At 66.2% G+C, this 57,671-nt stretch carries 39 protein-coding genes (1 of these 39 running past the window's edge); 12 read left to right on the plus strand and 27 right to left on the minus strand.

Annotated elements, in window-relative coordinates:
- On the plus strand, positions 1-389 hold a 389-nt coding region (locus AB4Z00_RS22100; protein WP_442047265.1), incomplete at its 5' end, for an oxidoreductase C-terminal domain-containing protein.
- A 12-nt stretch (positions 390-401) separates the two neighbouring features.
- Here the strand turns inward: AB4Z00_RS22100 and AB4Z00_RS22105 are convergent.
- Both AB4Z00_RS22105 and AB4Z00_RS22110 read right to left on the minus strand, forming a co-directional pair.
- Positions 402-2,120, minus strand: coding sequence for a peptidase M61 (locus AB4Z00_RS22105; RefSeq protein WP_442047266.1), 1,719 nt, complete (start codon positions 2,118-2,120; stop codon positions 402-404).
- Positions 2,121-2,235: 115 nt separating this feature from the next.
- Positions 2,236-2,715, minus strand: coding sequence for an Lrp/AsnC family transcriptional regulator (locus AB4Z00_RS22110; protein ID WP_243654400.1), 480 nt, complete (start codon positions 2,713-2,715; stop codon positions 2,236-2,238).
- 145 nt (positions 2,716-2,860) lie between these two features.
- Here AB4Z00_RS22110 and AB4Z00_RS22115 point away from each other — a divergent pair, with 145 nt between their 5' ends.
- Complete coding sequence (locus AB4Z00_RS22115; protein WP_442047267.1) at positions 2,861-3,841, plus strand: ornithine cyclodeaminase family protein; 981 nt, start codon at positions 2,861-2,863, stop codon at positions 3,839-3,841.
- The gene (locus AB4Z00_RS22120; protein WP_442047268.1) at positions 3,838-5,928 is read left to right on the plus strand and encodes an amidohydrolase family protein; all 2,091 of its coding nucleotides are present in this window, start codon (positions 3,838-3,840) and stop codon (positions 5,926-5,928) included. The genes AB4Z00_RS22115 and AB4Z00_RS22120 overlap by 4 nt, the downstream gene beginning before the upstream one ends.
- A gap of 52 nt (positions 5,929-5,980) precedes the next feature.
- On the opposite strand, the gene AB4Z00_RS22125 is transcribed toward AB4Z00_RS22120, so the two are convergent.
- From AB4Z00_RS22125 to AB4Z00_RS22145, 5 genes are all read right to left on the minus strand, one after another.
- Positions 5,981-7,276, minus strand: a complete 1,296-nt coding sequence (locus tag AB4Z00_RS22125) for an APC family permease (RefSeq protein WP_442047269.1) — start codon at positions 7,274-7,276, stop codon at positions 5,981-5,983.
- Positions 7,273-8,808 (minus strand): S10 family serine carboxypeptidase-like protein, encoded by a 1,536-nt coding sequence (locus AB4Z00_RS22130; protein WP_442047270.1) that lies wholly within the window; start codon positions 8,806-8,808, stop codon positions 7,273-7,275. Before AB4Z00_RS22130 ends, AB4Z00_RS22125 begins: the two co-directional genes overlap by 4 nt.
- Positions 8,805-9,974, minus strand: coding sequence for a pyridoxal phosphate-dependent aminotransferase (locus AB4Z00_RS22135; RefSeq protein WP_442047271.1), 1,170 nt, complete (start codon positions 9,972-9,974; stop codon positions 8,805-8,807). Before AB4Z00_RS22135 ends, AB4Z00_RS22130 begins: the two co-directional genes overlap by 4 nt.
- An 85-nt stretch (positions 9,975-10,059) precedes the next feature.
- Positions 10,060-13,068 (minus strand): TonB-dependent receptor domain-containing protein, encoded by a 3,009-nt coding sequence (locus AB4Z00_RS22140; RefSeq protein WP_442047272.1) that lies wholly within the window; start codon positions 13,066-13,068, stop codon positions 10,060-10,062.
- Positions 13,069-13,218: 150 nt separating this feature from the next.
- Positions 13,219-14,712, minus strand: coding sequence for a S10 family serine carboxypeptidase-like protein (locus AB4Z00_RS22145; RefSeq protein WP_442047273.1), 1,494 nt, complete (start codon positions 14,710-14,712; stop codon positions 13,219-13,221).
- A 174-nt stretch (positions 14,713-14,886) separates the two neighbouring features.
- Between AB4Z00_RS22145 and AB4Z00_RS22150 the strand changes: the two genes are divergently transcribed.
- Both AB4Z00_RS22150 and AB4Z00_RS22155 read left to right on the plus strand, forming a co-directional pair.
- Positions 14,887-16,155 carry an aminotransferase class V-fold PLP-dependent enzyme gene (locus AB4Z00_RS22150; protein WP_132268886.1) on the plus strand — a complete coding sequence of 423 codons (1,269 nt, stop codon included), beginning with the start codon at positions 14,887-14,889 and terminating at the stop codon, positions 16,153-16,155.
- A 16-nt stretch (positions 16,156-16,171) separates the two neighbouring features.
- Entirely contained in the window at positions 16,172-17,722 is a 1,551-nt protein-coding gene (locus AB4Z00_RS22155; protein ID WP_442047274.1) for a S10 family serine carboxypeptidase-like protein, read from the plus strand.
- A gap of 64 nt (positions 17,723-17,786) precedes the next feature.
- On the opposite strand, the gene AB4Z00_RS22160 is transcribed toward AB4Z00_RS22155, so the two are convergent.
- The 4 genes from AB4Z00_RS22160 to AB4Z00_RS22175 form a co-directional block, all read right to left on the minus strand.
- The gene (locus tag AB4Z00_RS22160) at positions 17,787-18,257 is read right to left on the minus strand and encodes a nuclear transport factor 2 family protein (protein WP_442047275.1); all 471 of its coding nucleotides are present in this window, start codon (positions 18,255-18,257) and stop codon (positions 17,787-17,789) included.
- Positions 18,257-18,883, minus strand: a complete 627-nt coding sequence (locus tag AB4Z00_RS22165) for a pyridoxamine 5'-phosphate oxidase family protein (RefSeq protein WP_442047276.1) — start codon at positions 18,881-18,883, stop codon at positions 18,257-18,259. The genes AB4Z00_RS22160 and AB4Z00_RS22165 overlap by 1 nt, the downstream gene beginning before the upstream one ends.
- A 71-nt stretch (positions 18,884-18,954) precedes the next feature.
- Entirely contained in the window at positions 18,955-19,779 is an 825-nt protein-coding gene (locus tag AB4Z00_RS22170) for an alpha/beta fold hydrolase (RefSeq protein ID WP_442047319.1), read from the minus strand.
- Positions 19,780-20,045: 266 nt separating this feature from the next.
- The gene (locus AB4Z00_RS22175; protein WP_442047277.1) at positions 20,046-20,924 is read right to left on the minus strand and encodes a LysR family transcriptional regulator; all 879 of its coding nucleotides are present in this window, start codon (positions 20,922-20,924) and stop codon (positions 20,046-20,048) included.
- A 170-nt stretch (positions 20,925-21,094) separates the two neighbouring features.
- Here AB4Z00_RS22175 and AB4Z00_RS22180 point away from each other — a divergent pair, with 170 nt between their 5' ends.
- Entirely contained in the window at positions 21,095-22,492 is a 1,398-nt protein-coding gene (locus AB4Z00_RS22180) for an aldehyde dehydrogenase (RefSeq protein ID WP_442047278.1), read from the plus strand.
- A 52-nt stretch (positions 22,493-22,544) separates the two neighbouring features.
- Here AB4Z00_RS22180 and AB4Z00_RS22185 read toward each other — a convergent pair whose 3' ends face one another.
- On the minus strand, positions 22,545-22,955 hold the full coding sequence (locus tag AB4Z00_RS22185; protein WP_132268875.1) for a MarR family winged helix-turn-helix transcriptional regulator: 411 nt from the start codon (positions 22,953-22,955) through the stop codon (positions 22,545-22,547).
- A 77-nt stretch (positions 22,956-23,032) separates the two neighbouring features.
- Between AB4Z00_RS22185 and AB4Z00_RS22190 the strand changes: the two genes are divergently transcribed.
- From AB4Z00_RS22190 to AB4Z00_RS22200, 3 genes are all read left to right on the plus strand, one after another.
- On the plus strand, positions 23,033-23,866 hold the full coding sequence (locus AB4Z00_RS22190; protein WP_442047279.1) for a p-hydroxycinnamoyl CoA hydratase/lyase: 834 nt from the start codon (positions 23,033-23,035) through the stop codon (positions 23,864-23,866).
- A 25-nt stretch (positions 23,867-23,891) separates the two neighbouring features.
- A complete protein-coding gene (locus AB4Z00_RS22195) occupies positions 23,892-26,015 on the plus strand; it encodes an acetate--CoA ligase family protein (RefSeq protein WP_442047280.1) in 2,124 nt (707 codons plus the stop codon).
- 85 nt (positions 26,016-26,100) lie between these two features.
- On the plus strand, positions 26,101-26,478 hold the full coding sequence (locus AB4Z00_RS22200; protein WP_134095945.1) for a VOC family protein: 378 nt from the start codon (positions 26,101-26,103) through the stop codon (positions 26,476-26,478).
- Here the strand turns inward: AB4Z00_RS22200 and mddA are convergent.
- The 5 genes from mddA to AB4Z00_RS22225 form a co-directional block, all read right to left on the minus strand.
- Positions 26,459-27,214 carry a methanethiol S-methyltransferase gene (gene mddA, locus AB4Z00_RS22205; protein ID WP_442047281.1) on the minus strand — a complete coding sequence of 252 codons (756 nt, stop codon included), beginning with the start codon at positions 27,212-27,214 and terminating at the stop codon, positions 26,459-26,461. The two genes, AB4Z00_RS22200 and mddA, sit on opposite strands and share 20 nt — an antisense overlap.
- A 201-nt stretch (positions 27,215-27,415) precedes the next feature.
- Positions 27,416-29,929, minus strand: a complete 2,514-nt coding sequence (locus AB4Z00_RS22210; RefSeq protein ID WP_442047282.1) for a glycoside hydrolase family 3 N-terminal domain-containing protein — start codon at positions 29,927-29,929, stop codon at positions 27,416-27,418.
- Between the two features lie 92 nt (positions 29,930-30,021).
- Positions 30,022-32,325, minus strand: coding sequence for a beta-glucosidase (locus AB4Z00_RS22215; RefSeq protein ID WP_442047283.1), 2,304 nt, complete (start codon positions 32,323-32,325; stop codon positions 30,022-30,024).
- On the minus strand, positions 32,322-33,875 hold the full coding sequence (locus AB4Z00_RS22220; protein WP_442047284.1) for a tryptophan halogenase family protein: 1,554 nt from the start codon (positions 33,873-33,875) through the stop codon (positions 32,322-32,324). The genes AB4Z00_RS22215 and AB4Z00_RS22220 overlap by 4 nt, the downstream gene beginning before the upstream one ends.
- A 22-nt stretch (positions 33,876-33,897) precedes the next feature.
- Positions 33,898-36,375 carry a TonB-dependent receptor gene (locus tag AB4Z00_RS22225; protein WP_132268864.1) on the minus strand — a complete coding sequence of 826 codons (2,478 nt, stop codon included), beginning with the start codon at positions 36,373-36,375 and terminating at the stop codon, positions 33,898-33,900.
- 177 nt (positions 36,376-36,552) lie between these two features.
- Here AB4Z00_RS22225 and AB4Z00_RS22230 point away from each other — a divergent pair, with 177 nt between their 5' ends.
- Positions 36,553-37,818, plus strand: a complete 1,266-nt coding sequence (locus AB4Z00_RS22230; RefSeq protein WP_134095950.1) for an MFS transporter — start codon at positions 36,553-36,555, stop codon at positions 37,816-37,818.
- Complete coding sequence (locus tag AB4Z00_RS22235) at positions 37,815-38,831, plus strand: LacI family DNA-binding transcriptional regulator (protein ID WP_442047285.1); 1,017 nt, start codon at positions 37,815-37,817, stop codon at positions 38,829-38,831. The genes AB4Z00_RS22230 and AB4Z00_RS22235 overlap by 4 nt, the downstream gene beginning before the upstream one ends.
- A 278-nt stretch (positions 38,832-39,109) precedes the next feature.
- Here the strand turns inward: AB4Z00_RS22235 and AB4Z00_RS22240 are convergent, their stop codons facing one another.
- Together AB4Z00_RS22240 and AB4Z00_RS22245 are read right to left on the minus strand one after the other, a co-directional pair.
- The gene (locus tag AB4Z00_RS22240) at positions 39,110-40,270 is read right to left on the minus strand and encodes an acyltransferase family protein (protein WP_442047286.1); all 1,161 of its coding nucleotides are present in this window, start codon (positions 40,268-40,270) and stop codon (positions 39,110-39,112) included.
- Positions 40,267-41,760: a hypothetical protein gene (locus AB4Z00_RS22245; protein WP_442047287.1), complete on the minus strand. Its 1,494-nt coding sequence runs from the start codon at positions 41,758-41,760 to the stop codon at positions 40,267-40,269. Before AB4Z00_RS22245 ends, AB4Z00_RS22240 begins: the two co-directional genes overlap by 4 nt.
- A gap of 393 nt (positions 41,761-42,153) precedes the next feature.
- On the opposite strand from AB4Z00_RS22245, the gene AB4Z00_RS22250 reads away from it, so the two are divergent.
- Entirely contained in the window at positions 42,154-44,670 is a 2,517-nt protein-coding gene (locus tag AB4Z00_RS22250) for a calcium-binding protein (protein WP_442047288.1), read from the plus strand.
- Between the two features lie 485 nt (positions 44,671-45,155).
- Here AB4Z00_RS22250 and AB4Z00_RS22255 read toward each other — a convergent pair whose 3' ends face one another.
- The 8 genes from AB4Z00_RS22255 to AB4Z00_RS22290 form a co-directional block, all read right to left on the minus strand.
- Entirely contained in the window at positions 45,156-45,701 is a 546-nt protein-coding gene (locus AB4Z00_RS22255; RefSeq protein WP_132268855.1) for a calcium-binding protein, read from the minus strand.
- Between the two features lie 486 nt (positions 45,702-46,187).
- Complete coding sequence (locus tag AB4Z00_RS22260; protein WP_442047289.1) at positions 46,188-48,854, minus strand: S8 family serine peptidase; 2,667 nt, start codon at positions 48,852-48,854, stop codon at positions 46,188-46,190.
- 509 nt (positions 48,855-49,363) lie between these two features.
- Positions 49,364-49,828: a hypothetical protein gene (locus tag AB4Z00_RS22265; RefSeq protein ID WP_442047290.1), complete on the minus strand. Its 465-nt coding sequence runs from the start codon at positions 49,826-49,828 to the stop codon at positions 49,364-49,366.
- A 382-nt stretch (positions 49,829-50,210) separates the two neighbouring features.
- A complete protein-coding gene (locus tag AB4Z00_RS22270; protein ID WP_442047291.1) occupies positions 50,211-51,854 on the minus strand; it encodes a hypothetical protein in 1,644 nt (547 codons plus the stop codon).
- Positions 51,855-52,012: 158 nt separating this feature from the next.
- Positions 52,013-53,212 (minus strand): polysaccharide pyruvyl transferase family protein, encoded by a 1,200-nt coding sequence (locus tag AB4Z00_RS22275; RefSeq protein WP_442047292.1) that lies wholly within the window; start codon positions 53,210-53,212, stop codon positions 52,013-52,015.
- 103 nt (positions 53,213-53,315) lie between these two features.
- Entirely contained in the window at positions 53,316-54,689 is a 1,374-nt protein-coding gene (locus tag AB4Z00_RS22280; RefSeq protein WP_442047293.1) for an FAD-dependent oxidoreductase, read from the minus strand.
- Positions 54,690-55,893: 1,204 nt separating this feature from the next.
- Positions 55,894-56,958, minus strand: coding sequence for a MucR family transcriptional regulator (locus tag AB4Z00_RS22285; protein WP_442047294.1), 1,065 nt, complete (start codon positions 56,956-56,958; stop codon positions 55,894-55,896).
- Between the two features lie 245 nt (positions 56,959-57,203).
- Positions 57,204-57,671, minus strand: the end of a protein-coding gene (locus tag AB4Z00_RS22290) for a glycoside hydrolase family 3 N-terminal domain-containing protein (protein WP_442047295.1). 1,800 nt of this gene lie beyond the right edge of the window; the window shows 468 of its 2,268 coding nt (coding positions 1,801-2,268); the start codon falls outside the window, past its right edge — the gene reads right to left on this strand; it ends in the stop codon at positions 57,204-57,206.

Here is a 57,671-nt window from a genome sequence, read left to right on the forward strand (position 1 = left end):
CTTTCGCCTGCGACTTCGCGGGCGGCACGGTGATGCGCGTGGAATCGGTGCAGAACGCCAACGACATGGCGACGTGCGTGGCCAAGGCGATCTGCGGCGATGCCAAGCCCTACAAGGCGTTCCCGTGGTTCTGGTCCAACCAGTACGACCTGCGGCTGCAGACGGCAGGCATCAACCTGGGCTTCGACCAGACCGTGATCCGCGGCAATCCCGAGGACCGCAGCTTCTCGGTGATCTACCTCAAGGAAGGCAAGGTCCTGGCGCTCGACTGCGTGAACGCGGTGAAGGACTACGTCCAGGGCCGCAAGCTGGTGGAAGCGGGCGCCAAACCCGATCTCGCGGCGCTGGCCGACAAGGAAAAGCCGCTCAAGGAACTGCTCGCCGGGTGAACGCCGCCGGGGCTACCGGGCGGCGCAGTCGGTGCCTGCCCGGGCCTGCCACTGGTAGGTGCCGGGCACCGTTACGCCGCGCGGCAGGTAGGCGATGCGCAGCTGCTGCCCGCCGCGCTCGACCTCCAGCGTGACTTCGGCTTTCTGGTCGCCCTGGAGAGCATCCTGCGGGAAGCGGTTGAGAATGCGGTCGCCATTGCGCAATCCCGCCGCTTCGGCGTTGGAACCTGGCTTGAGCCCCGCTACGATCCGGTCCTTGGCGACGAGGATCAGCGGATCGAAGCCGAGATCGAAGCGCTTCATCGGGCGCGTCACGCGTTCGAAGCAGGGACCGAAGGCATCGGAAGGCGGCAAAACCGTGCCGCCTGCCAGCATGGCGTCGAAATCGGCCAGCCCCCGCGCGCCGAGTTCCTGGCCGAGCAGTCTCTTCCAGAGCGCCAGGTCCATCGGCCGGCCTGCGCGCCGCTCTGCCAGCATGTGGCGGACGAGATCGTCCAGCGAGCGCTTGCCCTGCGAGGCGGCGCGGATCTGCGCGTCCACCGAGGCGAAATAGAGCGAGCCGCGATCGTAAGGCAGCACGCGGATGCGCGTATCCTTCCAGAAGCCTTCGGCGATCTGCGCGTTCGGCGTGGCGATCAGGGCATTGGTGTAATAGCGGCCCGCCGTGGAGTTGAGATCGTCGAGGAAGGCTTGCGAAGAGATCAGCCCCGCGCGGAAGGGCAGGATGCGCTGGTAGTGGACGGCCAGCCCTTCGCCGAACCAGGAAAGCCCCAGCCCGCCGGGCGCATCCATGGAATCGCCGAGCGAATTGATCCAGGCGTGGACCATCTCGTGCGCCAGCAGGCTTTCGAGATCGTCGATCGGGGTCTTTTCGCTGAACGTGAAGGCGAAGCTGTCGGTCAGGCCGATGCCGCTGCCGGGATTGACGTGGTTGGTCCGCGCGAAGACGCCGAAGCTGGCCGGGCGCTGGTCGAAGAACGTGCCGTAGAAGGCCTGGAGCCGGGCGGCCCAGTCCATCAGGTCCGGTCCGTTGAAGCCGAAACGGCCCTGCCAGGTGCCGAAGAACGTGCCCTTGGCATATGTGCCGACCTGCCCGGCCATGTAGTAGCCGCCGGCGATCTGGTCCGACCGCAGGGGATGGCTGCTGCGGCTGTCGCCCACGCCGATGCTGGAAACGCCGCGCGCGTCCTTGCCGGCGCGCGCGAGGTCCCAGTGCACGACGAGGTCGCGCGGCAGGGTGTCGGCAGGGAGGACGAGGAAGGCGTTGCCCGCGCCGGACAGGCCGCCGTCGCTGGCGCGCAGTTCGTACTGCGGCTTGGCCTGTTCCGGCTGCGCGGGATCGATCGCCAGCCGGTAGGAGACGGTGACGGCACCCTCGACCGGGCGCAGCGGTTTCCACGTCCGGTCCCGGTTGTCGCCGTCCCTGGCCGCGTCCCGCGCTTCCACGGGCAGGGCGCCCTTCGCATCTGAAAAGGCCAGCGCTTCCATGTGGCCGGCAGACGTCTCGACGGTGTTCGCGGTGAGGGCGATCGCGGCCAGGGCATCGCCTTGCGGCGGGGCTTCGAAACGGATCGCGACATCCATGCGGGTAAGCGCGCCCCGGGGATCGGCGACGGGCGCGAGGGTAATCGAGAGATCGGGCGCATCGTCTGCCCGCGCCGCCGCGAAAGGCGCCGATGCGATGAGGACGGCGGGAAGCGCGGCGATGAAGGCGATGCGATGCAAGGTCATGGCACGAGGCTAACAGTCCGTTCCGAAGGATAATGTGCAAAGAGCATGGCGCCGGCCCGCCGGCGCGCATGAAATATGCTCGTCGCTGCGATCGGCGGCGGGCTCCGCCTTGCGGTCAGCCCGGCAGCGAGGGCAGCGGCAGCCGGTGCGTGCACTTAAGTTCGGACAGGGTGGCGGTGGAACGCACATCTTCCACGCCGGGCAGGCGCAGCAGCGTGCGGAACGTGAAGTTCTGGTACCAGGCGATGTTCGGCGCAAGGACCTTGAGCATCACGTCCATCTCCCCGAACAGCGTGTAGGCTTCCAGGATTTCCGGGGTGGCTTCCACCGCGTGGACGAAGCGGTCGCGGTCCTCGTCGGACAGGCGGGACATCTTGAGCTGGGCGAAGATGAACATGCTCTCGCCGAACTTCTCGCGGTCGAGAACGGCCACGGTATGGCGCACGTAGCCTTCTTCCTTCAGTCGCTGCATCCGGCGCCAGCAGGGCGATTGCGACAGCCCCACGCGGTCGGCGATTTCGCTGGAGGATTCCGAGGCGTCGATCTGGAGGCGATCGAGGATCTTCATGTCGAGCCGGTCAAGTTCGGCGGGCAAGATTATGCTCCCTGTTATGGTTTGTTGGTTTGAACATGCCACGCAAACCGGATCGAGCGCAATAAAGGCGGAGATATTTCCAGGCACGGCGCTATCACTGATGCTCGACGCAAACCGATAATCGGCAACAGGGACGGGTCATTCTATGAAACGAGGCGAACTGGCGATCTTCGATGCGGAGGACGTGCGCGCGCTGCTCGACTATCCCTCTTGCATCGCGGTTGTTCGAGAGGCGATGAAGGCGCTGTCGCTGGGAGAAACCCGCCAGTTGCTGCGCACCATGATCCACATGGGAGAAGGGCGGACTTTCGGGCTGATGCCGGGGGCGCTGTCCGAACAGGGGATGTTCGGCGCCAAGCTCATCAGCGTCTTCGCGGAGCCCGACAATCCCGGCGTGCGCCGCCATCGCGGGGTGGTGACGCTGTTCGAACCCGTGGAAGGCCGCCCCGTCTGCGTGGCCGATGCCGAGGAGATCACGCATATCCGCACGGCCGCCGCCACCGCCGTCGCCACGGCGGCGCTGGCGCGGGACGATGCCGAAGTGCTGTTGCTGATGGGCACGGGCGGGCAGGTCCATTCGCACCTCGAAGCCCTGCCGTTGGTCCACCGCTTTTCGCGCATCCTGATCTGGGGACGCGATCCGGCCAGGGCGCAGGACGTGGTCGACGCCTGGAAGGACCGCCTGCCGGTGGAAGTGGCGCTGGACGCGCAAGCGGCGGCGGGCGAGGCGGACGTCATCTGCACGCTCACCGGTGCGCGCCAGCCGATCCTGCTGGGCGCCTGGCTGCGACCGGGCACGCACGTCAACGTCGTCGGCTCCAGCGGACCGGGGCCGGTGGAAGTGGACAATGCGCTGGTCGTCGCCTCTCGCTTCATTGCCGACAGCAAGGCCTCCGCCCGCGATGCCGCCGCCGAGTTCCTGGTGGCGATAGAAGCCGGCTTGGTGGACGACGCGCATATTGTCGCAGAGATCGGCGAAGTCTTGCTGGGCCAGGTGGCCGGGCGCCGCAACGCCGAGGACATCACCGTCTACAAGTCGCTCGGCCATGCGGTGCAGGACCTGGCATCAGCCGCCCATCTCTACGAAGCACACAGCCACAAGATCCACGGAACCCAGAACCGATGACGATGAGACCGACCGCCGGCCTGCGCTGGCTAGCCTGTTCCGCCCTGGCGCTTTCGGCCGCCGCGCTCCATGCAGAGACCCAGCGCTTCGCGGTGATCGACAATGGCGAGAACGTCGGCCATGTCCTGGCCGATATCGAGGGCGATACCGTCTCGATCGACCACGACGTCAAGAGCAACGGCCGCGGCCCGACGATGCACGAGACGATCGTGCTGGGCGCCCAGGGGCTGCCCACGAGCTGGACCCTGCAGGGCACGTCGACGTTCGGCAACAAGGTGGACGAGCAGTTCACGGCCAAAGGCAAGCGGCTGTCCTGGGTCGACACCACCGGCAAGGGCGCGATGGCGGCCAGGGTGCCCACGCTCTACGTCGCGCAGGAGGGCAGCCCGTTCTCGCTCGGCCTCTATGCCCGCGCGTTGCTGGCCGATGCCGACCATGTGCTCGCGGCGGCACCGGGGGGAACGCTCTCGCTGGAGGAAGAAGCGCCGGTCACGCTGGGCGGCACGGCCTATCGCGCGTTCCTGGTCAAGGGCATCGGCCTGACACCCAGCGCGATCCTGCTCGACGACAAGGGCGCGCTCGTCGCGGCCTATTCGCCCACGAATGCCACGGTGCGCGAGGACCTTTCCTCGTTCGCCGGGGAATTGGCGAAGATCGCCGCCGTGCGTTCGGCCGAGCGCTTCGCCGCGATCCAGAAGAAGGTCGCGCACACGTTTACCGCACCGATCCGCATCCGCGACGTGCGCGTCTTCGACCCGGCGAGCGGCAAGATCGGCGATCCGGTCTCGGTGGTGGTCTTCGGGGATCGCATCGCCTCGGTGGAGCCGCTGGACAGCCCTGCCTCACCCGGCGAGGCGACCGTCGAGGGTGCCGGCCGCGTGGTCATTCCCGGCCTGCACGACATGCATGCCCACGTCTCGCTGCAGTCCGCCCTGCTCTACATCGCCTCGGGCGTGACCAGCGTGCGCGACATGGGCAACGAGAACGCCTTCCTGATCGACCTGACGCACCGCATCGATGCGGGCGAAGTGGCCGGGCCGCGCATCGTGCGCAACGGCTTCTTGGAAGGACGCAGCCCCTACAGCTCGCGCAACGGCTTCATCGCGGGCAGCGAGGCGGAGGCGCTGGACGCGGTGCGCTGGTACGGCGCGCGCGGCTATTGGCAGGTGAAGATCTACAACAGCTTCAATCCCGAATGGGTGCCCGGCGTGGTCCGGGAAGCGAAGCGCCTGGGCATGGGCGTGACCGGGCACATCCCGGCCTTCACCAATGCCGATGCCATGATCGCGGCGGGCTATGACGAAGTGACCCATATCAACCAGCTCATGCTGGGCTGGGTGCTCGATCCCAAGGAAGACACCCGCACGCCGCTGCGCCTCACGGCCATGCGCCGGACGGCGGGGCTGGACCTTGCCTCTCCGCGCGTCGCCGCCACGCTCGATACGATGCAGGCGAAGCACATCGCGCTCGATCCCACGGCGGTGACGCTGGAACTGCTGATGATGAGCCGCGATGGCAGGATCAGCCCGGCGGTGGCGGGGTATTTCGATCACTTGCCGGTGGGCGTGCAGCGCAATCGCCGCCAGGGCATCGCCCCGATCAACACGCCCGAGGATGCCGCCGGTTACGACGGCGCCTTCGTGACGATCAAGGCGCTGCTGCTGGACATGTACAAGCGCGGCATCACGCTCCTGCCCGGAACCGACGACGGCACCGGCCTGTCGGTCCACCGCGAATTGCAGATCTATGCCGAGGCCGGGCTGCCCGCAGCCGAAGTGCTGAAGATCGGCACGCTTGGCCCCGAGCGCTACATGCACCGCGACCAGTCCTACGGCTCGGTCGAGAAGGGCAAGTATGCCGACTTCGTGCTGCTGGACGGCAATCCGCTGGAAGACCTGTCGGCGATCCACCGCATGGCGATGGTGGTGAAGGGCGGGACGGTCTACTTCCCCTCGGAAATCTGGCGCGAGGTGGGGGTGAAGCCCTTTGCCGAGGCGCCCCGGATCGTAGCGCCCGTGGCCGAGGCGAAGCCGGTGGCGCTGACCAATGGATCGGGCGCCGAAGCCCACGAGGACCTCGCGTTCTGAGCCGGTAGAGGGCGCCGGGCAGGGGGCGATCGGCCGCCTGCCCGCGCCTTCCTCAACGTCCCCGGCGGGCGAAATACCAGATCGCGCCGATGCCGCCCCAGACCAGCAGCAGCACGTAGGGCCGCCAGTCCGCCTCAAGGCCCACGGCGATCAGGCCGAGCGCGCAGACCGCGCCGGCCAGGCCCAGGACCACCATGGTCCGGCGCGCCGGCCTGAAGCCCGCGCCTTCGTGAAGCTGCGGGTGGCCATGGGCGACGCGGGCGGCGGAAAGGCAGATGCTGCCGTATTTCACCAGGTTCGGGATGTTCACGGCCAGGAACAGGAACGTCAGCTCCATCGGCATCAGCAGCCCCACGCAGCCGATGCCGAAGACGGCGAACAGGGCCATGTGCGGAACGTGCGAGCGGGGATGCACGCGGGCGATGATCCGCGGCAGCACGCCCGCCTCGGCCATGGCGAAGAGGCTGCGGCTGAACATCGTGAAGATCGCGTTGAGGCTGGTGCCGATCGCGGCGACGGCGGCCAGCATGATGACAGGCACGGCCAGGGGCCCCATGAAGCGTTTGGCCGTGTCGAGGATCGGCGCCTCGCTGCCGGCCAGGGCTTCCGGCCCGAGGACGGTGAGCGCCACGAAGGCGACGGCCACGTAGAGCACCGTGGCCGAGCCGATGGCGAGCGCGATGCCGGCCGGGATGTTGCGCCGGCTGTTCGCCACTTCGCCGCCGGCTTCGGTCGCGGCTTCGATACCGAAGAACAGGCCCATCAGCAGCGGCGCGGCGGCGAGCGCGCCGTGGAAGCCCTTTGGCAGGAACGGTTCCAGCCGCGCCGGTTCCGACGCGGTGAAGCCGCCCCAGGCCACGAACAGGCCGAACAGCACGATCAGTGCCGCCACCATGGCCGTCTGCGCGCGGGCGGCGACATGGACGCCCACGAGGTTCGCCAGCAGCGCCAATACCAGCACCGCGAACATCGTCGGCTTGACCGGCAGCGGCACCAGCATCGAGACATAGCGCACCAGCACCAGCGCCAGCACGACCATGGCGCCCATGTTGGCGATGATGCGCATCCAGGCGATGAAGAAGCCCAGGGTGGGATGAAGATAGCGGGAAGGCCATACGAAGCTGGCGCCCGATACCGGATCGGCCGATCCGAGATAGGCATAGCTGATGGCGATCAGGTACATCGGCAGCGCCGCGATCACGACCGAGAGCAGCATGCCCGGCCCGGCCAGCCCGGTGGCGGGGGATACGGCGGAGAAGATCGACACGCCCACCGCCGTCCCCAGGCCGAGCGAGACGACGCCCCAGAGACCGATGCCCTTGCGCAGGGCCTGTTCCGCGTCGCTCACTTGCGCGCCCCCCGGCAGCCGTCGGCCGCGATGAATTCGGCAAGGTCGGACTGGAACCGCGCACGGCTGCCGTCATCGGAGTAGAAGACGTGGCCACCGACGTAGCGGGCGTTGCGATAACGCTCGCGGGGCAGGCTGGACTGCGCGAAGAGGTAGTCGGCCGCGCCGATGGTGGTGGTGGTGTCGTAGATCCCGGTGCCGACGAACAGGCGCAGGCAGGCGTTGCTGGCGGCGTGGCGCTCCACGGTGGCCATGAACGGCCAGTCCGCGAAAGGCGAATCCTCGGCGCCGTAGCTCCAGCTTCCCTCGAAGCGCGCGATCACCTTGTAGGCATCGGCGCCCGGCGCCTTGAGCGTGCCGGCCAGATAGTCCTTCATCGCCTGGCCGAAAGCCTCGGAGATCGACGAGGACGGATCGCCGGGCATCATCGTCGTGACGTTGTCGGGCCGGTCGGCCAGGTAGCGCGCGTCGTAGCGGCCCATGACCTTGCCTTGCGCGCGCAGGAGTTCGACGCGGAAGCGCTCCTTGGAGATGCGCAAGTCGTTGGCGAGGTAGAACCCGGCGGGAATGCCGGTGAGTTCGGCCAGCCGCGCGGCCAGGCGTTCACGCTCGGCCTGCGGCAGGTCGCGGCCAAGGTAGAGCGCGGGCAGGTATTCCTCGCGGGCGAAGCGGGCGGCCTGCGCCGTCACGCTTTCGGGCGTGCAGGGGGCCTTCACCATGCCGTGATAGCAGGCGATGGCGGCCAGCGTCGGCAGCGACACTGCATACGTCACCACGTTGTCGGGCCGCTGCGAAGTCTCGATCATGTTGAGCGCCTGGCCCAGCAGGACCACCCCGCGCACGTTCTTCCCAAGGCCCTGCCGGTCCAGCGCATCGAGCATAGCTACGGCGCGGATCGTGCCGTAGCTCTCGCCCAGGATATAGACGGGTGCGCCCAGGCGGTCATGGCCGCGCAGCCATTGCCGCACGAGGTCGGTGGCGGCGTTGGCATCGCCCTCCACGGTGTTGTAGGGCGCCGCGGCTGCCCCTTCCGGGCGGCTGGAAAAGCCGGTTCCGGGCGGATCGATGAACACTACGTCGGCGAGGTCGTAGAGCTTTGCGGGGCCGGGGCCGCTGCCGCCGGGGCGGGCATCGCGGCTCGCCGGGTCCTGCGGGACATGGGCGAGCACGGGACCGAGCAGCCCCATGTGCAGATAGGCGGCAGAGGCGCCGGGGCCGCCGTTGAAGGCGAAGATCACCGGCCTCTCGGCCGAACGGGCGACCTTGCGCGAATAGGAGAGGTAGCCGGCCGTGGCCGGGGAACTGTCCGCGCCGGCTGAAACAGGGACAAGTCCCAGCTCGGCGCGGACAGGATGCGCGGGATCGGGTTGCGATACCCGCGCATCGATGAGGACCCGTTCGGCCGGCGGCGCTGCCGCGAGCGTCGGAAGGGGTCCGGCAGACGCCGCTGACAGTGCGATCCCCGTCAGCACCGAAAGGCGCAGCGGAGACTTCTTTTTGCGACCGAAGGGCTGCGGCGGCGTGAACTTCATGGCGTTTCCAGCTGCTTGTTATGTTCCCGATAGGTGATGAGGCCGTCGGTCAGGGCCTGAAGCCCGTAATCGAGGCGCGACGGCTCCATGGCGAAGCCGAGGCGGACATGTCCGGGCGCGCCGAAATATTCCCCCGGCGCCACCAGTACGCCGCAGCGATCGGAAAGCCAGCCGGAGAAGCGCTCGGTATCCCCGATCCCGACAAGCCGGGGGAAGGCGATGCAGCCGCTTTCCGGCAGTTCGCCCTCGGCCAGGCCCTCGGCCAGCCAGTAGGCATGGTAGGATTCGATGATCGGCCGCGCCTTGGCCAGCACGGAGAACGTATTGTCCAGAAAGCGCGCGGGATGCTCGACGATGAGCGCCGATACTGCGTGGGCGAGGTTCGAGATCGCGAAGTCCACTTCCTGCGCCAGTTCGCGCACGGGATTGACCACGCTCTCGTCTCCGACGATCCAGCCGCAGCGCAAGGTGCTGAGACCGAAGATCTTCGTCAGGCTGTTGACCGAGACCAGCCGCGGCGAGGCATCGAGCGAGGCGGCCGGGCGGATCCGCGTTCCGGCGTAAGGCGCGTAGACTTCATCCACCACGACGAGGAGGTCGTGCCGCTCGGCGATCTCTCCCAGCGCGGCGATCGTGGCATCGTCCACCGCCATGCCCGAAGGGTTGTGCAGGTTGGAGATCACGATCATCCGCGTCTCCGGTCGCAGGCCGGCCTCGACCGCGCCCGGATCGATGGCGAAGCGCGGTGCCGGGCGCTCGAAGGTGTCCACTGCGATGCCGCTGGCCTGCGCCAGGTTGCCGAACAGTTCGAAGCTGGGGTTCTCCACCAGCACGCGGTCGCCCGGCGAAAGCAGCGCGCGGTAGATCAGGGACAGCGCCCCCGTGGCGCCGGTGGTCGTCAGCACCTGCTCCTCGCGCACGCCGTAGTCCCGCGCCAGCGCGGCCACGAGGTAGGGATTGCCCTTCACGAAAGTGCTGGCGTAGCGCGAGGTCATGCCCGCCTCGAAGCCTTCGAGCAGCACGTCGCGCAGCAGGTCGCGCGGCTCGGGGACCGAGCTTTCGAACAGGCTGACGAGGAGGCTGCGGGAATTGCTGTTCCGGATGATCGAGCGCCTGACCCATTGGGCGTAGGACTGCGAAGTCTGGTCGTCTGGGCGGGAAGCCATTGTCTCGTATCTGCCGGGTAATGCCGAGTGCGTCGGGTGGCGGCGGCGCCGGGAAGGGAATGTTTCCCGGCGCCGCCGGAACCCGTCACATCTTCAGCTTGGCGCCGATCCAGAATCGGCGGCCGAGGATGTCGCCATAGGCGATCTGCGGGTAGGAAGGCGCTTCGTCGGTGAAGTTGTCGATGCCGGCGCGGAAGGTGATCGCGCCCGCTTCGACTTGCGCCGAGATCGAGTGCGTCAGGTTGCTGTCCAGCATCGGGTTGGGGTTGGTTTCGATCGTGGCGTCATAGGCGGCACGGGTCTTGTCGAGGTAGTAGGCCTGGTAGCTCACCCGCACCGGACCCCTGGTCCAGTCCAGGTTGAAGCGGCCTTCCCAGGTGGGCTTCTCGTACGTGTTGTCGGTGCGGATATAGTTTTCGCCGGTGACAGAGGTGGTCAGCAGCGTGTTGTGCGTGGCGTTGACGCCGACGTGGAAGGCGCCGATCCGGCCGGGCTCGAAGGTGTAGTCGATGGCGTAGACTTCGCCGCGATACTTGACGACGCCGGCGTTGAAGGTGGTGGTGGTGCCGGCCAGGATCGTGCCGCCCGGGCTCACGCCGTCCGAGGCGGCAATGCGCGAGAACGCGTTGCAGACCGCCGGATCGGGGTTGGTGTTGTCATAGCAGGCGGCCGTGAAGTCCTCGGTGGTGAAGGCCGAGAGACCGTCCTTGAGGTCGATCTCGATGCGGTCCGCACTGATCGTCAGGCCGGGAATGAACTTGGGCTGGAGCACGATACCGTACGTGAAGGTATCCGAGATCTCGTTGCGCAGGTTCGGGTTGCCGCCCGTGGTGATGGTGGCGCGCTCGAAGTTCTCGGCCGGGTCCTGGAACCGGGCGAGGCGTTCGGCCGGGCTGAGACCCGCATTGGTGCCGTCGGCCTCCACGCCGTAGTTCGCGTTCGCGGTGAAGGCGGCCAGGCAGTTGGCGTAGCGTACCGAAGGGTTGGCGCCGCTGTTGATGCGGTCTGCATCGCAGGGGTCGTAGCCCACCGAACCGAGCGAGGTCGTCGTCGGCGCGAACAGCATCGCCAGGGTGGGCGCGCGGAAGTTGCGGCTGCGGCTGACGCGCAGGGTCACGCCGTCCACCGGCTGCCAGCGCAGGCCGAGATCCCAGACCTGCTCCTTGCCGGCGATCGAGTTGTCGACCAGGCGGCCCGCCGCGCTGGCTTCCAGCATGTGCACGATCGGCACGTTCATCGCGCTGTCGATCAGCGGGATCAGCAGTTCGCCGGAGAGTTCGTCGGTATTGTACCCGGCCGACTGCGCCATCTCCAGCGTGCCGCCGCCGAACAGGCCCTGCTGGTTGGCGGCGAGCGGGTTGTAGGAAACCTGCTCGTCGCGGTGCTCGTAGGCCAGGCTGAACTTCACCGTGCCGCCCGGCAGGCGGACCACGTCACCGCCGAGCGTGGCGAGGATGTCGGTCTGTTCGTTGCGATAGTCCAGTCCGGCGCGCACGCTTACGTACTTCTGCGCGGCCTTGGAGACATTACCGTTGCCGAAGGGGTTGATCGGCGCGCAGGCCGCGTCGTCGTTAGTGGCATCGGCATCGGCGTTGATGCCGCAGACGATCTGGCCGCCCGAGAGCACCGCGTCGATGGCGTTCGCGTATTTGGCGTTGTCCACTTCCCAGCGGCGCTGCGAACCGTCGACCCGGGCATAGCTGCCGGAAACCGACCAGTAGAAGTTGCGGCTTCCGGCCGAGAATTCACCGTCCACGCCGAGCAGGGCGCGATAGGTGTCGGTCTTGTAGCGCTGGAGATTGTCCGGCGTCAGGTCCTGGAAATACTTGGACAGGAACAGCGGCGCACCGGCCGCGAAGGCCGGGCGGGCGGCGGAAAGCGCGGCCTTGGCCTGGTCGGTCAGGTAGGGGTTGTCGATCGTGAAGACCACCGGCCCCGCGTAAGTGCCGAAGTTCAGGATCGTGCGGCTCTGGCCCTGCGGGATCTCGGTGCCTTCGGTACGGGCATAGAGCAGTTCGGTGCGCAGGGTGATCGCGTCGGTCAGGTCGTAGTGCGCGATCAGGTTGCCGGTGAAGCGCTGGACGCCGGTGCGCAGCCCCGCCAGGTCGCGATAAGCGAAGCCCTGTCCGCCGCTGGAGAAGGGAATGCCCACGCTGGTACCGGGATCGTAGGGCACCACGTTGCCGCTGGAATCGAACTGCAGCGGCGTGCCGTTCGACTGGGTCAGGAAGCGCGTGAAGGGGGCGGGCGTGTTGAACAGCACGCCGTTCGAGTTGAATTCCCAGAAGTGGGCGTCGAGCAGTTCCTTGACCGAGGGAATGCCGTCGCTGGGGCCGGTATCGTCCGGGTTGCTCACCGTCAGGCGGCCCAGCGCCGAAAGCGGGCGCGCGGCGAACATCAGCGTAGGCGACTGGGCATAGTTCAGGTCGATGGCGACATTGCCGCGCCCGTCCGCGAAGTTCTTGCCCGCCGTGCCGCGCAGGCTGTAGGTGTGATAGTCCCCGCGCGAGGAAATGCCGTTCTGGCCGTCGAGTTCGAGGCCTTCGAAGCTTTCCTTCAGCACGTAGTTGACCACGCCGGCGATGGCGTCCGATCCATAGACCGCCGCGCCGCCGCCCTGCACCACTTCCACCCGGTCCAGCAAGCCGAGCGGGATGATGTTGGCGTCCACCTGGGCATCGCCCAGGCCCGAGGAGCTGGTCACCATGCGGCGGCCGTTGAGCAGGGTCAGCGTGCGCCCGGCGCCCAGGCCGAAGAGGTTGGGGAACTGCTGGCCCGAACCGCTGCCTTCGCCGCTGCCGTCGGCCTGGTTGAGCATGGGGCTGTTCGAAGTGAGCTGGTTCAGCGCCTCCGAGGCGCTGATATAGCCGCGATCCGCGATCGTCTGGCTGTCCACGACATTGAGCGGGGCGGTCTCGTCCGAGGCGTCGCGGCGAATGCGCGATCCGGTGACGACGATGTCCACGGCGGAGGCGCTGTCGTCGGCAGCCGGCGCGAGGTCCTGCGCGAAGGCCGGGGCGGCGAACAGCGCGGCGACGGCGGTGGAAACCATGAGCGCCGCCAGGCCGGCCCTCTCCATGCGTGACTGGATCATCGAACTACCCCTCATGTGCTCTATGCGTTTTTAATCCCTGAGCGAGAGACTAGCGCAGGCGGGCAGCGAGGGGGTTGCGTTGTGCGATGCGCGGGTGAGGCTGTTTGAATTGAAATTTCGCACCGAAGCGGAATCGCGAAATTTCTAGCCTCACTTTGGCGCGGGTTGTGAATTGCGGAAGAAGGCGGACAAGTCGCTGGCGAATTGCACGGCCTCTGCGGGCTCCTCGTACATCATGTGGCCGCCGCGATAGCAGTGCGCCGTGATCCGCTCCGCCAGGGCGGCGGGAAAATCGGCGGCGGCCTGCCGGTTGGCGGCGCAGCCGTTAAGCGAATCGTAAAGGCCGGTCGCCACCAGGACCCGCATGGCAGGCGCCTTCTCCAGAGCGCGCTGGACCCAGGGCTGCGATGCGCTGGGCGGGCCTTCGCCGGCCATCGCGCGGGCGAGCGATTCTTTGGTGATGGGCGATTGGTCGTATTGCCAGTCGTTGCCTACCGGCAGCTCCGGAATGTCGATCCCGGCGTATTGGCCCTGCCGATAGCCCAGTGTCTGGCGGTAGAAGGCCAGGATCGCGGCATCGCCGGCCTTCTCGTCGGCTTTGTCGTCGGCCGGCGGCGCGGTGCGGCGCATGTCGAAGATGCCCAGCGTCTTGCCCCCCGATGCCAGCAGCCTGGTGCGAAAGTCCCGCGGCGATACCCAGAGCGTCTTCGCGTCGATCGCGGCCGGTGCAAGTCCGGTATAGCGCGCCAGGCCGGCCACCACGCGGGCGCGGTCTCCGGGGGCATCGGGATGGGCCAGGGCGGGATACCAGACCTCCCGCGCCCATTGCTCGGCAGCGGCAAGGGTCTTGGCCGGCTTTGCCGCCAGCGCCGGGTCGAGCTTGCCGAGGGCCAGCGCCGTTGCCGTGCGATTGGGCAGGGTCAGCGCGCGCATCAGCGCCCGGTTGCGTTCCTCGCCCATTGGTATCCCCCCGGAAACGAGCGCGATCCCGGCGACCGGCTGGCCCGCGTCGATCAGGGCTTCCGCCACGCCGGCTGCGCGCCAAGTGCCGAAACTTTCGCCGACGAGATAGACCGGCGCCTTCTCGCGCCCCCGGCTCTTGAGAAAGTTCAGGATGAACGCCGTCGTGGCGGAAAGGTCTCCGGTGGTCGAATAGAGGCTCTTGGCCGCCCGTTCGGAAGCGGCCCGGCTGAAGCCCGTTCCGGCGGGATCGAGAAATACCAGGTCGGCCGCGGCCAGCGGGCTGCCGGGATTATCCGCCAGCGCGGCGCCCCTGTGCGTTCGCGGGCCGAGGGCATGGAACTGCAGCAGGCGCGAATCCGCGCCGGGCCCGCCGTTCCACACGAAGGCGATGGGCCGCGTTTCGGGGCTTGCGGCCTTTGCGAAGTAGGCGGTGTAGAACAAGTCGGCCTGCTTGCCGGTCTGGCGGTCGCCGATCTCCATGGTCCCGGCGCAGGCGGCATAGTCCATGCGGCCGAGCCGGGCCGAGGCACCGGATTCCGCAGGGGTGCAGACGCTGCCCGCGGGTTCGGCATGGGCCGGGATGCTGTTCCCCAGGGCGGGGGCATTGGCCCCCAGTGTGGCGGCGATCAGGGCGGTGAAGATCCGTGCCGGGCGAGGCAGGCGGTTGGGCTTGGCAGGCATCTGGGACCTTTCACGGGGATCAGCTTCCCGCCGACCCTAGCCGAGTTGTGGAGGCAAGTTTATGCGCGAAAGGGGATGGCGCGCGATCACCTTCGGCACGCGTCCTTGACTGCCGATGCAGCAACGCCCGAAATGCGCAATTCTTATGCGCAAGCCTTTGCCTAGGATGCGTAAATGATCCAGCGATCCGATTCGCCCGCCGAAACCGCACTTTCCCGCCGCACCTTGCTGCGCGGCTCGGCGCTCCTGCCGCTGGCCCCGGCGATGGCGGGAGAAGCCCTTGCGGCCGCGCCTGCTGCGGCCGGTTCGCTTTCACGGGCGGGCGACTTCGCGCCCATGGCCAAGGTCTACCTCGATTCCGGCACCATGCATCCGGTGCCCCTGCCGGCCAAGGCATCGGTGGATGCCTATTTCCGGACCCGCACCGAAATGCGCGAGTGGTCCAGCCACGATACCGAAGTCCGCATCAAGTCCGCCTTCGCCCGCCTCATCAACGCGGCCCCGGAAGACCTCGCTTTCGTCCAGAGCACGACCGCGGGAGAGCAATCGATCGTCGATGCGCTCGACCTGCCGGCCGCCAAAGGCAGCGTGGTGACCGATACGCTGCATTTCTTCGGCTCGTTCTGGCTTTACGACCAGCTTGGCAAGCAAGGCGTGGACGTGCGCTGGATCCGGCCGACGGACGGCCGGATCGATCCCGATGCCTACGAGAAGGCGATCGGTCCCGATACGAAGCTGGTCAGCCTCTCGCTCGTCTCCACCTACAACGGCTTCGAGCATGACCTGAAGCGCATTTGCGAGATCGCCCATGCCCGCGGCGCGCTGGTCTATGCCGACATCATCCATGCGGCGGGCACCGTGCCGATCGACGTCAGGGCCACCGGCGTCGATTTCGCGGCGACGGCCAGCTACAAGTGGCTCATGGGCGATTTCGGGCTGGGCTTTCTCTATGTCCGTCCGGACCGGCTGCCGCGCCTCAAGCGCAAGCGCTTCGGCTACTATCAGCTGGATGGCTTCAACCCGCACGTCTATCCCTACGACCAGCCCGGCGAGACCATCGCCGACATGACGCCGCGCAGCGACGTTGAAGGCCTGTTCGCCATGGGCACGCATTCGCACGCGGTGATGGCCCAGCTCGACTGGTCCCTGGCGAAGCTGCTGGAGCTGGGCGTGGACAATATCATGGCCCATCGCCAGCCCCTGCTGCGCCGCCTGCACGAGGCGCTGCCCGCCAAGGGCTACACGGTCGTCACGCCGCGTGACTGTCGCAGCCCCTTGCTTACATGCGTCCTGCCGGATGCGCACAAGGCGCTGGCCGAGCCGCTGAACCGGGCCGGGGTGGCGATCACGCTCAGCCGCAACCGGTTCCGCATCTGTCCTTCGTGGTTCAACACGATGGACGACATCGAACGCCTGATCGCCGCGCTGCCGGCTTCCTCCTGATCTGGAACCAGACCCCATGTCCGCCAAGAAGACCGTTTTCCTGCGTTCCAGCCTGCTAGCCCTGTCCGCGCTCCTGCCTGTGGCCGCGCTCCTGCCCGCGGGTCCGCTGCTGGCGCAGGACGAAAACCTGCCGATGCCGCCGGTATTCCTCAAGGCCATGGAGCCGATGGTGGAGCGTCCTGCCGCCAGCGACAGGGTCGTGCTCACCCGCCACCAGGGGACCTTCGGCGGCCGAAAGCTGGGCTATGACGCGATCGTCACCGAAACGCCGGTGGCGAACGCCAAAGGGGAGACGGCGGCGGTGGTCGTCACTTACGCTTATGTCGCGCGCAGTGCGGCCCATGCGAAGCACACCGGCGCGCGTGCGAAGCGGCCGGTGCTGTTCTTCTTCAACGGCGGCCCCGGCGCATCGTCCTCGCCGCTGCACCTCAACGCCTTCGGCCCACGCCGGATCGTCGGCAAGGGCGATGCCGCGCGGCTGGACGACAATCCGCACAGCCTGCTCGACGTGGCCGACCTGGTGTTCATCGATCCGCCGGGCACGGGCGCTTCGATGCCGGTGAAGGGCGCCGACGCCACCAGCCTGTTCTCGGTCTCCGGCGATGCCGCCGCCGTGGCCGACGTGGTGCAGCGCTGGCGCCGGGCCAATGGCCGCACCGATGCGCCTTTCGCGATCGTGGGCGAAAGCTACGGCACCGCACGGGCGCTGGCCATGCTCGATGCCGAAAGCAAGGCGAAGCTACCGCTGCCGGACGGCGTGGCGCTGTTCTCGCTTTCGCTGGGCGACAACGACGGCCCCGTGATCTCCGACGTTTCGCTCCTGCCCACGCTCGCCGCCGTCGCCTGGTATCACCAGGCCGTCGACCGCAAGGGCAAGTCTGTGGCGGAGCACTTCGCCGAAGCCCGCGCCTTTGCGGAGAACGACTATGCCCGCGCCCTCATCGCCGGCGCGTCGCTGCCGGAGGCCGACCGGGCGAAAATCGCCGCACGCATCTCGGAACTGATCGGGATCCCCGCGGCGACGCTGGAAAAGGACGGGCTGCAGCTCGACCGGCAATCCTTCATGCTCGGCCTGCTTTCCGCCAAGGGCCTGCGCACCGGCCAGCTCGACGGCCGCGCGACGCGGGCCATTGCCGAATCCAACATGCACCCGCCCTTCGACGATCCTTCCATGACGCTGGGCGGGGAGACCGGCCATCTGATCGCCGACTACATCGGCAAGGACCTGGGCTATCCCTTGCCGAGCGCCTATCGCACGCTCAACCTGGGCATCAACTTCAAGTGGGACTGGGGCCGCGGCGAAGTCTATCGCACCGTGCGCTTCGCGCCCTTCCTGGCCAGGGCCATGGCCGACAAGCCGGACATGAAGCTGATGACGGTGGGCGGTTACTACGACATCACAACGCCGGTCGCGGCGGGGCAGTTCGCGCTCGACCATGCCGGGATCGGGCCGGATCGCCGCACTTCGAAGACTTATGCGGCGGGCCATTCGGTGTTCGAGGACGAAGGCGAACTAACGCGTTTTGCCGCGGACATGCGTGCCTGGGCCGGGACGCTGGGCCGCTGAACGTCCCGATGTGCCGGGCCGGGTGCGCTGACAGGCCACACCGCGCCCGGCGCAGCGGATATCGTCAGAGCCCGAGGTCGCTGAGGCCGCGGTGCCCGTCCGGACGGCGCCCGAGCGGCCAGTGGAACAGGCGGTCGGCCGCAGCGATGGGGGCGTCGTTGATGCAGGCCAGGCGCCTGCGCATCAGGCCATCGGCGTCGAACTCCCAGTTCTCGTTGCCATAGGAGCGGAACCAGTCGCCGCTGTCGTCGTGCCATTCGTAAGCGAAGCGCACGGCGATGCGGTTTTCGCGGAAGGCCCAGAGTTCCTTGATCAGCCGGTAGTCGCGCTCGCGCTGCCATTTGTCGGTGAGGAAAGCGACGATGGCCGGGCGTCCGTTCAGGAATTCGGCGCGATTGCGCCATGCGCTGTCAGGCGTATAGGCCAGCGCGACCCGGGCGGGGTCGCGGCTGTTCCAGCCATCCTCGGCCAGGCGTACTTTCTCGGCCGCGCTTTCGGCAGTGAACGGCGGCAACGGCGGGCGCGGGTTTTCCATCATGCGTGTCCTTCTTCCAGGCGGCTGCGCAGGGCTGCGTTCTCCGCCTCCAGTTCGGCCATCCGCTCGTGCAACGGGCGGACCGCCTGTTCGATTTCCCGCTCGGTGAAGCGGGGCGTGATATGCTGGGGGCAGTTCCAGTCGAACGCCGCCAGCCGCAACCGGAAGATCCGCTCCGGCCGCGCCTTGTAGCCGGGGTCCATGACGAGATCGGTCAGCGCCGCATCGGCGTCAAGCGAGAGCTTCTCGACATGGGCATAGATCTTCAGCCGCATGCGGCGGGGATAGTCCATCAGGATCAGGCAGGCCCGGTCGTTCGCGGCCAGGTTGCCGGTGCTGATGTACTGGCGGTCGCCGCGATAGTCGGCGAAGGCCAGCGTCCGTTCGTCCACCAGCTTGAGGAAGCCGGCGGGGCCGCCGCGATGCTGGACATAGGGCCAGCCGTCCTCGGATACGGACCCCATGTAGAAGCTGTCGCGCGCGGCGATGAAGGCCGCCTCGTTCCCGGTGAAGCGGTCGAATTCGCGGTCTCCCTCGAAATGGGCCCATTGCCGGTCGGCGCCCATTTCCGCCTGGGCCGCGCGAACGCTGGGCGTCATGGCGATATCCAGAAATCCGTAGGACATGGTCCATCTCCAAAGCGATGACGGGGGGGAAAAGGGTGCCGGGCGGGTGCCCGGCCCCCTTGTGGCCCGGATCAGCGGGTCGCCACCTCACGGTCGAGGAAGCTGCGGATGAGCGGCGCCATCTCGTCCAGCTTGTCCTCCAGGGCGAAGTGCCCGGTGTCGAGGATGTGCATTTCTGCCTGGGGCAGGTCGCGCAAGTAGGGATGAGCGCCGGATTCGGGGAAGATCGTGTCGTTCTTGCCCCAGACGATCAGCGTCGGTGGCCTGCGTTCGCGGAAGAACTGCTGGAACGCGGGATAGAGCGGCACATTGGTGCGGTAGTCGTAGAACAGGTCGAGCTGTATCTCGCGGTTGCCCGGCCGGTCGAGCAGGGCCTGGTCGTGGACCCAGTTGTCCGGGCTGATGCGGGTGACGTCGCGGACGCCGTCGGTGTACTGGAAGCGGGTGGCTTCGGGCGTCACCAGCCAGGCCTGCGCCTCGCGGTCCTCGGCCGATCCGCTCTGCCAGTAGGTCTTGATCGGGTCCCAGAACGCGCCGAGCCCCTCATCATAGGCATTGCCGTTCTGCACGATCAGTCCGGTGACGCGCTCGGGGTGCTTCAGCGCCAGCCGGTAGCCCACGGGCGCCCCGTAATCCATGACATACATGGCATAGCGCGCGGCGCCGATCTGCTCCAGCAAGGCGTCGACCAGGTCGGCATAGTGGGCGAAGCTGTAGTCGAAGGCGGCGTGGTCCGGTGCGTCGCTCTGGCCGAAGCCGGGATAGTCCGGCGCGATCACGCGGTAGCCGTCCGCCAGCAGCGGGATCAGGTTGCGGAACATGTGCGAAGAGGTGGGGAAGCCGTGGAGCAGAAGCACCACCGGGGCGTCCGCCGGGCCGGCTTCGCGATAGGCCATCGTCAGGCCTTCGACCGTGGCGGTGCGGTAGTGGATGGCGGCGGGGGCCGCATTGTGGGCGGCGGCGGAGGCCGTATTCTGGGTGGCGGCTTGGAACGTCTCGGGGAGCGGGGCGGGGATCAGGGGCTTGGTCATGTCTTCCACTTTCGTGAGAGCGGCCGAGCGAGCTGCGTCAGCCTCTGATGGAAGAAGTAGTTCTTATGCCTGATCTCGATAATCGGGTGTCTGCGGAAATCATTGTTCCTATTTGAGGAATAATGGCCTCGTCACTGCAACAGGTCGTTGCCGCGCAGGCGCTGGACGGCCAGGTCCACGAAAGCCCGCACTTTGGCCGTGGCATGCCGCCCCTCGGCATGGACGACGTGGATCGGCATCGGGCTTTCGGCATGATCGTCCAGCACGGACTGCAGGCGCCCCGCCGCCAGCGCCGGGCCGACCTGGTAGGACAGCACGCGGGTGATGCCCCAGCCCTGCTCGGCGGCGGCGATCGCGGCCTGGTTGGTGTTGCACAGCAGCCGCGGATGCACGGTCACGCGGGTCCGTCCGTCCGGGCCGAAGTGCCACTCCGGGGAGACCCAGGCGCCGGTCGGCACGATCACGCGGTGATCCGCGAGATCGGCTGGGGAGCGAGGCACGCCGTGCCGCTCGAAATAGGAAGGCGCGCCGCAGATCGTCCGCCGCACCCAGCCCACTCGCGTGGCGCTGAGGCCCGAGGCGGGGAGATGCCCGATCCGCACGGCGACATCGATCCCTTCCTCGACGATGTTGACGCCCCGGTCCACGAAGAGGCTGCGGCCGGTGACGCTTGGGAACATGTCGAGATATTCCAGCAGGATCGGCAGGACGTGCATCTGCCCGAACATGATCGGCCCGGTGACGATGAGCGTGCCGGTGGGATTGCCGTGCGATCCCGCCGCGGAAGCCTCCGCTTCGGCGATGTCGGCCAGGATGCGGCGGCAATCCTCGAAATAGCGCTGGCCGGCCTCGGTCATCTTCACCGATCGCGTCGTTCGCGCCAGCAGCCTGACCCCGATGTCCTCTTCCAGGCCCGACACCGCCCGCGTGACGGCCGGCGGGCTGAGATGCATCTGCCGGGCCGTCTCGACGAAACTCGCCGTTTCCGCCACCCGGACGAAGATCCTCATGGCTTGCCACCGGTCCAATTCCACATCCTTCAGCCATGCAACGCGGGGCGGACGATGCGCGGAACAGGGCCTGCCGGTCAACGCCTTGCGGCCTTCAGCCGATGCGCGCCGCTTGCATGGGCTGGTTTAATGCTATAGCCAATAGCTAAATCTTTGGGAGAATCCACGCCATGAAGTTCGAGCGCATCAATCCGCTGACCGGCGACGTCGCCTCCAGCGCAGAGGCCATGACGGCCGAACAGATGCCTGCGATCGCCGCCCGGGCCGGCGCTGCGCAGCCTGCCTGGGGCGCGCTGGGGCCGAATGCGCGCCGCGCGGTGCTGCTGCGGGCCGCCGATGCGCTGGAAGCGCGCAAGGACGCGTTCGTCGATGCCATGATGGGCGAGATCGGCGCGACCGCGGGCTGGGCCATGTTCAACCTGACGCTGGCCGCCGGGATCGTGCGCGAGGCGGCCGCGCTGACCACCCAGATCACCGGCGAGATCATCCCCTCGGACAAGCCGGGCTGCCTGGCCATGGCGATCCGCGAGCCGGTGGGCGTGATTCTGGGCATTGCGCCCTGGAACGCCCCGATCATCCTGGGCGTGCGCGCGATCGCCGTGCCGCTGGCCTGCGGCAATGCCGTGATCCTCAAGGCCAGCGAGCAATGCCCGCGCACCCATGCCCTGATCATCGAGGCTTTCGCCGAGGCCGGCTTCCCCGAGGGCGTGGTCAACGTCGTCACCAATGCCCCGGCCCAGGCGGCCGAAGTGGTGGGCGCGCTGATCGATGCGCCTGCCGTGAAGCGCATCAACTTCACCGGCTCCACCGCGGTCGGCAAGATCATCGCCAAGCGCGCGGCCGAGCATCTCAAGCCCTGCCTGCTCGAACTGGGCGGCAAGGCGCCGTTCGTGGTGCTGCACGACGCCGACCTGGATGAGGCGGTCAAGGCCGCGGCATTCGGCGCCTTCATGAACCAGGGTCAGATCTGCATGTCGACCGAGCGGATCATCGTGGTCGATGCGGTGGCGGACGCCTTTGCGGAGAAGTTCGCCGCGAAAGTCTCCACCATGGCCACGGGCGACCCGCGCGAGGGCAAGACCCCGCTCGGCGCCGTGGTGGACCGCAAGACCGTGGACCACGTCAATGCGCTGATCGCCGATGCCGCCGACAAGGGCGCGCGCATCCTCACGGGCGGCGCGGCGGACAGCGTGCTCATGCCCGCAACCGTGGTGGACGGCGTGACTTCGGCGATGAACCTCTACCGCGACGAGAGCTTCGGCCCGGTCGTCGCCATGATCCGCGCGCGGGACGAGGACCACGCCGTCGAACTGGCCAACGACACCGAATACGGCCTGTCCGCCGCTGTCTTCACCCGCGACACCGCGCGCGGGCTGGGCGTCGCGCGGCGCATCCGATCCGGCATCTGCCACGTCAACGGCCCGACCGTGCATGACGAGGCGCAGATGCCCTTCGGCGGCGTCGGCGCCTCGGGCTATGGGCGCTTCGGCGGCCGGCAGGGCCTGGACAGCTTCACCGAGACCCGCTGGATCACAGTGGAAACGCAGCCGGGCCACTACCCGATCTGACGGAACCGAGAGCGGGGCAACCCGCTCTCCACTTCGGCGGCGCGCCCGCCGCCTATCGCCAGATGGCGTTGAGCGCGGGGAGCAGGTGGTCGCGGTGCTCGGCGGGCACGCGGTCCAGCAGCTTCTGCTCGAACGCCTCGATCACTTCACCGAGTTCCGTGACTTTTGCCGCCCCTTCGGGCGTAAGCATGATCGCCAGCGACTTGCCGTCCAGCGGCTCGCGGCGAATCCAGCCGGCCGCTTCCAGCCGGTTCAGCAGCGGCACCATGTTGGCGCGCTGGATGTCCAGCGTCTTGCCGATCTGGCTGCTGGTGAGGTCCGAACGGTCCTGGACCAGCAGCAGCACGGCAGCCTCGGTGATGCGGAAACCGCGATCGCCCAGCAGGTCGCCCAGTTCGCCCATCACGGCATTGGCGGCGCGGCGCAGCGCATAGCCCGGCAGTTGCCCCAGAAGATCGGTCATGGTCCCTCGTTGTTTATGCTATTGACGATAGCAATCGTGTTGCTATGCATGACAGCAATCAAGGAAAGAGGATAGCCATGCAAGACCGCGCTGAAACCGATACCGTTTCCTACACCGTCGAAAACCGCATCGCCTGGGTCTCGTTCAATCGCCCCGAGAAGCGCAATTGCATGAGCCCCAGCCTCAACCGGCGCATGAAGGAAGTGCTCGACGAGCTGGAATTCCGCGACGACGTGGGCGTCCTGGTGCTGACCGGAGAGGGCACCGCCTTCTCGGCCGGCATGGACCTCAAGGAATACTTCCGCGAAAACGAAGAGAAGGGCCTCGGCCATGTCCGCAAGGCCCAGCGCGAAGCCTATGGCTGGTGGGAACGCCTGCGCTGGTACGAGAAGCCGACGATCGCGATGGTCAACGGCTGGTGCTTCGGCGGCGCTTACGGCCCGCTGTTCGGCTGCGACCTGGCGGTTGCCGCGGAAGACGCGCAGTTCGGCCTGTCCGAAATCAACTGGGGCATCCTGCCCGGCGGCGGCGCCAGCAAGATCATCATCGAGCTGACCGGCTTCCGCAACGCCATGTACCACGCCATGATGGGCGAGAACATCGATGGCCGGAAGGCCGCCGAATGGGGCCTCGTCAACGAAGCGGTGCCGGCGGAGAAGCTGAAGGCGCGCGTGACCGAAGTGGCCACGGTCCTGCTCGGCAAGAACCCCGTGGCCCTGCGCGGCACCAAGTGGGCGATCCGCCGGGTGAGCGAGATGACCTTCGACAATTCGATGGACTACCTCGTGCGCACGCAGGAAGCGGCGAACTTCTTCGATGGCGAGGGGCGCAAGGAAGCCACCCGCCAATTCATCGACGACAAGACGTACAAGCCGGGTCTGGGCGCCTACGATCTGAACAAGGCGCGCTGAGCGCCAGGCCCTGGGAGAGGCAGCGATGAACGAAAGAACCCTGCCGAGGGACGCGATCGCGCGTCTGCTGCGGCCGCGCTCGGTCGCGGTGGTGGGTGCAAGCGACAAGCCCGGGGCGCTCGGCGCCTCGGTGCTGGGCAATCTCGACCGCAACGCGTTCGCGGGGGCGGTCTATCCCATCAACCCCAAGCGCGAGACGATCGGTTTCCGCACCTGCCTTCCTTCCGTGGAGGCTCTGCCCGAAGGCGTCGACGTGGCGGTCCTGGCGATCCCGCAGGCGGGCGTGGTGGAGGCCGTGCGCGGCCTGGCCGCGCGCGGCTGCGGCGGCGCGATCATCTTCTCGGCAGGCTTTGCCGAGGGCGGTGAAGAGGGCAAGGCGCAGCAGGCGGAAATCGCCCGCATCGCCGCCGAGCACGGCATGGTGATCGAGGGGCCCAACTGCCTGGGCCTGGTCAACCATGTAGACGGCATACCGCTGACCTTCGTGGAGACCGACACGGTCGCCCCGGCGGGCCGCCGCGCGGTGGCGGTGGTGTCGCAATCGGGCGCGATGGCGGCCGTGCTCTGCACCACCTTCCAGGCGCGCGACCTGGCGATCAGCTATTCGGTTTCGACCGGCAACGAGGCCGCCAGCGGCGTCGAGGACTATGTCGACTGGCTGGTCGAGGATGGCGACACCCAGGTCATCGCCATGATCGTGGAGCAGTTCCGCCGTCCCGCGCGCTTCCTGGCCGCGGCGCGCCGTGCCCGCGAAGCAGGCAAGCAGGTGGTGCTGCTGCACCCCGGCAAGTCCAGCGCCGCGCGTGAATCCGCCGCAACTCATACCGGGGCCATGGCGGGCGACTACAAGCTGATGCGCCGCAAGGTGGAGCGGGCCGGCGTGGTCTTCGCAGAAACGCTGGAAGAGCTGGGCGATATCTCCGAAGTGCTCCTGCGCGCGCCCGCGCTGGCGCAGGCGGAGCTGGCGGTGCTGGGCGAATCCGGCGCCTTCAAGGCGCTGACGCTCGATCTGGCGGAAGAACTGGGCATCGCCCTTGCGCCGCTGGGCGATGCGGATTCCCCGGCCCTGCGTGCCGCGCTGCCGCCTTTCGTGCCGGTCAGCAATCCACTCGACATCACGGCGCAGGGGTTGAGCCAGCCGGAGATATACACCCATACGCTGGCCGCTCTGCTGGACGATCCGCGCGTCGGCGGCGTGATCGCGGGGATCATCCAGACCGATCCCGTGACGTGCGCCATCAAGGTGCCCGCGATCCTGGCCGCGCTGGAAGGCCGCACGATCGACAAGCCGCTGGTCTTCGCCGGACTGGACGAAGGCGCGCCGATCCCACCCGAGCATATCGCCGCGCTGCGGGCGCGGGGCATCCCCTGCTTCCCCAGCAACGAGCGGGCCTTCCGCGCGCTCGCGCGGCTGGGGGCGCTGGCGGCGCGCGACCTCAAGGCGGCAGAGACGGCCCCGATGCCAGTCCCGGGTCTGCGCGACCGCGAGGGCGTGATCGCCGAGTACCGCGCGAAGGAACTGCTGGCGCCGCTCGGCTTCGCGTTCCCGGCAGGGCGCTTCGCGGACAGCGCCGAGGCTGCCGTCTCGGCTGCCGATGCGGTGGGCTATCCGGTGGCGATGAAGGCCCAGGCGGCGGCGCTGGGGCACAAGAGCGACGCGGGCGGGGTGATCCTGGGGCTGGCGGATGCCGATGCGGTGGCCCAGGCCTGGACGCGCATCCATGCCAATGTCGGCGCCTACGATGCCGCGCTGGTGCTGGACGGCGTTCTCATCGAGAAGATGGGCGCACGCGGGCTGGAGATGATAGTCGGCGGTCGCAACGATCCCGAATGGGGTCCGGTGGTCCTGGCCGGGTTCGGCGGCGTGACGGCGGAAATCCTGCAGGACGTGCGCCTGTTCACGCCCGACATGACGCAGGAGCAGATCGCGGCGGAGCTGATGCAGCTTGAAAGCGCGCCGCTGCTGGCCGGCTACCGCGGATCGCCGGCCCTCGATGTACCGGCGCTGGCGCGGCTGGTAGCGCAAGTGGGCGCGATCCTGGCGGCAGAGCCCTCGCTGGCCGAGATCGACCTCAACCCGGTGATCCTGCATCCCACTGGGCAGGGCGCGGTGGCGCTGGATGCGCTGATGCTCGTCAGTCCCGCCTGACGGGTCGGACCGTCATCCGGTTCCGGCGAAGCGGCAGCAAAGCCCCCGCGCCGGAACCGGATCGCCCGGCGCTCGTTCCCCGGGCATGCTCCATCACGTTTCCCTCGGCACGTCCGACCTCGCCCGCGCCCGCGCCTTCTATGACCCGGTCATGCGCGAGCTGGGGTTGTCTCGGACCCTGGATGTGGATGAGGCGGTCGGCTACGGGGCGGGGATCACCGTTTTCAGCCTCAACCTCCCGGCAGACGGCGGCGCGGCGACGCCGGGCAACGGCGTCCACATCGCTTTCGAAGTGGAAGCGCGCGCGGCGGTGGAGGCGTTCTTCCGCGTGGCGATCGCCAGCGGCGGCAGCGCCGACGGGGCACCCGGACTGAGGCCGGAGTACGACCGTCACTACTATGCCGCCTTCGTGCGCGATCCCGACGGCAACAAGATCGAGGCGCTCACTTTCGCGGCGGCCTAGAAGCTTTCCCCGGGAACCGCGGCACCAGCATGCCCACGCGCAGCCGATAGCTCTCGTAGTCGTGGCCGAACAGATGCACCAGGTCGCGCTCCTCGTAGCGGATGGCGATCAGGATATAGGCCGAGATTCCCAGCGCCAGCAGCAGGTGGCCGGCGGTCATGGTCGGCGCGGCCCAGAACGCCAGGAAGAAGCCCGAATAGAGCGGATGGCGCACGACGCGGTAGAACAGCGGCTGGCGCATGCGCGGGGCGGCGGGCGTTCCTCCGCGCGCGTGGCGGATGACCTGGCTCAGGCCGAAGAGTTCGAAGTGATCGATGAGGAACGTGCTCGTCAGCACGATCACCCAGCCCGCGGCGAACAGCGACCAGACCAGAGCGCGGGGCGTCGGGCCGGAAAGATCCCAGACGATCGCGGGGATGGGGCGCCATAACAGGAACAGCACGATCAGCGCGAGGCTGGCAAAGAGCACGTATGTGCTGCGCTCGATCGGGGGCGGGACGATCCGGGTCCATCGCCGCTTGAAGCCCTGCCGCGCCATCACGCTGTGCTGGAGGCCGAACAGCGCGATCAGCGCCAGATCGAGCACCACTGCCGCCGCGAGAGGAGCGCCCGGTCCACGGTCCACCGTGAAGGGAAGACCTGGAACATTGCCGAGGAAGCCGATCAGATAGAGGAAGGTCGCCAGGAACAGTCCGTAGACGACCAGGGCGTAGACCAGAAAAGCTGCCTTGTGCATGGCGAGGTCCCAACGTCGGGGGCCAGCACCATGGCCCGGCAAGAGGGCCCATCGTCAGGGTAACGGACCCTTTCTGCGCAGGCCGACGCTTGCAGGCCGGGCCTACGCGTGCAGGGCGGATTAGATCACTTCTGCGCGTGGAACTCAATATGTCCGAGGGGCCGAAAAGCGGGGGAGATGCGTTCCGGCCCCTTGCGGGCCTCAGCCGCCGCAGGCGTTCATCGGCATCGAGACATAGTCCAGCTTCACGTCGGAGATGGCGATGGCGAACGGTCCGGTGGCGGACAGCACCAGCGGCGCGGTGAGGGCGTGCATGTCGGCGCCGCGGCTGGCGAAGCATTGCAGCGGGATGGCGAACGTGGTCCAGGTGCCCGGCGCCGCCTTGGCCAGCGTCTGCGTGAGCGGGACGCCCACCGTCTTGCCGCCGCTCTCCATGCCCAGCGTGACCGGGCCGGTGGGCTTGCCGTCCAACCGGTACTGGATCACTAGGCTGATCTCTCCGTTGCTCTCGCGCGAGAGATCGATGGGGCGGGGCGCGACGATGGCGACGCGGCCTGTTGCCGTGCCGCTTCCCGCCTTGCCGCCCGGCTCTCCCCAGGTGAACAGGCGGGCATCCTCCTGCGCGCGCCGGTCCACGCCGGTTTCCTTGACCAGCTGCGTGTCGAACTGCCAGCCCGGAGGAGTCCGCCCGGTGCCGTAGAACGTGCCGGGGGTCGCCTCCGTCATGCCTGCGGGGCGGGTTTCGTCCAGCTTGCCCACTTTGCCGGGGCGGGCATAGGACAGGCCGTAGCCGAACGCGAACAGGGGATCGTAGCCCGGATCGCGGCGGTTCAGGACATATTGGTCGGGGCGCTTGGGCCAGGAGAAGCTGAGCTTGCCCTTGAAGTCGTGAGCGACCGCGCCGTCGGCCCGGGCGAACAGCACGTCGGCCACGCCGCCGCCCTCGCTGCCCGGCAGGAAGGCCGCGACGAAGGCGTCCGAGGCGTTCAGCTCCGCATTCACCCATAGCGGCCGGCCGGACAGGAACACGGCAACGACCGGAATGCCCGCCGCCTTGAGGCGCTTCAGCATCGCCAGGTCCGGCTTGTCTCCGGGGCTGTATTCCAGGTTGGGAATGTCGCCCTTGAACTCGGCATAAGGGGTTTCGCCGAAGACCACGATCGCGGCGTCGGGCTTCTTCGCGAATGTGCCGTCCGGCGCGTAAGTCGCGGTGCCGCCTGCAGCCTTCACGGTGTCCTCGATGCCCTTCCAGATGGTGGTGGCATTGGGGAACGCGGAGTTGGGCAGGTCCGCGCCCTGCCAGGTGATCGACCAGCCGCCGGCCTGCTGGCTCACGCTGTCGGCGGCCTTGCCCGCCACCAGGATATTGGCGTTGGGCTTCAGCGGCAGCACGCCCTCGTTCTTGAGCAGGACCAGCGATTCCTGCACCGCCTGCCGCGCAATGGCCTTGTGGGCGGCGCTGGCGATCACGTCGAACTTGCCGGCCGCCATGCGGGACGAGGGGCGGCCGCGCTCGAACGTACCCGCGCGCAGCTTCACGCGCAGGATGCGGCGCACGGCATCGTCCAGGCGGGCCATGGGAATGGTGCCGTCCTTCGCCTCGCGCAGGGTATTGTCGTAAAGCTGCTTCCAGCCCGGCCCGGAATACATGAACATGTCCAGCCCGGCGTTGATCGCCTGGGGGCAATCCTCGTTGGTGCAGCCTTCGACCTGCCCATGGCTGTTCCAGTCGCCCACCACGAAGCCGTCGAAGCCCATGCGGTCCTTCAGCACGCCGGTGAGGAGCGACTTGTTGCCGCTCATCTTTGCGCCGTTCCAGCTGGAGAAGCTGGCCATGACCGACTGGGTGCCGGCCTCGATCGCGGCGGGATAGCCGCCGAGATGGACGTCGCGCAAAACCTCTTCGGAAATCCGCGTGTCGCCCTGGTCCCGGCCGCCGGTGCCGCCGTCGCCCAGGAAATGCTTGGTGGTGGCGATCAGGTGGTTGGGGGCGAGGAAGTCCTTGGTACCGACTTTGCCCTGCACGCCTTCGATCATGGCGCCGGCATAGTCCGCCGCGATCTCCGGCTCTTCGCCATAGCTTTCGTACGTGCGGCCCCAGCGGTCGTCCTGCACGACGGCGAGCGTGGGCGCGAACGTCCAGTCGAGCCCGGCCGCCGCCGTTTCCAGCGCGGTCACTTCCCCGATCTTGCGGATGAGATCGCGGTCCCTGGCGGCGCCAAGGCCGATGTTGTGCGGGAAAAGCGTGGCGCCGACGATGTTGTTGTTCCCGTGGACCGAATCCGTGCCCCAGATGATGGGAACCTTCGGGCGAGAATCGCTGCGGGTCATCGAGGCGTCGTAGAACTCGTCCGCCAGCTTCAGCCACTTGGCGGGCGAGGCATATTCGTCGTCATAAGGGCCGCTGTTGCCGCCGTTCAGCACCGAACCGATCTTGTAGGTGACCACGTCCGCGGGCTTGATCGAGCCGATGTCGACCTGGATGATCTGGCCGACCTTGTCTTCCAGGGACATCGCCTGGATCAGCGCATCGACGCGCTTTTCCACTTTGGGATCGCGCTTCGGCTGGGCGTTCACCTTGGGCCAGATCGCCGGATTGGCCACTGGGGAAGCGGCCTGAGAGGCGGCCTGAGGAGACGCAGATTGCGCGCCCGCCGCTCCGGTCAGCGCCAGGGCGAGGATCGACAGGGAAGCGGCTGGGAAACGGCGGGGCATGAGGTCTCCTGTGAGGGCGGGCGTCAGGATGGGCTGTGGCGGCGCGCCGGCGGAAAGCCGGTGCCGCCGCCGGGGGTATCAGGGCTTGGTCGTCACGGCCTGGCGGTCACCCGGTCGAGATTGGCGGCGCCTTCGAGAGCGGCGTCACCGGCGAAGTGGCCGATGCGCAGGCGATAGGCGCCGGCATCGACGATCCAGCCGGGTGCGGCGTTGTCGAAACGGGCGATCACGCGCGGGTCGACGGTCAGCGAGACGTGGCGGGTCTCGCCGGGCTTGAGCCAGACCTTCTCGAACCCGGCCAGGCGATAGGCGCTCGTGCCTGCGGCGCTTTTCGCCTCGACATAGAGCTGCGGCACGTCGGCGCCTTCGCGCTTGCCGCTGTTGGTCACGTCGAAGGCGACGGTCAGCCTGGCGCCGCCGGACACCTTGAGGTTGGCGTAGCGGAAGCTGGTGTAGGTAAGGCCGAAGCCGAAGGGGAACAGCGGCTTTTCGTTCTTCGCGGCATACCAGCGGTAGCCGACATCGGCGCCCTCCGGGTAGTCGACCGGGAAGGAGGCGACGCCGCCGCTCATGCCGTAGACGGTCTTGTCCCCGGCGCTGCGCCGCGCTTCGGCGGCGTGGAGTTCGGCCAGGCCGAGCGGCTGCGGGCGCGGGGCCTGATCGATGCCGACCGGGAACGTCATCGGCAGGCGGCCCGAAGGATCGACCGCGCCGAACAGGATATTGGCGATCGCCTCGCCCCCGCGCTGGCCGGGATACCAGGCCTGGAGAATGGCGGGTACGCGGCTGACCCAGGGCATGAGCACCGGCCCGCCAGCCTCGACCACCACCAGCGTCTTCTTGTTGGCGCCGGCGACGGCCTCGATCAGCGCGTCCTGGTTGTCGGGCAGGGCCATGCTCTCGGGGTCCTGCGCCTCGGTGCGCCAGGCCCAGGCGAAGACGAGCGCCATGTCCGCGCCCTTCGCGGCGGCGGCTGCCGCCTTGGGGTCGCTGCCGTCGACATACGTGACGCTGGCGCCCGGCGCGAGGGCCTGGATCGCTTTCAGCGGCGAGGAGGCATGCCAGGTGATCCGCGCGAAGGAGGCGGCGGCGCCCTTGGTCAGGGGGATTTCGACCGGCGCGCCGCCTACGGAGCGGACCTGCGAGGACCCGCCGCCCGAAAGCACGCCCACGTCCGCATGGGCGCCGATCAGCACGATCTTCTTCGCGGTCCTGGCGAGAGGCAGCAGGTCGCCCTGGTTCTTGAGCAGGACGATGCCTTCCTCGGCCGCGCGCTGGGCGACTTCGGCGTGAGCCGCATAGTCGATCTGCTGGGCGCTCTCGGGAACGGGGTTATCCATCAAGCCGCTGTCGATCACGCCGAACAGGATGCGGCGGACCATGTCGTCAAGGCGGGCCATAGGGATGCGCCCGGCCTTCACCGCTTCGGCGAACCTGGTGTCGAAGAACATCTGGTCGTCCAGTTCCTGGCCGGAATCCTGGTCGAGCCCATTGATGGCGGCCTTCTCGGTGGAATGGACCGCGCCCCAGTCGGACATGACCCAGCCCTTGTAGGCCCAGTCCTGCTTGAGCACCTTGTTCAGCAGCCAGTCGTTCTCGCAGGCATAGTCGCCGTTGACCTTGTTGTAGGCGCACATGACGGAGGCGGGCTGGCCGGCCTCGATGCCGAGCTGGAAGGCCAGCAGGTCGCTCTCGCGCAGTTCGGCGGTGCCGATCCGGGCATCGAGCACGGTGCGGCCGGTTTCCTGCGAGTTCAAGGCGAAGTGCTTGATGGTGGAGACGATGTGGTTGCTCTGCACGCCCTTGATGTGCTGGCCCACCATGACGCCGGCGAGCAGCGGGTCTTCGCCGAGATACTCGAAATTGCGGCCGTTCCAGGGGTCGCGGGTCAGGTTGACGCCGCCGGCCAGCAGCACGTTGAAGGTCTTGGCGCGGGCTTCGGCGCCGATCATCGCGCCGCCTTCATAAGCGAGCTTCGGGTTGAACGTGGCGGCGGTGGCGATGCTGGCCGGGAGCGCGGTGGCTACGTCGCCCTTGCGCTGCTCGATCTGGTTGGCGACGCCGAGGCTGGCGTCGCTCTCCCGCAGGGTCGGGATGCCCAGGCGCGGAATGCCGGGGATATGGCCGGCAGAGGGGATCATCGCGATGGGCACCGCCGGCTTGGCCAGGGGCGGGAAGAACCCGTGGACCAGCTGCAGCTTCTCTTCCAGCGTCATCTGCTTGACGAGGGCATCGGCGCGGGCCTGGGAGGACGGGGAGGTCGCGGCGGAAGTGGAGGCCCCAGCACTCTGGACAGGCGCGCTCTGGGCAGGTGCGTTTTGAGCCAGCGCCGGTGCGCTCAGGCTGGCGCCGGCCATGAGGCCGGCGATCAGGGCAGTCTTGGTGGCAGAAATCATCGGAAAACCTTGTTGGGCTGGGGGGCCGAGCGAGCGTGATAATGGTCGAGAAGGGCGCGGTGGTCCGGCAGGGCACCGCGGGCGCCGGCATGGGCGCTGCGGACGCGGGAGAAGACATCGCGCGCAGCGGCGCCACCGGGATAGCGGGCCGCTCCGGCGGAAAGGCTGGTTTCGAAGCCCATGCCGTAGAGGATGTAGTGGTAGCTTGGCGGCAGGAAGGTCTCGAGATCCACCACGAAGTCGAAGCGCGAGGGCGGGCGGTGGCGCCACTGCGCCAGCATGTCCTGCAAGGCTTCGGGGATGGAGGCCGGATCGGCATTGTCGCGCCAATAGGCGGTGTCGGTGCGCCGGGTGATGCAGTAGTGCAGCTTGAGGAAATGGACGATGCGCTCGAAGCGGGCCGCCATCAGCCGGTTGAAGCTGCGCGCGGCAGCGTCGCGGGCGGCGCGGCTGCCGRGAACGAGGAATTCGCCGATCATCTTGAGCGCGGCCTCGATCAGCATGATGCCGGTCGATTCCAGCGGCTCGAAGAAGCCGGCGGAAAGGCCCACGGCCACGCAGTTGCCGATCCACTGGGTCTCGCGGTAGCCGGTTTCGAAGCGCAGCTGGCGCGGGGTCAGGCTGTCGCCTTCGCTGCCGACATAGCGGCGCAGCGTTGCTTCCGCATCTTCGTCCGAGCAATGGCGGCTGGAGTAGACATAGCCGATGCCGCGGCGTTCGCTGAGGCCGATGTCCCAGGTCCAGCCCGCCTCGTGCGCGGTGGCCAGAGTATAGGGCCGCACCGGCGCGCCGGGTTCGGCATAGGGCACCTGCATGGCCAGGGCGCGATCGTTGAACAGGCTGCCGGCGCAGGAGGTGAAGCCCGCTCCCAGCGTCTGGCCAATCAGCAGCGAGCGGAAGCCCGAGCAATCCAGGAAGAAGTCGCCTTCCACGCGGCGGCCATCGGCCAGCACGAGCGCGGCGATATCGCCATCGTCCGCACGCTCCACGGTGGCGACGGTTCCTTCGATGCGGTCGACCCCGGCGGCGACGGATATGTCGCGCAGGTAATCGGCGAAGCGGGCCGCGTCGAAGTGGTAGGCATAGTTCATCGGGCCGGAGAAGTCGGGGTCTTCGACCCGCTTGGGACCGCGTCCGGCGCGGATCACCTGTTCCTGCACGGTGACGGCATCGGCCCAGGGGAGGCGCTGGCCGCTGTCATCGGCGATCCAGTGCGGCAGCAGCGCTTCGTCCTCGCCGCCCACGGGCAGGTTGAACGGATGGAAATAGCTGTCGGTGCCGGTGGCCCAGCCGTCGAACAGCACGCCCTGCTTGAAGGTGGCGTCGGCGCGGACCAGGAATTCCGCCTCGCTGATCCCCAGGCCCGCCAGTGTCGTGCGGATCGTGGGAAAAGTCCCTTCCCCCACGCCGATGATGCCGATCTCGCTGGATTCGACCAGCGTGACGTTCGGCAGCTTCAACGTGCGGGAAAGGTAGGCGGCGGCCAGCCAACCGGCCGTACCGCCGCCCAGGATGACGACGCGACCGGAGGAGGGATAGTCGGTCGTCATGTTGTTTCCTTTCAGCTCGCTATCAGAAGTTCGCGCTGGCGCGCACACCCCAGGTCCGCGGCGGCTGCAGGTTCGAGAGGAACACCGGATCGTAGCGCGGCGCGCCGAAGGCACCGGCACCGGTACGGATATGCCCGTTCTCGATGTTCTGGACGAAGGCTTCGACCGAGTACCTGCCGTCTGCCGGGCTGAACCGGAGCGAGGCGTCGGAACGGAAGTAGGCCTTCTGCTTGTCCCACGACGTGCCGTTGGTGCCGCGGTCGGGCATGTTGTCGGCCGGATCGTTGACGTTCACGAACGGATTGGCGTCGCCGTTGAAGTAGCTCAGCCAGCTCTTGGTTTCGTAATGGGTGGTGAAGCGCGGGGTGATCCGGGCTCCGCTCGCCAGTTCGAAATCATGCTCATAGCTCAGCGTGGCCGAGAAGCGCGGCGCGTGGGCCAGTTCGTTGCCCTGCAGCTGCACGATGGAGGACGCCTTGCCACCGTCGTAGAGACGGCCGTCGACGCTTTCCAGATCGTCCAGCTTGGTCTTCTGCAGCGTAGCCGAGAAGTTCAGGCGGTCGTTGGCGGTGAAGGCGGCGTTCATTTCCGCTTCCAGGCCGTAAGCCTTCGCGCCCTTGGCGTTCTGGGTCACGATCTGGCTGCGCACCACGTTGCCCGCATCGTCGCGGAAGGTGACGGCCTGGTTGACCTGGTATCCCTTGAAGTCGGAATAATAGGCCGCCAGGTTGAGCGTCACGGCCCGGTCGAGCAGGCGGGTCTTGAGGCCGACTTCGTAGTTGGTCAGGGTTTCCGGATCGGTCAGACCGGCATTGTCCTGGATGTTGCCCGACTTGAAGCCGGTGGAGATGCTGGCATAGCCCAGCGTGTCCTCGGCAAGATCGGCATCGACGCGGGCGAGGTAGGTCAGCTTGTCCCACTTGCCCTTCACGTCGTTGTTCGAGATCGAGAAGCCGGGCAGCAGGGCCACCAGTTCCGCGGCCGAAGCATCGGGATAGGCGCCGAAGATGCCGGTGGTGCAGGCGCCGCCGGGTGCCTTGTCGGCATCGGTGCAGCCGTCGCCCGAGAACGTGACGTTACGGCCGCCGATGTCCTGCTTCTTGTCCGAGGTGTAGCGCAGGCCGCCGGTCAGGCGCAGCCAGTCGGTGGCGTGCCACACGGTCTGGCCGAACACGGCGCGGCTGTCGATCTGGCGATTGGCCTGGATGAAGCTGCCCGCCCAGCTGAACGTACCGTCGCGGTAGCCGTTGCGCTGGTCGATGTCGAAGCGGATCTTGTTCTTCTCGTGGCTGTAGTAAGCGCCCAGGATCCAGTCGAGTTCGTTCTCGCCGCTCGACTTGAGCTGGAGTTCGTGGCTCTGGAAGTCATAGCGCGACGACAGCGTGGCGTTCTCGTTGAAGGCGCCGAGCGGCAGGTCGTTGCCGTCCGCATCCACCTGGCCGGTCGGGGGCAGGGCGCCCGCATCGGCATCGGTGCGGGTGCTGCCGCCGATGCGCGACCAGCCGGCGATGTAGCTGAGCTGGACGCCGTCCGTGATGTCGTAGTTCATCGTGCTGCGCACGGCGACCGAATAGCGGTCGGTGCTGGGCGCGGTGTCGCTCAGGGTGGACCAGCGCTTGGTGCCCGCGCGCGGGGTCTGGAGCAGGCCGATAACCGGCGCGCCGTTGTCGAGGAAGCCTTCCGCCGACAGGTTCCAGCTGAACTTCTCGCTCGGCTGCCAGAGCATCGAGACGCGGCCCGACTGCTGGTCGGCGGCATAGTACTTCTTGCCCGAAGTGACGAAGGCCGACTTGTTGATGCCGGCGATGTCAGGCGCGGCCTGGTAGTCGGCATAGCCGTCGTGGCGGTCGCTGACGAAAGCGACGCGGAAGGCCAGGGTGTCGGTGACGGGGATGTTGATCGCACCGCGCACGCCGAGACGGTCGTAGTTGCCGGCGGTCACTTCGACATTGCCGCTGAACTCACCGAGCTTGGGCTTGGCCGAGATCAGGCTGAGCGCGCCGACGGTGGCGTTGCGGCCAAACAGCGTGCCCTGCGGGCCGCGCAGCACTTCCACGCGTTCCATGTCGTACATCAGTACCGAGGCGCCCTGCGAGCGCGGCGAATAGATGCCGTCGATATAGATGGCGACTTCGGGGTCGGCCACTTCGGTATAGGCGCTGTCGTTGCCGATGCCGCGCAGGGTCAGCAGCACGGCCGACTGGTCGCCCTGCTGGTTGAACTGCAGCGAAGGCACGAAACGGGCCAGGTCGGTAACGTCCTTGACGCCGTTCTTGGTCAGCGTTTCCTGGCTGAAGGCCGAAATCGCGATCGGCGTCGACTGAAGAGTCGTTTCGCGGCGCGTGGCCGTGACGATGATGTCACCGTTGGAAGCAGCCGACGACGCCTGTTGCGCCGAATTCTGGGCAGGTGCTGCGGCATCCTGCGCGTGGGCTGCGGTGGAAATGGAAAATAGGCAAGCCGCGAGCGCTGTGCCCGCGACGAGATCGTGCCTCGTCATGTCATCCTCCCAGATGGTTTGTACCTTGTGAGCGGCTGATGGCCGCAATCTGACATCGATGTCAAGCGCATTTGAAAACGGTTCGGCAACGATTTGACATCGATGTCAGATTGTGGATTTCATGACACATCATTTCCGCGATCCGGCCCGTTTGCCTTCGCCTGCCGAGTGCCATAGATGTCCACCATGTCGCTTTCCCCCCCGATCAGCCGCACGTCCGAAGCGCAGGAATCGGTGACCCGCCGCCTGTTCTGGCTCTCCATCGGCGTGTTCTTCATCGGCGGGTTCCTGAGCGCTTCGGTCGGCCTGCTGGTGCCGCAGCTCAAGTCGGTGCTGGCGCTGGACTACAAGAGCGCGCTGCTGATCCAGCTGGCTTTCCACTCCAGCTACTTGCTGTTCGCCCTGCCGGCGGCGCTATCGGTGGTTCGAATCGGATATATGCGGGCGATCGCGGCGGGGCTGACGGTCATGGCGGCGGGTTGCCTGGCGCTGGTCCTCGCGCAGGGGATGCGGCAATTCCTGTTGGTGCTGGGAGCATTGCTGCTGCTTTCGGCCGGGCAGACGGTCCTGCAGATCGCGGCCAATACGGTGGTGACGGTGATCGGGCCGTCGCGGCGCTCGGCTTTCCGGCTCAACCTGCTGCAGGGCTTCAACTCCCTCGGCACCGTGCTTGGCCCGCTGGTGAGCGCGCCGTTCCTTCTGGCCGACATCGCCCCCGGCGCGCGCGTGGAGGTGACCGCGTCGATACCCTTCATCGCCATCGGGGCAGGACTGGCGACGCTGGCCACGTTCTACATCGCGCACCGGGCATTGCTGGCCGACGCGCCGTCCGCCGCGGGCGACTATCTCCCGCGGGACTGGACCCGGCAGATCTTCGCCGTGCTCGGCGAGCGCCGGCTTCTCTGGGGTGCCTGTGCGATCTTCCTCTACGTGGGCGCGGAAGTGACGATCGGGACGCTGATGACGAACGTGCTGATGCTGCCGAACCGGCTGGCGCTGGAGCCGGTCAGTGCCGGGCGACTGGTCAGCCTCTACTGGGCGGGGGCCATGATCGGCCGTTTCGCCGGGGCCTGGCTGATGACCTGGATCGCCGAGGCCCGCTTGCTGGTCTACGCGGCCTTGGCGGCGATCATGCTGACGGTGGCCGCGGCCCTGCTGCCCGGCGCGGCTGGTGCCGGCGCCCTGATCGCTGTCGGTCTGTGCAACGCGATCATGTACCCGACCATCTACGCGCTCGCCATGCCGCGGGACAGCAGCAAGGCCCCGCTGGCCTCGATGTGGCTCTGCATGGCGGTGGTCGGCGGGGCGATCGTGCCGCTGCTTACCGGCATGGCGGCTGACGCGATCGGCCTGCTACCGGCACTGCTGCTGCCGGCGGCCTGCTACGTGGGGATCGCCCTGTTCGCTGCCCTGTGCGTGCGCGGCGGGGAGGCAGCGTCTTGAGCATCGTCACGATCAAGGATGTCGCGGCCAAGGCCGGCGTCTCACCCAAGACGGTGTCCCGCGTCATCAACGGCGAGGCCTATGTGCGGCCCGAGGTGCGGGAACTGGTGCAGAAAGTCGTGGCCGAACTCGACTATCGGCCCAATGCCTTTGCGCGCAGCCTGTCCAGCTCGCGTTCCTATTTGCTGGGCCTGTTCATCGACGATCCCGTCTCAGGCTATGCCACGGACGTTCAGCACGGAGCCTTGATCGGCTGCCGGCAGCGCAGCTACCACCTGGTGGTGGAGCCGGTCGATCTGACGGCGCCCGATTGGGAGAGCCAGGTTCGCGGCAGTATCGCGGCGCTGCGGCTCGACGGGGCGATCGTCGCCCCGCCGATCTGTGACGAGGCGGCGCTGATGGCCGTTTTCGCCGAGTCCGGCCTGCCCACCGTTCTTGTCGCGCCCAGCAGCGCTCCGCCGGCTTCGGGAACGGTGCGCATGGACGATCGCCGTGCAGCGCAGGAGATGACGGAATATCTGCTGGGCCTTGGCCATCGGCGGATCGGTTTCGTCCAGGGCCCGATCAGCCATAGCGCCTCGGCGCGGCGTGAAGAGGGCTTCCGCAAGGCCATGGCCGCAGCGGGCGTCACGGTCGATGAGGACTGCATCGTGCGCGGAGACTTCAGTTCGCGCACGGGCATGGAACTGGGTGAGCGCCTTCTGGCCCTGCCGGAACGCCCCACCGCGATATTCGCCTCGAACGACGACATGGCGCTCGGGGTGCTGATCACCGCGATGAAGCATGGCATTTCCGTGCCGGAAAGGCTCTCTGTCTGCGGCTTCGACGATGCGCCGTCTTCCCGGGCGGCCTGGCCGCAAGTCACGACCGTCCGCCAGCCCAAGGCGGAGATGGCGGCAGCGGCCGTCGATATTCTGGTGAACCCGCAGTTCCGGCAGAAGGCGGGGGACGAGCACGCGCATCTGATGCTGCCGCATGAACTCATCCTGCGTGGCAGCACGGGCCCGGCATAGTTGTGAGGCGCCGGTAAGCGGGGCGAAAATTGCCGGGCCAGGGGTCGCGAAATCGGAGCGCGTCAGAGCCTTCCAGTGGCCGGCCGCTCTCCCTGAGAGTGCGGGGCCGGGGATGTGCGCTCTCAGGCTGGATGGAACGGAGCCCAGGATCGATCTGGGCATTGCCGAGATCTTGCTGCGGCCGATCATCTGCACATCCGGCACTTGAGAAAAACGGATGCAGTCCCGCGGGTCCGTTTTGCATGTGAGCATGTCGCACCAGGATTCGTCGTGTCCATTCACGAGTCTGCGGTTTCGTGGCGGAGTCCTCTCGCGCCCACGGGATTTGCGGGCGATTTGCGCGCCAGTGATACTTCCACGCCGTGCTGCCGATACCGCGCATCCAGGGCCTTGCGAAGAATGCGCTGGGCGGGGCGGTCGTAGAAAGTGGTGGCGAGGGCGGCCACGCCCAGGATGACCGGAACCATCAGGTAGGCTTCGAACCCGGCATCGCTTCTTCCGGTGAATCTTTCGGAGAGGCCCGAATAGAGCGCGAGGAAGGGGACGTGCAGCCCGTAGACGGCGTAGGAAATCGTGCCGAGGAACCGGGCGCCCGGCACAATGCGCTGGCGGCCGGAGCATACTGCCAGCACCAGCGCCGCCGGCAGTGCCAGGGCCGTCATGGCGACAACCCAAGATACATCGCTCACTGGCAGGGCCAGCGCCGCCACGGTCACCATGATCGCGATCGTGGCAGCGCCTCGCCCCAGCACGGGCAGCCGATCACGCGCCGCGTGGATCAGGAGTCCGGTCAGGAAACCGAACGATACGCGCGCCATGCCGCCCGCCAGCGTCGGCCCGCTCCAGCCGAGATCCATTGTCCCGTGATGGCGCGCCAGCAGGCAGAGGCTGACCAGGCTGAGGATCGCGAGCAAAGCCAAAGTGCCGGGGCGTCTGGCGACCAGCCATGCCGCCCATATCAGGTTGATGACGATTTCGAAGAACAGCGACCAGAGGGGGCCGTTGATCGGAAAAACTTCCCAGCCCGTTGCCGATCCGTGCCACCATTTCGGAAGCAGCAGTCCATTGAGCAGGGCGCTTCCCAGGATCGTCGGCAGGTCGTCCGACCGGGAGGGCGCCGCGTACCAGCGGGTGAGCGCGTAAGTCGTCCCGAGACAGACGCCGAGAACCACGATCGGCATCATCCGAGCCATGCGCCGCATGGCAAATTCGGCGAAGGTCATCTCGCCGGTGAGCCGCCGTCCATAGGCTTCCGCCAGGACGAAGCCGCTCAGCATGAAGAAGAAGTCGACCGCAAGGTAGCCGTTGGCAGCGACCACCGGCGCGCCGATGCGCGTCCCGATGTGGAAGAGCAGGACGACAAGAGCCGCAATTCCGCGAAGTTCATCCAGGAGACCATATCGATCATGCGCGTTGGTCAACGCCGTCGCCGCGGTCATGAGGTTGCAGCTCCGTTCGGCAGAAGCGCCGCTTGATCCATCGAGACAGCACTGAGCGATGCGGGAGGCTGCGCGGGCGACCCTTCCGGCACATGGCCCATTCCCCTTCGCTTTGCCTGGGCGATGGCAAGGGCGGCGGTGATGCCGAACCCGAACCCGGTCAAAGGCTCGAAGTTGGCGTCAGCGATCATCAACGACACGACGATCATCGGCACGTAGGAAAACCGGAATGCCGACATGATGATTTCGGATTCCACGGTCGCGTATCGCGGGGATCGAAAGAACGATTGCGCCGCGAAGGCGTAGAACAGAACTCCGCCCAGTATTCCCGTTGCGCTCAACACCGCGACGATGCTGCTGGAAGAGCGGGTGCTCCCCAGGCCAATTCCGAAGCCATGGCTGTCGAACAGGCTGGAAAGCGCGATCACCCGCCACATTCCGCGTTCCTCGTACGACAGGGAGGAGGTCTTTTGCAGAACCATCCGATCGATCAAGGCCAGTATCGGATCGAGCAAGCCCGGTTTGAACAGCAGCGCCAGGGTTATCGCGACCAGTATCGTGACGAGAACGGACAATTCGCCCATCAGGCCTTGCCTGTATACATGCGCGCCCCGACCTTGCGCATGGGCGCGTAGCAGCCATTCCAGTGCGGCCATCGCCGCGAACACTGCCAGCCCCACATAGGCGGCGGAAGACTTGGACTGCCAGCACAGGACGACCAGCAGGACGAGCAGTATGGGGCATATCCTGTCGCGCAACGTCTGGCTCAGGATTGCGCGCCGGTAGAAGTGCAAGGCGCAGAGGAATCCTAGGCAGTAATTTCCGAAGGCCGAGGCTTCCGGCATGAGGCCGACCACGCGCTTCGAGCCCAGCACTTCCACTTCGGTCGCGAGGGCGTAGGAAGCCGTCCGAAACGGCGTAAGCACCGCGGCGAGAGGCAGGTATTGGCTTGCGAAGTCGAGCAGTCCCGTCGCGATCAGCATTGCGGCGCCCAGGCAGATGGACTGGAGGGCATGCTGGCGCATCGCAGGATTCTGGAGCAGTCTGGCCATGGCAAAGACGGTGAAGACCGAGATGGTCATGTAGACCCATTGCGACAGGTTCTGCGTGGTTGGATGCAGCGGCACGGGCGTGCTCAGAACACCGCGAACCGGTACGACGAGGATGTCACCGGCGAACAGGTGCGGCATGAACAGCGTGGCAACACTGGCGACGATCCAGAAGGCGAAAAGGCACAGCAGCCGGTCCGGCAGGAGCGCCAGCGTGAGGAAAGACGAAGGCCCGCCGCGAGCGAGGAAGGTCTTGCCGATGATAATCAGCGCCACGATCGGTGTCGCTACGAATGTCAGGCCGCCGGTGAGGTTGGTCGGGATGGCGGCGCAGGCGCCGAAGGGCATCGTGGCGAAGAACAGGTAGAGCGCGAAAGGCGGCCGCCTGATGATGGCGCAACAGATGAGGAGCCAGAACAGAACGATAGGAAGGGCGTTCATGAGGCGACTGAAACTGACGCCAAGGTTCCACGCCCCGGTGCGCTTCCTGAAGTATTGCTGGCTCTGGCGGGTATCAAGTCTATCTCCGGGAACGTCGCCCTTGCGAGTGCGGACTGGCGTTACCTTAGTCGTGCAGAGGCCGATCTTGCAGCGCGAACATCTCCGAAATCGACGTAACGGCCCGCAGTTCAACAGGAAGCATGGCCATTATCGATCTTTTTTTCAGCAGAACGGCCGTCAAATCGGCGAAAGGTGCAGTATCTATAAGTAACAATACGTGGTGGGTAAGGAACAGTCTGTCAGGAGAGATGTTCGGGCGGATAACCATGCACTTACATCGATTGGTACCGTCTGCGGCGCATCTGGAGCGATACCATTCCACGAGGCCGTTTCATGACTATCGTTCTGGGTGCGCAAACCCATTTCAGCCAGGGTTGGAGCCCCTCTCTGCTCGATGCCGCAGCAACGCTTGGCGCCGAGGCCATTCGCGACAGCATTCCCTGGGGCGCCGTGGAGACGGCGGCCGGTCGCTACGACTTCACGGTGCCGCAGGCCGCCTGGCTCGATCGGGCGCTGGGACAGGGGCTCTTCGTCACGCTGACTTTCGCCCATGCCAATGCTCTCTATGACAAGGGTTTCACCGTCTACAGCGATGCGGGTCGGCAGGCATTTGCCGACTTCGTCGTCGCCACTCTGAAGCACTATCCCGGTGTAGGCGCGATCGAGATCGGCAACGAATACAATTCGAACTCGTTCGTTACCGGCCCGATCGCCACTGCTTCGGCCGCCGAGCGTGATGACTACTATGCCAAACTGGTCTCCGCGGTAGATACCGCGCTTGGCAAGGCCGGTATCGAGGTGGAAATGGTGGGCGGGGCAACCCATTCCATTCCGGTCGATTATTTTGCCGATCTCAAGGCGCTGGGGACGCTGGATCTTCTCGACGCGATATCGATCCACCCCTACACGACGCCGCCCGAGCAGTTTGCCGACCAGATCGGCGTGCTGCGCGGCGTGATCGGCAATCGGATCGAGATCCGGGTTACCGAGTTCGGCGGCAATTTTGCCTCCCTGGATGAGGCGCCCGCCTATCTGGCCAAGATGCTCAGCGTCATGGGGGCGGCCGGGATCGAAAGCGCGAGTTGGTATGCCCTGGCGCGGCAATCCTATTTTCCGAACATGGAGCTGTGGAACACGGCGGCGGGGCAGGCCACGCCGGCCGGTGAAGCCTTCCAGTTCCTCGACGGCCTGTTGGCAGGCGCGCCGACGATCGCGCGAGTGGCCACCGACGATTTCACCTACTTCTATACCTTTGGAGACAATGCGGCGGTGCTCTGGGGGCAGACCGGCTCGGTTTCCCTGGCCCCGGGGGTTGCCGCCTACGATCTGGAGGGGAACCGCATCGCCCAATTCGATGGAAGGATTTCGGCGGACCAGCCGATCATCCTGAAGTCCGAAGGCACGATCTCGGCTGCATCGGTGGCATTTCATGCCGGGGCGCTCGTCGCGGACAGTTTCGACCAGTTCGACGTGACCAACAAGGATGCCGCCGGCGCCGGTTTCGAAGGCCCCTGGTCCTACTTCACCCGGTCGGGAACGGGGCAGACGACGGCTCTCCAGACCATGGGCGGAGGCTTGAAAAGCGGGGAACCCTGGACGCCCTACCTGGGATCGCAATGGCTCCGCCCGCTGGAGGTCAATGCGACCAGCGTGACGCCCGCGGACTTTTCCGGCGGGACCAGTGCCGCCTCGCGCTATGCCGTCCTGGAGCGATATACGTCTCCCGTGGCCGGTCTCTTCACGATCAAGGGCGACTACGACGTGGGCGACCAGTCCAAGGATGGCATCTATCTCACCGTGACCGTCAATGATCTGCAGATCCTGCAGCAGCACGTCTACGATCCGGCCCACGGCAATCGCTATAGCTTCAGTCTCGACCATGTCAGGCTGGCGGCGGGCGACCGGGTGGAGTTCACGGTATCGTCGGGTGCCAATGCGACCGGCGACGCCACTGCGCGGCATATCCAGATATTCTCCGAGGCGCCGGCGCTCGCGGCGATGGCCGAGGTCCCTGCTGCGGACTGGAGCAATGCCAAGGCAGGCGTTCGGCTGGATCTGGCGACGGCGAGTGCGGTGGTCGATGGCAGGAAAGTCGCCGTGAGCGCGTCCGACGCGATTGGCTCCAGCCACAACGACATCCTTTCGGGCGATGCTCACGGCAACCACCTGGAGGGCGGCGCGGGAGACGACCGTCTGCTGGGGCTCGATGGGGATGACGTCCTGATCGGCGGAAGCGGCGCGGATCGTCTGGACGGCGGGCACGGAGCGGATCGCATGGAGGGCGGAAGCGGGGACGACACGTATTATGTCGACAACGTTCGGGACCAGGTCACCGAGCACATGGCGGGAGACGGCGTCGATACGGTCCGTTCCGATGTGGACTTCGTTCTGGGCGACTGGATCGAGCATCTCTATCTGATCGGCACCGATGATATCGACGGAACCGGAAATGCGCTGCCGAACATCATCTATGGCAATGACGGTGCCAATGTGATCTCGGGCGGTGGCGGTGCGGACAAGTTGCAGGGCGGAGCAGGGGCGGACGTGTTCCTGTTCGACGTGCTGGAATCCGGCCGAAACGCCGATATCATCCTGGATTTCACGCATGGCGTGGACCGCATCGCCATCGACCGCGATGCCTTCGCAGGCATCGCTGGCTGGTCGGCCGGCGCTGTGGAGGGCTTTGGAATCGGAAATCAGGCGACGAGGCCCGACATGCACCTGTTCTACGATCCCGGGATCGGCATGCTCTACTACGATGCGGACGGCGACGGTGCGGCCTCTGCAGTTGCCCTGGCCAGTCTGCGCGGAAAGCCGATGATCGATGCGACCGATGTCATCCTTTTCTGATCCGCGCCGCCCGGCGGCGACCGACGGCCTTGCGGAGGGCAGGATGCACCGGACTGCCGCCGTGCCGGAGGGGGCAGTGCATCGATCTTCGCCTTGGGCGGCAGCGCATTGCGGACGGGATCCCGGCGAAAGCGCGCGCCTCTGTCGTTCGACGGCAGCACTGGAGCATGTCTTTGCAAGCGAGGGGCCGCGGCGACCGATGCTGGGGCTGGCGGTGGCGGCAAGTCTTTCCGCCTTGGCCTGGGGCTGCCTGCTGACGCTCCTGATCTGAGGTTCAGGTCTGGATTCCACTGCCCCGGTGTCAGGCGGTGTCTCCAAGGCATACTGAGTTTCTGCTTAGCCTTGGACCGCCTATCCGCGCTTGGACAATGCCGAGATACGGTCGCCGTTGGGCGACATTCGCGCGCGCCGCGCGCCCCGCCTTATGGACACGATGAACCGGAGAAGGATGGGCCTTCTCCGGTTCTTGTCGTGTGCCTTGGGTGTCAGGCGACGAGAATGTCCGCATCGACGAGGTGGACGTCGTAGAGCATTACCGAAGTGCTGCCGTAGGTCAGGATGGTATTGTCTCCAAAGAACGAGATCGAATATCCGGCGCCGTCCGTCAGCTGGACTTTGTCGATGCCCTGTTCGAAATCGAACACTTTGTCCGACCCGTCGTCCTTGTCGAACTGGAAGATGTCGGAGCCGGTTACGGACGGGTCGTTGGGGTCGTCGCCATAGAGCACGTCGTTGTCGGCACCACCCTGGATGATGTCGTCTCCGGCGCCGCCATAAAGGCGATCGTCGCCGCCGCCGCCGTGGAGCGTGTCGTTGCCGTCGCCGCCGCGCAGCTTATCCGGCGAACCCTGGCCCCAGAGAATGTCGTCACCCTCGTCACCATAGAGATTGTCGCTGTTCGCGCCGCCCTGGATGATGTCGTTGCCGCCATTGCCGTGCACGGTATCGTTGCCCTGGCCGGACAGGATTTCGTCATTGGCCGAAGTGCCCGACAGGATATCACCAATCGAAGATCCATCAATTATTGCCACGGGATGTTCCTTCCGAAAATCGTTGAGTCATGAATCGCGATAATTCGACGACGATTGTGCCGGCTTCCCGATTATCTCTTCAGCAAATCACGCCCACTCAAGAGACTTGGCGAAGTTCCCCTGTTGCCCAATTCCCGTTTGGTGGATCTGGAACAGCAATTCGACCTACTCTCTATCGTGCCAGACGAATACTCCGTATCGCGATGGAGTGGCAATAGAATAAATCATCATGGCGGCGCTGATGGTGCAGTATTAATTCGTTACGGATCTAATGCTAAGTATAATTGCTTGGGTCATGTCGTACCTGTCTATAAGGAAATAGGCCGGTTCAAGCGCTTGGGTGAGACGATACAGCTTTCGGCCTGTCCGATACGGACGAGGATTGTTCTGCAGAAACGGAAAAAAGGCCCCGATCGGTCGGGGCCTTTTCCTTGGCTGCATCCTGCCGGAGCGTCGGGGCGATGCCGCGAGAGGGCAGCCGGAGTCTCAGGCCCAGAGCAGGCCGCCGTCGGTGTCGGCCATGTGCAGGCCGTCCATGCCGGTGCCTTTCAGGCGGGCCAGGAGGTGGTCTCCGGCCTCGTCATGCATTTCGAGATAAGTGCTGCCGGCGCTGGTGACGATGTCGAACGTGGCACTGTTCCCGGCGCCGGTGATGAGGATCCGGTCGCCGTCGGCGGCATTGAAGTCGTAGATCGTGTCCATGGCCGAAAGGTCGGCGGCGTCGAACACGAATGTGTCCGCGCCGGCTTCGCCATAGATACGATCCGCGCCGGTGCCGCCGAAGATCCAGTCGTTGCCCGCGCCGCCCATGATCGTGTCCACGCCGCCGTCTCCGTAGAGATAGTCGTGCCCCTCGTCGCCGTAGATCGTGTCGTCGCCGTTGCCGCCGTGAATGCCGTCATCGCCGGCCATCCCGCGCAGCTTGTCGGCGCCGTCCAGCCCGTCGATCCGCTCACCTGCCGCGGTTCCCGTCAGGCGGTCGTCGGCGGCCGTGCCGTTGAGGCTGGCGGCATAGGCGTGATCGGCGTCGCCATAAGGGCTGGTCGCGGCATGCTCCGTCGGCGTGCCGGAAGCGGGGGTTTCGACGGTGACGCCGGAGCCGCCGCCCGCAGGCTCGGACGGAACTTGCGAGACGGGCTGCCCGGCCGAGACGCCGCCTGCGGCCAGCAGCTTGGCCAACTGATCGTAGGAATAGGTCCCGTCCGAGAAGGTGAAGCTTTCCACGTTGCACACGCTCGACACTTCGCCCGCCTTGGCGGAGATCAGCAGCGCGCCCGAGGCGGCCAGCGATCCGGCGATCTTGGACACCGCGCAGTTCAGCACCAGGCTGTCCACGCCTTGTCCGCCGTCGATCCTGTCGTTGCCGAAGCTGAAATAGATCACGTCGTTGCCACGCCCGGCGTTCAGGGTGTTCGCGGCACTGCTGCCGATCAGCGTATCGTTGCCGTCACCCGTGTAGAGGTTTTCGATCGTGTTCGCCGTCAGTGAGAGCGTCACGCCGGCGATCGAGCTTGCCTTGGCCGCCGTCAGGTCGACGACGGAGTTCGTCGTCACGGCTGCGGCGTTGATCGTGTCGATTCCGCCATTCACATCCTGCAGGACGCTGCGGTGGGCTAGATCGTCACCCTGATAGAGCAGGCCGAATTCGTTGGTGTAGATATACGTGTCGTTCTTCGAGACGGCTGCGTCGCCCATCAGGGTCAGGGTGGCGCCCTTGAACTTTCCGCTGAGCGGCACGCCGGTCTTTTCCGTGGCCGCGGGATCGCGGTTGTAGATGTCCACCTTCCAGGTACCGGCGGAATCCTCGCCCATCGATGCGACCGAGCTGAAGGTGAAATTGCGGATGCTGCCCACGCGCGTCTCGGTGGGAAGGTCGTAGACGAGACGGACCTGGGTGCCGTCCGGCGATGTCAGGTAGACGTCGATGTCGCCGGAATTCAGCCAGTTGAGGTCGATCGAGAGCTGCACGTGCTCAAGGTTGACGGCGTCGGTGATCGGAATGTCCAGCGAGATGTGGTCGTTTGAACCGGCCACCAGCGTCTGCGCCGAGGCGACGGTCTTGCTGACGCTGGCCATGTTCGCGAAAGTCTGCTGCTGGTCCCAGGTCTCGGCCAGGCGGACGGCGTCGTGGACGTTGAGGAAGCCGTAGCCGAAGGCGTCGCTGAAGTGCAGGCCGCCTCCGTTGAAGTTGTCGGCGCCGTTGGTGCGCCAGCCGTCGCCGAAATTGGCGCTGTCGCTCAGGCCGACGCGGTGTGCGGAATAGGCCAGGATTTCCTGTACGTCGCGAAAGCCCAGGTTGGGGTTCGCCTGGAGCATGAGGCCGACCGCGGCCGAGACCGCAGGCGCGGCGAACGAGGTTCCGTTCACGCTTTCGTAGCGGTCGTTCAGGGTGGTCGTCATCACATCGCGCCCAGCGGCGGATACCAGTACGTTGGCGCCCAGGCTGGTGAAGGAAGAGGGGCTGCCGTCACTGTCGACCGCGCCCACGGCAATCGCGTAAGGCGAGTTCTGGAAGTTGTGATAGTTGGAGATGCCGGTCGTCCCGGCATTGCCCGCCGCGAAGACTACGGACGTGCCCAGGCCGCCGCGACCTTCGGAAACGGCGTGGACCAGCGCGGCCTTGTATTCGGGATTGACCGCGAAATTGTCGGCAAAGTTCTCGACGAAGCTCCAGCTGTTGTTGGCAACATCGACCGCCGCGGACTTTTCCAGCGCCGCGGCGATCTGGCCGGCCGCGTTGGCAGCGGCATAGTCGACGCCGTAGCCGACCAGAGTGGCGCCCGAGGCTATGCCCACGGTGCCCACGCTGTTGCCGGCCTCGGCTGCGATCACGCCCGCGACAAGCGTGCCATGCGATGCAGGAAGCGCCGTGGCGCTGATTGCGACATTGTCCGTGCCGGACGCGAAATTAAAGTCGAGCGCGGTATTGTAGGTCTTCTTCAGATCGGTGTGGCGAAAGTCGATCTGGGTGTCGATCACGCCAATCTTCACGCCCGCGCCATTGTAGTCCTTCCAGACGGAATAGGCATCGATGCTCAGTTTCGAGCGGGTTGATCCGTCAAGATACCACTGCTGCTTTTCAAGAAGATCGCCGTAATACGGGGTGAGACTTGCGGCGCCCGAAACAGAATTGCTATTGATCTTGGTGCTCATGGCTCGAAACTCGCTATTGTCCAAATAGGTTCGATGAAATTCGGACCTGAATGGATCGGAATGGGGTGTTCAGCGAGGAGCGTTTTTGCGGAATAAAACTAATCACGGGCTTCTTGGTGCAGTAAATTGAAATTAGGTTTCGCCAGTGCTGTGTCTGTACGTTTTGTTTCTACGGTTTAGGTATTATTCCGGGTAATTTAGAATCGACGAGCCGGTCGCTGCGGTTTTCTTCAATGGGGACAGGCGATTGGCAGTGCCGCGAGAAAGCTGGCGTTAACCATAGGGCCGGCTGGCCGCCGATTTTGGTGCTTCCGGCAAGGAATTCGCGACGCAAATCTACGCAGAATTCCGCGGCGCTCGGGACTAAGGGGTTGGACTTAGGCGAACAGATTTTTTCAGTCCGCGGCGCTTGCGGGCCATGCGAAATGGGCGAGCCTTGATATGAGCGTGGAATGTCCGGGATCGCCCGAAAAGGCGGATGCTCCCGTCCCAGGGTTGGCCAGTTCCGGCTAGGAGAGGTGATCGAGGAGCTTTATGCGCGTCAGGTCCTTCGGACGGCCGAACCTCTGAAACATCCTGCGAAGTTCCTGCAACTCCGGTACGAAAATCGTGATGGCGCCGATGGTTACGGCGCGGCGGGTGGAGGGCAGCATGGGTCGCCACACTCCATCCAGATCGCGCAAGACGAAGTTTGCCATGAATTCGGCAACCAGTGGGCAGGCTTCCCATCGGCCAAAGACCTCGGATCGGAAGCGTGGGTGGCTCGATTGAGGCTCCTGCGCGATACCGATTCGGGCGAACAGGCGCTTGGCATCTTCGATACTGAGCATGACATCCACGTCCGAGACAGTGATTGGCTGCGCTCCATGGATCGCTGCAGCCGCGCCGGAAATGATCCACCAGGGGTCGCGAGCGTCCGCCAAGATCGATCCCACGGCGACAATGGTTTCGTGAAGTGGATCGGGCAGTGTCATTCCATGACGGTTGCCCGATTGCACTGCCGGCTGCAAGCGGACGATAGTGGCGAGGCGGGGCGTGTTCCGCTGCTTTCAGGGTTTCGCCGATGTCGTCTGAACCTTGTCGTAAGTCCATCGCGGCGCCGCTCAGGCTTCGTTCGGTCCGCCGGGAAGTTTGCTTCATCGCGGTTTCTGAACACCGTTGGCCTGGTGTCCTGAAACAAGTTCAGGATGACGGGGCGGGCCAGCGCTTCAACCAGTGCTCCGTCGCGGGGCCTAGGGCGGTTGCAATGTTTGAGCCCCTTGGACAAGGCTTGTGATCCGGCCCTGTCCGTAGTGTTTCGGGTATTCTGCCGCGCTGCATGGTCGAAAGCGCCTGTCATGCGCTAGGGTCAAGGTCTCACCGCATGATCGGCAGCTTTTGTCCTGTGCTGGGTCGGCCTGAAGGACAGGCCGCAGGATCGAACACACGGATGCGGTATCGGGTGGCGCTGTCTCGCGCCGTGCCATTCCACCCGATTGAGAAAGTCAGGTTCCGACCAGCCTGGGCCTGAACCTGCCTATCGAACGAGGAACGGGGCGCTTGCTGGATAAGCGATACCTGCCCGTCATTTCCCGAGAATGAAATTGCCGCACCGGCCGCACCGGGATTTGCCGCCGTGAATTCGCCGACGATGTGCAGAGTCCGGGTATGGGCAGACCTATATTCCAGCAGCAGTTCTGCTCCGGGACCTGGCAAAGCGATGTCTGCCGCGAGCCGCGGAAGCGCGGCGTCTTTTCGACCGAGATAGGGCGTCCAGGGCACGCCGTCGTTCTGCTGACCGGGCATGGTCGCAAGGGGCACCCTTCCCGTGGCCGTCTGCGCGTAAGCCGTGAAGCCAGGCGGAGCACGGGATGGCCGGGGGGGAGCATCGGGAAATGTGAAGCCCAGAAGGCTGTCGGCAACAAGGGGAGAGCAATCGAGACTCACGTTCTCGCCAAGAACCAATGGCTTGTGGCCCCGGAGTATCAAGACCCGGGTTTCGTCGAGCCTGAGATCCGCGTTATCGATCCGAGTGCCCGTGGCGTCGAGGGCCGTCACAGCGACCGGGTCCAGCCGGATGGCGCGCGGCGCTCCCCAGACTACCCAGAGGTTCGGCCCGAAAGCGTGGATGAATGTGAAGGGATCGGGGCTGAGATTGCGCGCTGGCATCGACGAGAGGTGCTCGGTCACGAACCGAAACGCGCGGCCTGCCGTGGTTGGTGTTCCGTCCCGGCGCAGTAGCGGGACGAAACCGTCTCCCCGCTCTCCCAGCGGATACCAGTCCATTTCGGCCGCGCCCAGCGACGCAAGGGTCGCGTAGGAACGCACGAGTTCATCCGGCGCCGTCTGCGGGTTTTGGCTTCCGAATTCCGTGATGTGGAGGGGCTGTTTCCGCAAGGCGCTCTGGCGCCGAAGCACGCCGATCTGCGCCGGCAACTGGTCGATCGGCGTCGTATAAGGATGGAGCGCCAGACCTTGCAGGTATGTCGCGCCGGGGGCGTCCAGCAGCGGCCAGAGAAACCCGCCCGGCAGCGAGTGTGCCGATCCGCCGATCACGCGAACTCGGGCATGGGCCGACCTCACGCCCTCGGCGGCGCTGACCACCATGGCCAGATGGTAGGCCCTTCTGCCTGCAAGATCGGCGTCCTTCACCGGCCCGTTTACGAAGTTGGCGCCGTTGATCTCGTTGCCGACCTCGATAGTGTCGATCGCCGGATAGCGTCTCACCAGTTCAGACACGAAGCGGCTGAAGGCAGCCAGAGCTTCGGGCGAATGGGGCGTCTGTCCGCCGTCATAGAGTGGGTTGCCCCAATTGAGCGTTAAAGTCAGCCGGGCGCCGCCGGCGGCCAGTCGCTCGGGAAACCGGGTCATCGGCGTCTCGAAGGCATATTGCCCCTTGGTCTTCTCGACATCCGCCCAGCGAATGCTGTCGCGCCAGTTCGTCAGGGGAAGAGCCAGTGCGGCCGAGAACATCGCCGCGTTCCAGCCCTGCGAGAAGTTCGAGGCCGCTCCGAGCCGCATCGGCGCAACAGGGGAGGCCTGCTCCGGCGAAGTGATTGCCCGGGGCCTAGTGGTCAGCGCGCCTATCTCGATACGGTGACGCACTGGCCGGAGAGGCGCCTGCCAAGCGGCAACCAAAGCTGCCATGGCGGCCAAGGCAAGGGCAGCAAACCTCAAGATCATGCCCTCATCACGGCCTGAACGATTTCGGCATGGAGCATGGCGACGCCTGCGCGTGCCCGCTCCATGACGGCCGCGTGCGCCTCTGCTTCAATGCCGCAGGCCATCGCCCTGCCGAGCAGCGCGCCAGCGGCCTGGGGAGAGGTGTCGAACGGGTCGATCAGCCAATCGCCGCGCGCAACGGATTGGACGAAGGAATCGAGCTTCGGATCCCACTGCAGCGCCACGAAGGGGACTCGGTACGAATAGGATGCAATAACGGCATGCATTCGGAACGCGACAAGGCCCTGGAAGCCGCCGATCAGGGTTGCAAGTTCTGCGGGTGTTTCGGGTTGGGCATGGGAAAATCTCTCGGACCACACGCTGGACTGGAGCGCCGCCCGGACGCGGAGCGCGCAAGCACGGTCTTCGGGGCTCCCATTGGTGAACAACCTGACCTCATGCCCGGCAACGGCGAGTTCCTGCGCAAGATCGCAGTACCAGCGCTCAAAGCCGCCGGTCTCAACCGGCTGGCTGGAGTGGTAGCGTACGGCGACGGGGCTGGTGATATTGAGCCCTATGACGCTTCGGCCCGTGTGGGCCGGCAGTGCTTTCATTCCCGATTCGTATCGATAGGATGCAAGCAATCCGGGATCGGGGACCACCAAGGCCGGCAAGCCGTGAGCCTCCCCGAATTCGGCGTTCCACAACAGGCGAGAGCGTTCGTCTCGCAGGAACACGCCGCGTACCACGCCTCGTTCCAGCGCCCGACTCATGCGTGCATGGCCCTCTCGGCTCCAACCAGAGGACATGCCGCAGCCATAGATGAAGGCGGGCAGGCCGCGTTGCTCTGCGGTCCGTATGGCCAACGCGATCTTTGTCGGAAAATTGAGATCGAGATCGACGATCAGATTGCCGCCACCGATGACCACGCATTCCGCGCCGAGCAGCGCGGCACTATAATGCGGTTGCCATCGGCGGCGCGACTGGATGGCGAGCGGCAGGCGCACGGAAAGCTGTCTGACGGGCGGGGGCAGCATGTGCAGCGCCCGGATCAGCGCGCCGCGTTGCGCCGGGCCGGGGCCATACGCTTTTCGTCCTGCCAGATCGACCGAGCGGGTGTCGGCATGGGCGCCGCAATCGATCAGGGCCTGTTCGAGGCATTCTGAAAGCAGGCCGTCGCCCAGGTTCGGGCTGTACTTTACGTTGAAGATCCTCACGCGGAGCGGATTGTTCCGCGCGCCGACCTGCGATGGATTGAAGTCTCGCGGGACGCCTGGAAATTCCTGCGCGGCAATTGAATAAGTCATCGCTGCAAGGTCCTCATGCGGCCAGCTCCGAAGGCCGGGCGGCGGCTTGTGCCATGCCGAGGTGGCGCGAAACTTGCGCGATCACGCCGGTGGAGGTGGGGAGGTATTCGAAGCGACCCTGACGGCCTACGGTAATGACTCCGGCTTGAGCGATCCGTTCCAGCACCGCGTCGACCGTCTTTCGGGCGCCGATGCGGTAGAGCGGATAGCAGCTCTCGACATGGTCGTGGCCCTCCAGGCGCAGGCCTCGGGCGAGGCCGAGTTGCTCTGCATGGGAGCGAAATGCCTCGAAGGTGGATTGCGAATCGTGCCCGGATCCGGGTGCCAGTGTGGTTTCAACCGAGAAGTAAGGCCTCGCGATGGCGGGGTCGGGATAGAGACGCGAATAGATCGTGGCGCGCTTCCATGCGCCATCGGCGTGAAAGTTGAAAAGGACGTTTCCGGTATCGGGCCTTAGCCAGTCGGCGGAAATGTAGAGCGTGGTCATGTCGAGGCTGTTGAGGTTCGAAGACTGGGAGAAGAGAGCGCGGTGGAGCGTGTCGAGGGGCACTGTACTGACGACGACCCCGGCCGTGCGAGTGCCGTGATCGGTTTGAACCTTGAAGATGGGACCCTCCTTGCGGAGGGACAACAGGCGTTCGCCGAATGCAAAGGTCGCGCCGCGAGAAACGAGATGCCGAACTATGGGATCGAACAGTGCGTCGAAGCCCTGGCGCGGTCTGACGCGCATCGGCCAGTGTTGTGCGGAGTGGTGCGACTTTTGGGAGAAAATCGCGCGCGCTGCGCTGCGGGCCAGGTTGCTCGTGCGCGAGAAACGTTCGATGATTGCCATGCGGCGAAAGAAGAACTCTTCGTCTATCTCGCTGGGGCAAACGTGGTGAAACCGAGTGACATAGTGCTCCAGCCCGGTATCGGCGAAGAAACGACTGCCCAATCGCTTGCGGCACAGCGTGTCGAGGGAGCCGTCCGGCGTCAGACGAAGGCGTGAGGCGAGGAGATCCAGCACTGAGGCTGCCAGGCGCGGTGCGGATTGACGGAGCAGGTCACGCGGCTCGATCGGATAGAGCAGGACCGATCCGTCGGGCGCGATCCGTCGCTGAATGCTTGAGACTTTCGGGCAGAGCTCCCGCAGCGATGGGGCGAGGTCGAAGATCCGGGCGGTTTCTTCATAGAATATGCTGCCGACGTCGAAAGTATAGGCCCCGATCTGTCGGCTGCGGTGTGTGCCGCCGGCGCGATTCTGCTGATCGAGAACCAGAACGTCATGACCGGCATCCAACAAGTGCGTGGCGGCGGCAAGACCCGCGACGCCTGCTCCCAGGACGATGACGGTTTCCGCTGGTGCCGGGAGCGGGCGCTCGCTCACAGGGAGGTCGCGGCTGTGCAATCGACGCTATGGCGGGCCCGGACGGGTTCATCCGTCAAGATGATGGGAATGTGCCCAAGACAATTGCCTAGGGCGGGAGGCAGGGGAACGTTCAGTCGCGATCTCATTGTTCCCTCACGTTTGCTGGACTACGCTACAGTAGCGATGCGGTTCAGTTATACTGTTTCGATCCATCGCCGCAATTCGATCAGAAACCGTTTTGGCGGAGTAGATCGGTATTGGATGCTTCTCCAAAAAGAGCGATTTACTGAGGTAGGGCGGCTCTATACGTCGGGAGAGGAAGGATTGGCGTCCGTCTGAATCGGTCATGGATTTGGTGAGGGGAATGGGAAACGCATGGCGATTGCAATAGAGCGGAAGCGCAGCCTCAGAGTGGAAGCGGTCGGCGCCTCTGGCGAAGAGACTTGGATTGGGGCGCTCGACCGTAACTTCTTTCCGGTCGACGGAAGCTAGGTATGGTTGGTCGAAAAGGTCAGTATTCGGAAATGTAACGTCGTGCGCCGCGCAAGTTGTTCGGAAGTTGCCAACGATTCTATCCCGGATGCGGATCTTGGGCCACTTCTCGCGAGGTCTGGCAGGCCGCCTAGAGGGGCCTCGGCGGTTCGAGCGGGCGGGGCGGGCGCGAGTAGGCAGGCATGGCGGCTGGCACCGGCAAGCCGCCGTCTGCAAGCTAGCGTTCGAAAGTTGTCGCCTGCGAGTGCGCGTCAGCAGGTTAGCGTCCGCGTAATTGCTCCCGCGGCGGGCACGGTTTGCGGGTGGCAGGTCGCGAGGCATGGAAAGCTGCGGGGCAGGTCGCCGACAGTTCGGGGCGCGGCGCGAGCAAGCGTGCACGGCGTGGCGGCGGCAAGCTCGCGCGCGCAGGATCTTGGCCGCGGCGGTCTCGTTCCGGACGGCTGGTTGTGAAACCCGGTAGGCTACGGAGGAAGGTGCGGACAGTTTGGATGCAGGGTTGGCGCTGGCGGGCGTCTACCGCGGTTGGCTCCAGAAGGCATGCGTCTGGAATTCGGCGCTCGCAAGTGCACGTCTGCGGGCTAACGGCCGCAAGACCGTGGTCGCGGCGGTCGCGGTTTGCGTGCACGGCGGCGGGATCGGGAGGCCGGGAGGGTTACGGCAACCGGAGAACGTCGCACGATGCAGAACTGAGGGCGGCAATCGTAGGGAGGCACGCGGCCCGGCAGGGTTTGTGCCTGCCGGGCCTGGCGTTTTACTCCGGCTGGTTGGCCGGCTTGGCGGGTTCCGTCTTCGCTGCAGTGCTGCGCGGGGCGGAGGACGTCTTGGTTGCGCCCGACTTGGCGGTGCCGGTCGATGCGGACTTGCTGCGCTTGGGCTTGGCAGGTGCTGCGGGCTTCTTTGCGGCATCCGCGGGATCGCCCGCAGGGGCCGCAACTTTCGCCGCGGGCTTGGCGGCGGCTGGGGCTGCCGGTTGAGCGGCCGGCGCAGTGGTCGCTCCGGTTTCAGCCGGCTTGGCTGCCGAAGCAGCAGTGGCGGCGGGCTTGGCGCTCTTCGGCTTGGCTGGCGCGGCCTTCTTGGCCGCGTCAGGCTTGGCCGCGGTCTTGGCGGCAGCAGGCTTGCCCGGCTTCGATGCCGACTTGGCAGCGGGCTTTGCTGCCGGGGTGGTGGTGGCCGGAGCTTCTGCCGTCTTGGCCGCCTGGGGAGCGGTGCCGCTCTGCGGTTCCCGGGCGAAGCGCTTCTTGCCGCCGCGCGCGGCGGGCGACTTGCTCGCGCTGTCACCGGTGGGCGACGACTTGGCCTTTACTGCCGGAGCCTTGGCCGCGGGCGAAGTCTTGGGCGCTGCCGGAGCAGAGGGAGCGGCCTTCGTTTCGGGAGCGGGCTTGGCGGGCGAGGTTGCGGTTGCCGCAGTGTCGCGCTTGGCGGCACCGGGGCGACCGCCCAGGCCCATGCGCTGGGCGACGGCGCGGCGATGCTCGGAATAGGCCGGGGCGACCATCGGGTAGTCCGCTGCAAGGCTATAGCGCGTGCGGTATTCTGCCGGGGTCATGCCGTTATTGGCCAGGTGGCGCTTCAGGCTCTTGTAGGGCTTGCCGTCGATCAGGCTGAGGATGTGCTCCTTGGAAGCCAGGCTGTCTTCGACAGACACGGCCGGCTTGTGGACTGCTTCGCCATCGGCAGCCGACTGGCCGGCAAGGGCCGAACGGGTCTGCTCGATCAGGGCGGCCAGTTCGTTGCTGGGCACGCTGTTGTTGGCGACATAAGCGCTCAGCAGTTCAACTGTCAGACGCGTGAGGTCGGGCTGTTCGCTATCGGGCATCACATGCTCCCTTGGAGTTTTGCGAGGAGGATCCTGTAACGCTGTCCTCGCACGATTGACGTAAATAAACAGGAAATCCTTTGCGGGCCAATAGTCAATTTGGAGGGATGCCAGTTGCGGCCCATCCTGACGGCGTTTGGCACAGTGTGCGCGGTCGAATACTATGGTGTCACCGGTTCCGTCGCACCGCTTGCTGCAGTGCAACAGGTCCGGCGCCTTGGCCCCGTGCAGACATAGGGCCCGCCCTAGGTCGTCGGTGCCGCGGCATAGAGTTCGATCTGCGAATGCAGTCCTCCTGTCGAGGATTGACCGACCCAGATGTCGAACAGTCCGGGTTCGGCGATCCGGGCGTTGCCGGCGCCGACGAACTCCAAGTCCTTGCGCGCTAATGGGAAACGTACGGTCTTGCTGTCGCCGGGATCCAGTGTCACGCGCTCCATGCCCTTGAGTTCGCGGATCGGGCGGGTGCGGCTGGCGACGCGGTCACGCATGTAGAGCTGGACGACTTCGCTGCCCCGTCTACTGCCCTTGTTGGTGATCCTTACCGAGATGTCGACAGTCTCGTCCCAGCGCATGGCGGTGTCCGAAAGCTTGAGGTTCTCCAGCACGAATTCGCTGTAGCTGAGGCCGTGTCCAAAGGGGAAACGCGCGCTGTTGTCGGTGGTGGTGTAGCGCGCGCGATACTCGGTGCGGTTGTCGACGACCGGGCGGCC

It is taken from the genome of Novosphingobium sp. YAF33, from assembly GCF_052113265.1.
In the GTDB taxonomy this organism is placed as follows: Bacteria; Pseudomonadota; Alphaproteobacteria; order Sphingomonadales; family Sphingomonadaceae; genus Novosphingobium.

What these genes read in the sequence shown, in the direction of transcription:
- AB4Z00_RS22250 (WP_442047288.1), top strand. Translation starts at nt 42,154, where the DNA reads ATGACTATCGTTCTGGGTGCGCAAACCCATTTCAGCCAGGGTTGGAGC.
- AB4Z00_RS22185 (WP_132268875.1), bottom strand. Translation starts at nt 22,955, where the DNA reads ATGACCGATCTTCTGGGGCAACTGCCGGGCTATGCGCTGCGCCGCGCC.
- AB4Z00_RS22245 (WP_442047287.1), bottom strand. Translation starts at nt 41,760, where the DNA reads ATGAACGCCCTTCCTATCGTTCTGTTCTGGCTCCTCATCTGTTGCGCC.
- AB4Z00_RS22105 (WP_442047266.1), bottom strand. Translation starts at nt 2,120, where the DNA reads ATGACCTTGCATCGCATCGCCTTCATCGCCGCGCTTCCCGCCGTCCTC.
- AB4Z00_RS22265 (WP_442047290.1), bottom strand. Translation starts at nt 49,828, where the DNA reads ATGACACTGCCCGATCCACTTCACGAAACCATTGTCGCCGTGGGATCG.
- AB4Z00_RS22210 (WP_442047282.1), bottom strand. Translation starts at nt 29,929, where the DNA reads ATGCCCCGCCGTTTCCCAGCCGCTTCCCTGTCGATCCTCGCCCTGGCG.
- AB4Z00_RS22225 (WP_132268864.1), bottom strand. Translation starts at nt 36,375, where the DNA reads ATGACGAGGCACGATCTCGTCGCGGGCACAGCGCTCGCGGCTTGCCTA.
- AB4Z00_RS22260 (WP_442047289.1), bottom strand. Translation starts at nt 48,854, where the DNA reads ATGAGCACCAAGATCAATAGCAATTCTGTTTCGGGCGCCGCAAGTCTC.
- AB4Z00_RS22285 (WP_442047294.1), bottom strand. Translation starts at nt 56,958, where the DNA reads ATGCCCGATAGCGAACAGCCCGACCTCACGCGTCTGACAGTTGAACTG.
- AB4Z00_RS22120 (WP_442047268.1), top strand. Translation starts at nt 3,838, where the DNA reads ATGACGATGAGACCGACCGCCGGCCTGCGCTGGCTAGCCTGTTCCGCC.
- AB4Z00_RS22170 (WP_442047319.1), bottom strand. Translation starts at nt 19,779, where the DNA reads ATGGCCTATCGCGAAGCCGGCCCGGCGGACGCCCCGGTGGTGCTTCTG.
- AB4Z00_RS22150 (WP_132268886.1), top strand. Translation starts at nt 14,887, where the DNA reads ATGATCCAGCGATCCGATTCGCCCGCCGAAACCGCACTTTCCCGCCGC.
- AB4Z00_RS22145 (WP_442047273.1), bottom strand. Translation starts at nt 14,712, where the DNA reads ATGCCTGCCAAGCCCAACCGCCTGCCTCGCCCGGCACGGATCTTCACC.
- AB4Z00_RS22130 (WP_442047270.1), bottom strand. Translation starts at nt 8,808, where the DNA reads ATGAAGTTCACGCCGCCGCAGCCCTTCGGTCGCAAAAAGAAGTCTCCG.
- AB4Z00_RS22230 (WP_134095950.1), top strand. Translation starts at nt 36,553, where the DNA reads ATGTCCACCATGTCGCTTTCCCCCCCGATCAGCCGCACGTCCGAAGCG.
- AB4Z00_RS22165 (WP_442047276.1), bottom strand. Translation starts at nt 18,883, where the DNA reads ATGTCCTACGGATTTCTGGATATCGCCATGACGCCCAGCGTTCGCGCG.
- AB4Z00_RS22115 (WP_442047267.1), top strand. Translation starts at nt 2,861, where the DNA reads ATGAAACGAGGCGAACTGGCGATCTTCGATGCGGAGGACGTGCGCGCG.
- AB4Z00_RS22180 (WP_442047278.1), top strand. Translation starts at nt 21,095, where the DNA reads ATGAAGTTCGAGCGCATCAATCCGCTGACCGGCGACGTCGCCTCCAGC.
- AB4Z00_RS22155 (WP_442047274.1), top strand. Translation starts at nt 16,172, where the DNA reads ATGTCCGCCAAGAAGACCGTTTTCCTGCGTTCCAGCCTGCTAGCCCTG.
- AB4Z00_RS22160 (WP_442047275.1), bottom strand. Translation starts at nt 18,257, where the DNA reads ATGGAAAACCCGCGCCCGCCGTTGCCGCCGTTCACTGCCGAAAGCGCG.
- AB4Z00_RS22140 (WP_442047272.1), bottom strand. Translation starts at nt 13,068, where the DNA reads ATGATCCAGTCACGCATGGAGAGGGCCGGCCTGGCGGCGCTCATGGTT.
- AB4Z00_RS22190 (WP_442047279.1), top strand. Translation starts at nt 23,033, where the DNA reads ATGCAAGACCGCGCTGAAACCGATACCGTTTCCTACACCGTCGAAAAC.
- AB4Z00_RS22240 (WP_442047286.1), bottom strand. Translation starts at nt 40,270, where the DNA reads ATGACCGCGGCGACGGCGTTGACCAACGCGCATGATCGATATGGTCTC.
- AB4Z00_RS22195 (WP_442047280.1), top strand. Translation starts at nt 23,892, where the DNA reads ATGAACGAAAGAACCCTGCCGAGGGACGCGATCGCGCGTCTGCTGCGG.
- mddA (WP_442047281.1), bottom strand. Translation starts at nt 27,214, where the DNA reads ATGCACAAGGCAGCTTTTCTGGTCTACGCCCTGGTCGTCTACGGACTG.
- AB4Z00_RS22215 (WP_442047283.1), bottom strand. Translation starts at nt 32,325, where the DNA reads ATGATTTCTGCCACCAAGACTGCCCTGATCGCCGGCCTCATGGCCGGC.
- AB4Z00_RS22135 (WP_442047271.1), bottom strand. Translation starts at nt 9,974, where the DNA reads ATGGCTTCCCGCCCAGACGACCAGACTTCGCAGTCCTACGCCCAATGG.
- AB4Z00_RS22175 (WP_442047277.1), bottom strand. Translation starts at nt 20,924, where the DNA reads ATGAGGATCTTCGTCCGGGTGGCGGAAACGGCGAGTTTCGTCGAGACG.
- AB4Z00_RS22200 (WP_134095945.1), top strand. Translation starts at nt 26,101, where the DNA reads ATGCTCCATCACGTTTCCCTCGGCACGTCCGACCTCGCCCGCGCCCGC.
- AB4Z00_RS22270 (WP_442047291.1), bottom strand. Translation starts at nt 51,854, where the DNA reads ATGCGGCTCGGAGCGGCCTCGAACTTCTCGCAGGGCTGGAACGCGGCG.